42 protein-coding genes (1 of these 42 cut by a window edge) are annotated in these 47,163 nt (G+C 73.7%); 36 read left to right on the forward strand and 6 right to left on the reverse strand.

Translation table 11 applies throughout. The annotated features are described in order from the left end of the window. Together BLS70_RS10700 and BLS70_RS10705 are read right to left on the reverse strand one after the other, a co-directional pair. On the reverse strand, positions 1-755 hold the 5' portion of the coding sequence (locus BLS70_RS10700; RefSeq protein WP_091767052.1) for a DUF58 domain-containing protein. The gene continues 565 nt to the left of window position 1, outside the view; only the first 755 of its 1,320 coding nucleotides appear in the window; it begins with the start codon at positions 753-755; its stop codon lies off the left edge, out of view. Between the two features lie 5 nt (positions 756-760). Next, on the reverse strand, positions 761-1,744 hold the full coding sequence (locus tag BLS70_RS10705; RefSeq protein WP_091767055.1) for an AAA family ATPase: 984 nt from the start codon (positions 1,742-1,744) through the stop codon (positions 761-763). 223 nt (positions 1,745-1,967) lie between these two features. Between BLS70_RS10705 and mraZ the strand changes: the two genes are divergently transcribed. The 19 genes from mraZ (at position 1,968) to BLS70_RS10800 (ending at position 23,023) form a co-directional block, all read left to right on the forward strand. Continuing rightward, entirely contained in the window at positions 1,968-2,402 is a 435-nt protein-coding gene (gene mraZ, locus BLS70_RS10710) for a division/cell wall cluster transcriptional repressor MraZ (RefSeq protein ID WP_091767059.1), read from the forward strand. A gap of 442 nt (positions 2,403-2,844) precedes the next feature. Beyond that, positions 2,845-3,840 (forward strand): 16S rRNA (cytosine(1402)-N(4))-methyltransferase RsmH, encoded by a 996-nt coding sequence (gene rsmH / locus BLS70_RS10715; RefSeq protein WP_091767346.1) that lies wholly within the window; start codon positions 2,845-2,847, stop codon positions 3,838-3,840. After that, positions 3,837-4,370, forward strand: coding sequence for a cell division protein FtsL (gene ftsL, locus BLS70_RS10720; protein WP_143030390.1), 534 nt, complete (start codon positions 3,837-3,839; stop codon positions 4,368-4,370). The genes rsmH and ftsL overlap by 4 nt, the downstream gene beginning before the upstream one ends. 2 nt (positions 4,371-4,372) lie before the next feature. Continuing rightward, positions 4,373-6,220, forward strand: coding sequence for a peptidoglycan D,D-transpeptidase FtsI family protein (locus tag BLS70_RS10725; protein WP_091767065.1), 1,848 nt, complete (start codon positions 4,373-4,375; stop codon positions 6,218-6,220). A 125-nt stretch (positions 6,221-6,345) separates the two neighbouring features. Then, entirely contained in the window at positions 6,346-7,914 is a 1,569-nt protein-coding gene (locus BLS70_RS10730; RefSeq protein ID WP_091767068.1) for a UDP-N-acetylmuramoyl-L-alanyl-D-glutamate--2,6-diaminopimelate ligase, read from the forward strand. Then, a complete protein-coding gene (locus tag BLS70_RS10735; RefSeq protein ID WP_091767070.1) occupies positions 7,911-9,308 on the forward strand; it encodes a UDP-N-acetylmuramoyl-tripeptide--D-alanyl-D-alanine ligase in 1,398 nt (465 codons plus the stop codon). The genes BLS70_RS10730 and BLS70_RS10735 overlap by 4 nt, the downstream gene beginning before the upstream one ends. Next, entirely contained in the window at positions 9,305-10,381 is a 1,077-nt protein-coding gene (gene mraY / locus BLS70_RS10740) for a phospho-N-acetylmuramoyl-pentapeptide-transferase (RefSeq protein WP_091767073.1), read from the forward strand. Before BLS70_RS10735 ends, mraY begins: the two co-directional genes overlap by 4 nt. After that, positions 10,378-11,799: a UDP-N-acetylmuramoyl-L-alanine--D-glutamate ligase gene (gene murD / locus BLS70_RS10745; RefSeq protein WP_091767075.1), complete on the forward strand. Its 1,422-nt coding sequence runs from the start codon at positions 10,378-10,380 to the stop codon at positions 11,797-11,799. The genes mraY and murD overlap by 4 nt, the downstream gene beginning before the upstream one ends. Before the next feature lie 7 nt (positions 11,800-11,806). After that, a complete protein-coding gene (ftsW, locus tag BLS70_RS21495; protein WP_304457104.1) occupies positions 11,807-13,501 on the forward strand; it encodes a putative lipid II flippase FtsW in 1,695 nt (564 codons plus the stop codon). Continuing rightward, positions 13,498-14,634, forward strand: coding sequence for an undecaprenyldiphospho-muramoylpentapeptide beta-N-acetylglucosaminyltransferase (murG, locus tag BLS70_RS10755; RefSeq protein ID WP_255362384.1), 1,137 nt, complete (start codon positions 13,498-13,500; stop codon positions 14,632-14,634). The genes ftsW and murG overlap by 4 nt, the downstream gene beginning before the upstream one ends. Then, on the forward strand, positions 14,631-16,112 hold the full coding sequence (gene murC / locus BLS70_RS10760) for a UDP-N-acetylmuramate--L-alanine ligase (protein ID WP_091767078.1): 1,482 nt from the start codon (positions 14,631-14,633) through the stop codon (positions 16,110-16,112). Before murG ends, murC begins: the two co-directional genes overlap by 4 nt. Beyond that, entirely contained in the window at positions 16,109-16,900 is a 792-nt protein-coding gene (locus BLS70_RS10765; protein ID WP_176946357.1) for a cell division protein FtsQ/DivIB, read from the forward strand. Before murC ends, BLS70_RS10765 begins: the two co-directional genes overlap by 4 nt. Positions 16,901-17,334: 434 nt before the next feature. After that, positions 17,335-18,618 (forward strand): cell division protein FtsZ, encoded by a 1,284-nt coding sequence (gene ftsZ / locus BLS70_RS10770; protein WP_091767080.1) that lies wholly within the window; start codon positions 17,335-17,337, stop codon positions 18,616-18,618. A 93-nt stretch (positions 18,619-18,711) separates the two neighbouring features. Next, positions 18,712-19,443, forward strand: coding sequence for a peptidoglycan editing factor PgeF (gene pgeF / locus BLS70_RS10775; protein ID WP_091767083.1), 732 nt, complete (start codon positions 18,712-18,714; stop codon positions 19,441-19,443). 73 nt (positions 19,444-19,516) lie between these two features. Continuing rightward, the gene (locus BLS70_RS10780) at positions 19,517-20,263 is read left to right on the forward strand and encodes a YggS family pyridoxal phosphate-dependent enzyme (protein WP_091767086.1); all 747 of its coding nucleotides are present in this window, start codon (positions 19,517-19,519) and stop codon (positions 20,261-20,263) included. 57 nt (positions 20,264-20,320) lie between these two features. Then, positions 20,321-21,013 (forward strand): cell division protein SepF, encoded by a 693-nt coding sequence (locus BLS70_RS21500; protein WP_091767089.1) that lies wholly within the window; start codon positions 20,321-20,323, stop codon positions 21,011-21,013. Positions 21,014-21,082: 69 nt separating this feature from the next. Continuing rightward, complete coding sequence (locus BLS70_RS10790; protein WP_091767091.1) at positions 21,083-21,373, forward strand: YggT family protein; 291 nt, start codon at positions 21,083-21,085, stop codon at positions 21,371-21,373. Positions 21,374-21,469: 96 nt separating this feature from the next. Then, a complete protein-coding gene (locus BLS70_RS10795) occupies positions 21,470-22,195 on the forward strand; it encodes a DivIVA domain-containing protein (RefSeq protein ID WP_091767094.1) in 726 nt (241 codons plus the stop codon). A gap of 117 nt (positions 22,196-22,312) precedes the next feature. Then, positions 22,313-23,023: a hypothetical protein gene (locus BLS70_RS10800; protein WP_091767097.1), complete on the forward strand. Its 711-nt coding sequence runs from the start codon at positions 22,313-22,315 to the stop codon at positions 23,021-23,023. Positions 23,024-23,085: 62 nt separating this feature from the next. On the opposite strand, the gene ileS is transcribed toward BLS70_RS10800, so the two are convergent. Next, positions 23,086-26,271: an isoleucine--tRNA ligase gene (gene ileS / locus BLS70_RS10805; protein WP_218122370.1), complete on the reverse strand. Its 3,186-nt coding sequence runs from the start codon at positions 26,269-26,271 to the stop codon at positions 23,086-23,088. A 131-nt stretch (positions 26,272-26,402) separates the two neighbouring features. Here ileS and BLS70_RS10810 point away from each other — a divergent pair, with 131 nt between their 5' ends. The 12 genes from BLS70_RS10810 (at position 26,403) to BLS70_RS10865 (ending at position 41,125) form a co-directional block, all read left to right on the forward strand. Continuing rightward, positions 26,403-27,914, forward strand: a complete 1,512-nt coding sequence (locus BLS70_RS10810; protein WP_091767103.1) for a potassium/proton antiporter — start codon at positions 26,403-26,405, stop codon at positions 27,912-27,914. Between the two features lie 53 nt (positions 27,915-27,967). Beyond that, complete coding sequence (locus tag BLS70_RS10815) at positions 27,968-29,206, forward strand: DUF4032 domain-containing protein (RefSeq protein WP_091767106.1); 1,239 nt, start codon at positions 27,968-27,970, stop codon at positions 29,204-29,206. 227 nt (positions 29,207-29,433) lie between these two features. Further along, complete coding sequence (locus BLS70_RS10820; protein WP_255362385.1) at positions 29,434-30,708, forward strand: extracellular solute-binding protein; 1,275 nt, start codon at positions 29,434-29,436, stop codon at positions 30,706-30,708. Then, a complete protein-coding gene (locus tag BLS70_RS10825) occupies positions 30,705-31,667 on the forward strand; it encodes a carbohydrate ABC transporter permease (RefSeq protein WP_091767112.1) in 963 nt (320 codons plus the stop codon). Before BLS70_RS10820 ends, BLS70_RS10825 begins: the two co-directional genes overlap by 4 nt. Then, a complete protein-coding gene (locus BLS70_RS10830) occupies positions 31,667-32,500 on the forward strand; it encodes a carbohydrate ABC transporter permease (RefSeq protein WP_091767114.1) in 834 nt (277 codons plus the stop codon). The genes BLS70_RS10825 and BLS70_RS10830 overlap by 1 nt, the downstream gene beginning before the upstream one ends. Positions 32,501-32,612: 112 nt before the next feature. Beyond that, positions 32,613-33,863, forward strand: a complete 1,251-nt coding sequence (locus BLS70_RS10835; RefSeq protein ID WP_091767116.1) for an ABC transporter ATP-binding protein — start codon at positions 32,613-32,615, stop codon at positions 33,861-33,863. A 36-nt stretch (positions 33,864-33,899) separates the two neighbouring features. After that, a complete protein-coding gene (gene lspA / locus BLS70_RS10840; protein WP_143030391.1) occupies positions 33,900-34,490 on the forward strand; it encodes a signal peptidase II in 591 nt (196 codons plus the stop codon). Next, a complete protein-coding gene (locus tag BLS70_RS10845; protein ID WP_255362386.1) occupies positions 34,487-35,440 on the forward strand; it encodes an RluA family pseudouridine synthase in 954 nt (317 codons plus the stop codon). The genes lspA and BLS70_RS10845 overlap by 4 nt, the downstream gene beginning before the upstream one ends. A gap of 19 nt (positions 35,441-35,459) precedes the next feature. Continuing rightward, positions 35,460-36,251 carry a CPBP family intramembrane glutamic endopeptidase gene (locus BLS70_RS10850; RefSeq protein ID WP_091767119.1) on the forward strand — a complete coding sequence of 264 codons (792 nt, stop codon included), beginning with the start codon at positions 35,460-35,462 and terminating at the stop codon, positions 36,249-36,251. After that, entirely contained in the window at positions 36,248-36,757 is a 510-nt protein-coding gene (locus BLS70_RS10855) for a GNAT family N-acetyltransferase (protein ID WP_091767121.1), read from the forward strand. Before BLS70_RS10850 ends, BLS70_RS10855 begins: the two co-directional genes overlap by 4 nt. Positions 36,758-36,945: 188 nt before the next feature. Next, entirely contained in the window at positions 36,946-40,506 is a 3,561-nt protein-coding gene (gene dnaE, locus BLS70_RS10860; protein WP_091767123.1) for a DNA polymerase III subunit alpha, read from the forward strand. A 19-nt stretch (positions 40,507-40,525) separates the two neighbouring features. Continuing rightward, positions 40,526-41,125: a DUF2567 domain-containing protein gene (locus BLS70_RS10865; protein WP_091767125.1), complete on the forward strand. Its 600-nt coding sequence runs from the start codon at positions 40,526-40,528 to the stop codon at positions 41,123-41,125. A 10-nt stretch (positions 41,126-41,135) separates the two neighbouring features. Here BLS70_RS10865 and BLS70_RS10870 read toward each other — a convergent pair whose 3' ends face one another. Beyond that, positions 41,136-41,981, reverse strand: a complete 846-nt coding sequence (locus tag BLS70_RS10870) for an LON peptidase substrate-binding domain-containing protein (RefSeq protein WP_091767127.1) — start codon at positions 41,979-41,981, stop codon at positions 41,136-41,138. 131 nt (positions 41,982-42,112) lie between these two features. On the opposite strand from BLS70_RS10870, the gene hisD reads away from it, so the two are divergent. From hisD to BLS70_RS10890, 5 genes are read left to right on the forward strand one after another with little or no spacing between them, the layout of a single operon-like run. After that, positions 42,113-43,417 carry a histidinol dehydrogenase gene (gene hisD / locus BLS70_RS10875; RefSeq protein WP_091767129.1) on the forward strand — a complete coding sequence of 435 codons (1,305 nt, stop codon included), beginning with the start codon at positions 42,113-42,115 and terminating at the stop codon, positions 43,415-43,417. Beyond that, positions 43,414-44,526 (forward strand): histidinol-phosphate transaminase, encoded by a 1,113-nt coding sequence (locus tag BLS70_RS10880; RefSeq protein WP_091767132.1) that lies wholly within the window; start codon positions 43,414-43,416, stop codon positions 44,524-44,526. Before hisD ends, BLS70_RS10880 begins: the two co-directional genes overlap by 4 nt. Positions 44,527-44,530: 4 nt before the next feature. After that, complete coding sequence (gene hisB, locus BLS70_RS10885; RefSeq protein ID WP_091767363.1) at positions 44,531-45,139, forward strand: imidazoleglycerol-phosphate dehydratase HisB; 609 nt, start codon at positions 44,531-44,533, stop codon at positions 45,137-45,139. Positions 45,140-45,142: 3 nt separating this feature from the next. Continuing rightward, complete coding sequence (locus tag BLS70_RS20765) at positions 45,143-45,319, forward strand: hypothetical protein (RefSeq protein ID WP_176946358.1); 177 nt, start codon at positions 45,143-45,145, stop codon at positions 45,317-45,319. 7 nt (positions 45,320-45,326) lie between these two features. Beyond that, on the forward strand, positions 45,327-45,914 hold the full coding sequence (locus BLS70_RS10890; protein WP_091767135.1) for a nucleotidyltransferase family protein: 588 nt from the start codon (positions 45,327-45,329) through the stop codon (positions 45,912-45,914). 7 nt (positions 45,915-45,921) lie between these two features. Here the strand turns inward: BLS70_RS10890 and BLS70_RS21505 are convergent, their stop codons facing one another. Both BLS70_RS21505 and BLS70_RS10900 read right to left on the reverse strand, forming a co-directional pair. Then, positions 45,922-46,536, reverse strand: coding sequence for a nucleotidyltransferase domain-containing protein (locus BLS70_RS21505; protein ID WP_091767138.1), 615 nt, complete (start codon positions 46,534-46,536; stop codon positions 45,922-45,924). A 49-nt stretch (positions 46,537-46,585) separates the two neighbouring features. Beyond that, on the reverse strand, positions 46,586-47,163 hold a 578-nt coding region (locus BLS70_RS10900), incomplete at its 5' end, for an HNH endonuclease (protein WP_143030392.1).

Below are 47,163 nucleotides of genomic sequence, written 5' to 3' on the forward strand. Positions count from 1 at the left end.
GCGATGAGGTGCGCGGGCCTGCGGGCGTCGAGCAGCACCGTGGTCCGCGCCCGCCAGGGGCGCTCCTCCAGGCGGACCTTGAGCTCGCCGGTGCGGGCGGTGGCCCGCCAGTGCACCTTGCGCAGGTCGTCCCCGCGCCGGTACTCGCGGATGCTCACGTCGTCCTCGCCGTGCACGGCGATCGAGCGGCGCGAGCCCTCGCCGCCGTGCCCGTCCAGCGGACCGGCGGCGCCCAGCGGCTGCACCCGGGGGAGGACGAGCAGTGGCGTGGTGCCGGCTCCGGCGTTGCTGCGCTCCACCAGCCCGAACGGGTCCACCACCCGCGACCTCAGGGGGCCGAGGGCGTAGCGGCCGCGGCGGCGCGGGACCAGCCGGTAGCGCAGGACCGTCCCGCGGCCCACGGGCAGCCGGGCGAGGGTGAACCGCTGGTCGGTGCCGAGCGCGGGGGGCAGTTGCTCGGCGAGCAGCCAGGTGGCTCCCGGCCCGCGTCCGGCGCTGGTGATCTCGAGCGACACCTCGGCGCCCTCGCCCCGACGGACCCGGGCTGGGTCCACGGTGCGGGCCACTGCCGGGCGGAACCGCTCGCGCGCCACCACCAGAGCGGACACGATCGGCAGGGCCAGCACGAAGACGGTCAGCTGCACGACGGACCGCTCGCCGAGCAGCGCCCCGGCGACCAGCAGCGCCGCCCCGCCGGCGAGCAGCCACCGGCCGCGGCGCGTGAGCGCGGTCCGCGGCGCTCCCGGTCCCCGCACCGGCGTCAGCGCCCGCGCGGGACGGGCAGGGTCGCGACCAGCTCGGCGACCACGTGCTCGGCGGTGCGCCCGCCCCCGGCCGCCGCCGGCGCCATGAGCAGGCGGTGGGCCAGCACCGGCCCGGCCAGCTCCTTGACGTCGTCGGGCAGCACCATGTCCCGACCGGCCAGGGCGGCCGAGGCGCGGGCGGCGCGCAGCAGCTGCAGCCCGGCGCGGGGGGAGGCGCCCAGGCGCAGGTGGGGCGAGCGACGGGTGCTCCCGACCAGGTCGACGACGTAGCGGCGCACGGCCTCGGAGACGTGCAGCCGGCCGACGGCGGCGATCAGATCGCTCACCGAGGCCGCGTCGGCGACCGGGTGCAGCCCCGCCAGCGGATCGGTGGTGGCCCGGTCGTCGAGCATCGCCAGCTCGGCGTCCTGGTCGGGGTACCCCATCGAGACCCGGGTGGTGAAGCGGTCCCGCTGCGCCTCGGGCAGGGGATAGGTGCCCTCCATCTCGAGCGGGTTCTGCGTGGCCATGACCAGGAACGGGCGCGCCAGCTCGTAGCTGACGCCGTCCACCGTGACCTGGCGCTCCTCCATGCACTCCAGCAGTGCCGACTGCGTCTTGGGGGAGGCGCGGTTGATCTCGTCGGCCACCACCACGTTGGCGAAGATCGCGCCGGGCTTGAACTCGAACTCGCGCGACTCCTGGTCGTAGACCGCGACGCCGGTGACGTCGCTGGGCAGCAGGTCCGGCGTGAACTGGATGCGGCGGACCGTCGCGTCGATCGAGGCGGCCAGCGCCTTGGCCAGCGTCGTCTTGCCGACACCGGGCACGTCCTCGACGAGCAGGTGCCCCTCGGCGAGCAGCGTCACCAGGGCCAGCCGGACGACGGGGTCCTTGCCCTGCACCACGCGGCCCACGTTCTCCGCGATCCGGCCGGCGGCGGCCGCGACGTCGACGACCGGCCCGGTGGCTCCGCCGGTCGTCCGCGTCGCCTCTGTCACCCCTCCCACGGTACGTGGACTCGACGGTCGCGGGGGGTGATCGGCCTCGGTCCGCCACCGGGCGCTGAGCTGGGTCGGGGTCCGGGTGGGGAGGCCGACCACGACACGGTGCTGAGTGGTGTCCAGTGGGGGCCAGTGGGTTACTGTGTCGCTCGGTGGGGAGGCAGGGACCGCTCAGGGGTCGCTGCGGAGCCAATGGAGGACAGATGCAGGGGGTGATCCGGTGTTCGTCGGCAGCTACCCCTTGCGGCTCGACGAGAAGGGCCGGCTCGCCCTCCCCGTCCGATTCCGCGACCAGGTGGCCGACGGCATGGTGATCAAGAAGGGCCAGGAGCGCTGCGTCTACGGCCTGACGATGGCCCGGGTCGCCGAGCAGAGCGCCGCCATGGCCGCCATGGCTCCCTCCGACACCGCCCGCGCCCGCATGGCCGCCCGCATGAGCTTCGGGTCGATGGTCGAGATCGAGCCGGACAAGACCGGCCGCATCACCATCCCCGCGAGCCTCCGCGAGTACGCGGGCCTGGACCGCGACGTCGTCGTCGTCGGTGTGGACACCCGCTTCGAGATCTGGGACGCCACCAACTGGGAGGCCTACGTGGCCGAGCTGGAGGCGGCGTACGCCGACCTGGAGAGCGAGGGGATGCCGACCCTGTCGTGATCCCCGGTCGCCTCCACCCGACCCCACCCGGGTCCCCGAGAGCCCCGAACGAGCCGCCTTCCCCGCGGCTCGACCGGTTCAAGAGCCCCAGCCGCCTTCCCCGCTGCTGGGTCCCCGCTCCTCGTCGATCCGGACCGGACAGGGTGCGACCGGCCCGCCACCCCCCGGCGGACCGGTCCCGGCGACCTCCCGGCCCCGCGGGGCACCACCTGACGCTCTTCCCCGACGCCAGGCGGGCGCCCCGCGGGCCGGCTCCCCATCCCGCTCCACTGTCCCCACTCCGCCCCACCCACCCCGTTCCGCCCCACCCCACCGCTCCGCCTCGGTGTCGCTCCCGTCCCACCCACCCGCTTCGTCCCACCCGCCCGGATTCCTCCCACCACCGCGCCTCGGGGCGCGGCACCATCGCAGGCGCTCCACCGGAACCCGAGAGGCAGTGACGATGAGCAGCACCGGATCCACCGGCGCGCCCGACGCGCCCGGGTCCCCGGTGCACGTGCCCGTCCTGCTGGAGCGGGTCACCGAGCTCCTCGGCCCCGCCTGCGCGGCGCCCGGCGCCGTCCTCGTCGACGCCACCCTCGGCCTGGCCGGCCACTCGCTGGCGCTGCTCGACGCCCACCCCGGCCTCCGGCTCGTCGGCCTCGACCGCGATCCCGAGGCCCGCGCCGAGGCCGCCCGCCGCATCGAGGCCGCCGGCCACACCGACCGCGTCACCCTGGTCCCCGCCGTCTTCGACGAGCTCCCCGACGTGCTCGACCGCCTCGGCATCGACGAGGTGCAGGCCGTGCTGTTCGACCTCGGCGTCTCCTCGCTCCAGCTGGACCGGCCCGACCGGGGCTTCAGCTACTCCGCCGACGCCCCGCTGGACATGCGGATGAACCCGGAGACCGGGCGCACCGCCGCGGAGATCGTGAACACCTACCCGCCCAAGGAGCTGGCCCGCGTGCTCCGGGTCTACGGCGAGGAGCGCTTCGCCTCGCGCATCGCCGCCGCCATCGACCGCGAGCGGGCCCGGGAACCCTTCACCTCCACCGGTCGGCTCGCGGAGCTGGTGCGCGAGGCGATCCCCGCCGCCACCCGGCGCACCGGTGGTCACCCGGCCAAGCGGACCTTCCAGGCGCTGCGCATCGAGGTCAACGACGAGCTCGGCGTCCTCGAGCGCGCGCTGCCCGCGGCGATCGAGGCGCTCGCCGTCGGCGGACGGATCGCGGTCATCACCTTCCACTCCCTCGAGGACCGCATCGTCAAGCAGACCCTCGCCGAGGGTGCGACCGACCACACGCCCCACGGGATGCCCGTGCCCCTTCCGGAGCACGGTCCCGTGCTGCGGCTCCTGACCCGCGGCGGCGAGGCCGCCTCGGACGCAGAGGTCACCGTCAACTCCCGCGCGGCCTCGGCCCGGGTCCGCGCGGCCGAGCGCATCCGGAGGGCCGCATGAGCAGCCGAGCCACTGCCCGCGTCCCCGTGAGCCCGCGGACGCCGTCCGCCCGGTCCGTCCCCGTGCGGACGACGCCGCGGACGACGCCGCGGTCCCACCCCCGACCGCAGCTCAGTGTGGTCGCACCGCCCGCGCCGCGTCCCCGCCGCAGCGCCCGCACGGCCCTGCGCAATCGCCGGGCGCCGTTCGTGCTGCTCGTCGTCGCCCTCCTGGCCGGCACCGCACTGGGGCTGCTCGTGCTCAACACCGCGATCGCGGTCGACTCCCTGGAGGCCACCCGCCTCCGCGCGGACAACGCCCAGCGAGCTCAGGACGTGCAGCGCCTCGAGCAGCGGGTCATCGACGGCAACACGCCGGCCGCGATCGCGCAGGCCGCCGTCGCCGCCGGCCTGGTGCCCGCGGCCGGGGCCGCCTACCTCGTCCTCGACCCCGAGGGCGCACCCGTGCTGCGCGGGGAGCCGGTGCCCGCCGAGGCGCCGCCCGCCCCGCCGGCACCCGCACCGGCGGAGCGTCCCGCGGGAGGGAACTGACCGTGGCGGGCACCGTCCGCGGCCCCGGTAGCAGTCCTCGCGGCGGGGGCCGGCCGGCTCCGCGCTCCGGTCCGGGCGCCTTCACCTCGCGGCGCCCACCCGGCAGCCGGCGCAGCGGGGGAGCGGGTCTGACCCTCGCCCAGCGCACCCGGCGCAACCGGATCGGCCTGATCCTGCTGGTCACCCTGCTGCTCGTCGTCATCGGCCGGCTCGCCGTGGTCCAGGGCGTCGACGGCGCGGCGTACGCCAACGCGGCCTCCCAGGACCGGCTGCGGACCTATCCCATCGAGGCGATCCGAGGTGAGGTGCGCGACCGCGACGGCCGGCCGTTCGCCTACACCGTCGACGCCTCGCGCGTGACCGCCGACCCCACGGTGGTCGCCGACCCGGCACGCACGGCCCTGGCCCTGACCACGCTGCTGGACGTGCCCGTCCGCGAGCTCACCGAGAAGCTCTCCGCCGAGGGCCGCTACGTCGTGCTCGCGACGCAGGTGCCCCCGGAGACCGCCGACGCCGTGGAGGAGCTGGAGCTGCCGGGCATCGTCCTCGTGGACGACCCGGTGCGGCTGTACCCGGCCGGCGCGGTCGGCGGTCAGGTCGTCGGTTTCGTCGGCGGCGAGGGCACGGGCGCGGCCGGCATCGAGCAGACCTTCGAGGACGTGCTGGCCGGTACCCCGGGCAAGCGCCGCGTCGAGGTGGGCAGCGGCGGCAACCCGATCCCGTCGCGTGGGATCGACGAGGCCGAGCCGGCGACCGACGGCAGCGACGTCACCCTGACGCTCGACCAGGACCTCCAGTACGTGACCGAGCAGCGGCTGGGCCAGGCGTGCACCGACGGGGCGACGACGCGGGCGTCGGCGGTCGTGCTGGACGTGCGGACCAGCGAGGTCGTCGCCATGGGCTCCTGCCCCGGCTACGACCCGGGCCGGTACTCCGACACCGACCGCGACCTGCTGGGCAACCCGATCGTCTCCAGCGTCTTCGAGCCCGGCTCGGTCATGAAGGCGGTCACCATGGCCGCCGCCGTCGAGGAGGGCGTCGCGACGCCGGACCGGGTGCTCAGCGTCAACGGGCACATCGAGGCAGGCGACCGGGTGGTCACCGACGCCCACGATCACGCGCCCATCGACTGGACGGTCACCGGCATCCTCGCCAAGTCCAGCAACGTCGGCACGATCATGCTGGCCCGCGAGGTCGGCGACGAGAAGCTCGAGCGGTACCTGCGCGCCTTCGGGATCGGCAGCGAGACCGGCATCGAGCTGCCCGGCGAGAGCGCCGGCATCCTGCAGGACTCCGACGAGTGGAGCCGGATCCGGGCGGCCAACATCGCCATCGGGCAGGGCGTGTCGGTGACCACGCTGCAGATGGCCTCGGTCTTCCAGGCCATCGCCAACGGCGGTGTGCGCATCGAGCCCCGCATCGTCCGCTCGATCACCTCGCCGGAGGGCCAGGTGCGCCCGACGGAGGAGCCGGAGTCCACCCGGGTGATCAGCGAGGAGACCGCGGACTCGCTGGCCTACATGCTGGAGGCCGTCGTCGGTCCGGGCGGCACCGCGCCGCTGGGGGAGATCGAGGGCTTCCGAGTGGCCGGCAAGACCGGCACCGCGCAGCGGGCCAACCCCGAGACCGGCCGGTACGACGGCGGCGGCTACGTGACCACCTTCGTGGGCTTCGCCCCGGCCGACGACCCGCAGTACGTGGTGGCCGTCGACCTGGAGCGGCCCACCAGCTCGGCCGAGGGCGGCCAGGTCGCGGCACCCGTGTTCGCCGACATCCTCCGCTACGCGCTCACCGCCGACGGCGTCGTCCCCTCGGGCACGGCGCGACCCGACTTCCGGCTCACCGGATAAGCACCCCACCGCCCCCCACCGTTCGCAGGCTCGTGGCGGGACCGTGCAGCGGGGCCGGTGTCGACCACGCCCATGATCGTGGCGTCGCGCGGGCCGACCGGCGGTCGCCGGTAGATTGGAGCCCCGTGACCCCGACCGACGCCGGGTCGGCCCCCCGGCCCTCGGGGAGCCGCCCACGCGATCCGCGCCCCGTGCCGCTGTCCGAGCTCGCCGATCTCGTCGGCCGACCCGTGCCGGGCACCCCCGACGTCCTCGTCACCGGCCTCACCCTGGCCTCGGGCGAGGTGTGCCCCGGAGACCTCTACGCCGCCCTGCCCGGCGCCCGCACGCACGGCGTCCGGTACGTCGGCGAGGCGGTCGAGCGGGGCGCCGTCGCCGTCCTCACCGACCCGACCGGCGCGGCGGAGGCCGCGGCCACGGGGCTGCCGGTCTGCGTCGTGGACGACCCCCGCGCCGTCCTCGGCGAGGTCGCCGACCGCGTCTACGACCGGCCCAGCGAGCGGCTGCGCGTCATCGGCGTCACCGGGACCAACGGCAAGACGACGACCAGCTACCTGATCGAGGCCGGCCTGGCCGCGGCCGGGCAGGCCTCCGGCCTCATCGGCACGGTGCAGACGCGGACCCGCGCCACCGACGGCACCGTGACCGCCATCCCCAGCGAGCGCACCACCCCCGAGGCGCCCGCCGTGCACGCCCTCCTCGCAGCCATGGCCGAGGCGGGCGCGACCACCGTGGTCATGGAGGTCTCCAGCCACGCCCTGGTGCTGGGACGGGTGGGCGCCGTCCGCTTCGCCGCCGCCGGCTTCACCAACCTGGGCCGCGACCACCTGGACTTCCACGGCGATCTCGAGGAGTACTTCCGGGCCAAGGCGCTGCTGTTCGACGGGCGCGCGGCCGCCGAGGTGGTCGACGTCGACGACGAGCACGGCCGGCGGCTGCTGGACCGGCCCGGCCGCCCCCGCCCCACCACCGTCTCCATCGCGGGCGGCGACGCCGACTGGCGGGCCACCGACATCACCGCCGCTCCCGACGGGGGTTCCCGCTTCACGCTGCACGGTCCCGGCGCGGTGCGCCGCGAGGCCCGCGTGCGGCTGCCGGGCCGGTTCAACGTCGCCAACGCGGTGCTCGCGGTCGCCCTGCTCGACGCCGTGGGCGTGCCGCTGGACGCCGCGCTCGAGGGCGTGGCGACGACGGTGGTCCCCGGCCGGATGGAGCCGGTCGAGGCCGGCCAGCCCTTCGTCGCGGTCGTCGACTACGCGCACACCCCCGACGCCGTCGCCACCGCCCTCGGCGCGCTGCGGGCGACGTCTCCCGGGCGGCTGATCACCGTGCTCGGCTGCGGGGGTGACCGCGATCCCGGCAAGCGGGCCGCCATGGGCGAGGCCGCGGCGGCCGGCGGCGACGTCCTGGTCGTGACCGACGACAACCCGCGCTCGGAGGACCCCGCCACGATCCGCGCCGCGATGCTCGCGGGCGTCCTGGACGTGCCGGCGGACCGTCGCGCCGAGGTGCTCGAGGTCGGTGACCGGCGGGCGGCGATCGAGGCGGCCGTGGCGCTGGCCCGTCCCGGCGACACCGTCCTCGTCGCGGGCAAGGGGCACGAGACCGGTCAGGACATCGCCGGCACGGTGCACCCCTTCGACGACCGCGCGGTCCTGCGCGAGGTCCTGACCACGACGAGGAAGCCCGCATGATCCGGCTGACGCTGGCCGAGGTGGCCGAGCTGACCGGTGGCACGCTCACCGGCGGCGGCGGGGACGCCACGGTCACCGGCGCGGTGACCCTCGACTCGCGGGCCGTCTCCCCGGGCGACCTCTTCGTCGCCGTCGCGGGGGAGCGGGTCGACGGGCACGACTTCCTGACGGCCGCGGCTGCCGCCGGAGCCGTCGGTGCGCTGGCGGCCCGCCCCGACCCGGCCCTGCCCTGCGTGGTCGTGGCCGACCCCGTCGTCGCCCTGGGCCGGCTGGCCGCCGGCGTGCACGCCCGGCTCACCGCCACCGGCCTGCGCACGCTGGCCCTCACCGGCTCCTCCGGCAAGACGTCGACGAAGGACCTGCTGGGCCAGGTGCTGGGGGCCGCAGGGCCCACGGTGAGCCCGCCCGGGTCGTTCAACAACGACATCGGCCTCCCGCTGACCGTCCTCTCCGCGGACGAGGACACGCAGTACCTCGTGCTGGAGATGGGGGCCCGGGGCATCGGCCACATCGCCCGGCTGTGCGCCGTCGCCCGTCCGCAGATCGGCATCGTGCTCAACGTGGGCTCGGCGCACCTCGGCGAGTTCGGCAGCGCGGAGGTCATCGCGCAGGCCAAGGGCGAGCTGGTCGAGGCGCTGCCCGGGGACGGCACCGCAGTCCTCAACGCCGACGACCCGCGCGTCCTGGGCATGGCCCCGCGCACCCGCGCCCGCGTGGTGACCACCGGCCGAAGAGCGGACGCTGACGTGCGGGCCACCGACGTCGTGCTCGACGACTCCGCCCGCGCCCGGTTCACGCTGGTCGCCGCCGGCGAGGAGCACGCCGTCGCGCTGCGCGTCGTCGGCGAGCACCAGGTCGCCAACGCGCTGTCGGCGGCGGCGGGCGCGCTCGCCGCCGGGATGGCCCCGGCGGACGTCGCCTCCGCGCTGTCGTCGGCCGGGGCGCTGAGCCGCTGGCGCATGGAGGTCGAGCGGCGGGCCGACGGCGTCACCGTGGTGAACGACGCCTACAACGCCAACCCGGAGTCCATGCGCGCCGCGCTCGCCGCGCTCGCCGGCATGCCCGCCGGCCGGCGGATCGCCGTGCTGGGCGCCATGGCCGAGCTGGGACCCGACGCCGTCGCCGAACACGTTCGGCTGGGCCGCGACGTCGCGGCCGCCGGGATCGACCTGGTCGTGGCCGTCGGCCCCGATGCGGTAGGCATAGCCGACGGAGCGGCCGCAGCCGGGCGTCGTCGAGGAGAGGAGTCGGTGCTCGTGCCGGACCGGGCCGCTGCCCGTCAGCTGATGTCGGAGGTGCTGCGCCCCGGGGACGTCGTCCTCGTGAAGGCCAGCCGGGCCTACGCCCTGGAGCTGCTCGCCGCCGACCTGCTCGACGGGGGGACGCAGGGATGAGGAGCGTCCTCATCGCCGCAGGCGTCGGCCTGATCCTGTCGATCCTGATCACCCCGCTGGCCATCCGCCTCTTCCGGCGGCAGGGCATGGGCCAGGAGATCCGCGACGACGGACCCGAGAGCCACCTGTCCAAGAAGGGCACGCCCACGATGGGCGGCACGGTGATCGTCGGGGCCACCGTCGTCGGTTACCTCGTGGCGCACCTGGCGTTCATCGGCAACGAGGGCTGGGGCTTCAGCGCCACAGGACTGCTCCTGCTGTTCCTCATGGTCGGCATGGGCACCGTCGGTTTCCTGGACGACTACCTGAAGATCCGCCACCGCCGCAGCCTGGGCCTGAACAAGACGGCCAAGCTCGTCGGGCAGCTGCTGGTGGGCGTGACCTTCGCCGTCCTGGCGATCAACTTCCCGAGCAACGGGCTCACGCCGGCGTCCACCGTCGTCTCCTACGTGCGTGACATCGAGCCGCTGGCCCTCGGGTCGATCGGGTTCGTGATCCTGGCCTACCTGTTCATCGCCGGGTTCTCCAACGCCGTCAACCTCACCGACGGGCTCGACGGGCTCGCCGCCGGCAGCTCGGCCATGGTGCTGGCGTCCTACATCGTCATCTCGTTCTGGCAGTTCACCCACGACTGCGCCACCGAGCTCATCGACGGCTGCTACCAGGTGCGCGACCCGCTGGACATCACGCTGGTCGCCGCGGCCGGCATGGGCGCCTGCCTGGGCTTCCTGTGGTGGAACACCAGCCCGGCGCGGATCTTCATGGGCGACACCGGCTCGCTCGCCCTCGGCGGGCTCGTCTCCGGCCTGGCCATCGTCACCCGCACCGAGCTGCTGCTGGTCGTGCTCGGGGGCCTGTTCGTGGCCGTCACGCTCTCGGTCGTCATCCAGGTGGCGTTCTTCCGGGCCACGCGGCGGCGGGTGTTCCGGATGGCCCCGCTGCACCACCACTTCGAGCTGGCCGGCTGGACCGAGAACACCGTGATCGTCCGCTTCTGGCTGGTGACGGGCATGGCCGTGGCCTTCGGGCTGGGGCTGTTCTACGCCGACTGGCTCTCCTTCGCGGGCCTGTGACCGGCCTCGGGACGGCACGGGTCCTCGTCGCGGGGCTGGGGGTCTCCGGCGTCGCCGCGGCCCGGGTCCTGCTCGACCTGGGCAGCAGCGTGCTGCTCACCGACGCCGCCGAGCGCCCCGTGGTCGCCGAGCTCACCGCCGCGGGGGCGACGTGGCTCGGGGAGCTGTCGGTCGTGCCCGAGGGCACCACGCTGGTCGTCACCTCCCCGGGCTGGCGCCCGGACTCCCCGCTGCTGGCCGACGCCGCGCGCCGGGGTATCGAGGTGGTGGGGGAGCCGGAGCTGGCGTGGCGGCTGCGCATCACCGGGCCCGACGGCGTCCCGGCGCCCTGGCTGGCGGTCACCGGCACCAACGGCAAGACGACGACGGTCACGATGCTCGAGGCGATCCTGCAGGCCGACGGGCGGCGCGCGGTGGCCGCGGGCAACGTCGGGCGGCCGCTGGTCGAGGTGGTCACCGCGCGCGACCCCGACGGCACGCCCACCTTCGACACGATCGCCGTCGAGCTGTCGAGCTTCCAGCTGCACTGGTCCTCCACCCTGGCGCCCGCGGCCGCGGCGGTGCTCAACGTGGCCGACGACCACACCGACTGGCACGGCTCCTTCGCCGCCTACCGGGACGCCAAGGCGCGCATCCTCGAGCGCGCCCCGGTCGCCGTCGCCGACGCGGGCGACCCCGTGGCGTCCTCGCTCGTCGCCGCCCACGCCCGTCCGGTGACGGTCACCCTCGGCGAGCCGGTGCCCGGCCAGCTGGGCGTGCGGTCCGGCGCCCTGGTCGACCGGGCGTTCTCCGCCGACCCGGCCGGGGAGGTCCTGCTCGAGGCGGGGCTGCTGCAGGTGCCCGGCCCGCACAACACCGTCAACGCCCTGGCCGCCGCCGCCCTGGCGCGGGCGGCCGGCGTGCCCGCGGCGTCGGTGGCCCGGGGGCTGGTCGGCTTCCGCGGCGGCGCCCACCGCAACGTGCTCGTGGCCACCGTCGACGGCGTGGACTGGGTCGACGACAGCAAGGCGACCAACCCGCACGCGGCCGGTGCCTCCCTGGCGTCCTACCCGCGCGTGGTGTGGATCGCCGGTGGCCTGCTCAAGGGCGCCGACGTCGACCCGCTGGTCGCGGCCGTGGCACCGAGGCTGGCCGGAGTGGTGCTGCTGGGTCGCGATCGAGACCGGATCGCCGCGGCAGTGGCGCGACACGCCCCGACGGTCCCCGTCGTGACGGTGCCCAGCGGCGACGATGACGGGATGGATGGGACGGGTGTGACGGCCGAGGCGACGACGGCCCGCGTGGTCGCGGCCGCGCGCGGGCTCGCGCGCCCCGGGGACACGGTCCTTCTGGCCCCCGCGGCCGCGTCGATGGACGTGTACCGCGACTACGCCCACCGCGGCACCGCCTTCGCCGCCGCGGTGCGGGCGCTGGGCTGAGGCGGCCATGACGACGACGCAGGCCCGCCCTCGTCCCGTCCGCGGCCCGCGCGAGGAACGGCCCACCGGGCCGTCGTCGCCGTCCGCGCGCTGGTCGGGCCCCGCCTGGCTCGACGGCCCCATGACCAGCTGCCACCTGGTGCTGGGTGCGGCCGGCCTGCTGCTGCTCATCGGCCTGGTGATGGTCTTCTCCGCCTCGTCGATCGAGGCGGCGCTGGCCGACCAGTCCGCGTGGGCGCCGGGCGTCCAGCAGCTCGTCTGGGCCGCGCTGGGGCTGGGCGCGATGCTGGTCGCGATGCGGCTGCCCATCGGGCTGATCCGGCGGTGGTCGCCGATCGGGCTGGTGGTCGTCGCCGTCCTGCTGCTCCTGGTCCTGGTGCCCGGCATCGGCGTGCGGCTCAACGGCGCCCGGCAGTGGATCGACCTGGGCTTCACGCTCTTCCAGCCCTCGGAGCTGGCGAAGATCGTGTTCGCGCTGTGGGGCGCCCACGTCCTGGCCCTGCGGGAGCGCTACCTCACGACGACGTCGCTGCTCGTGCCGGTGCTGCCGGTGTTCGGCGTCCTGTCGCTGCTGATCATCGCCGAGCCGGACTTCGGCGGGGTCGTGAGCCTCGGCCTGGTCCTGGCCGGGCTGCTGTGGGCCGGTGGGATGCCGCTGCGCTGGTTCGGTGCGGCGTTCGCCGCCGGAGCCGCGCTGCTGGCCGTCGTGGTCACCGTCTCGGCCGAGCGGCGCGACCGCCTCACGTCGTTCCTCGACCCGTTCGCCGACCCGACCGACAGCGGCTTCCAGGCCATCCGCGGCATGTACGCGCTGGCCAGCGGGGGCCTGTGGGGCGTGGGCCTGGGCAACAGCGCGATGAAGTGGAACATCCTCCCGGAGGCGGAGTCGGACTACATCTTCGCGATCATCGGCGAGGAGCTGGGCTTCCTGGGCTGCCTGGTCGTCGTCACGCTGTACGGCGTGCTGGCCTACGCCGGCTTCCGCATCGCCCGCCGTGCCGCCGATCGGTTCGTGCAGCTGGCCTGCGTCGCCATCACCGTGTGGCTCGTCGGGCAGGCCACCATGAACATGGGCTACGTGGTCGGTCTGCTCCCGGTGACCGGCGTGACGCTCCCGCTGATCTCCGCGGGCGGCACGTCGCTGATCCTCACCCTCGCCGTCGTCGGCCTGCTGGCCCGCTTCGCCTGCACGGAGCCCGCCGCCGTGGAGTCGCTGCGCTCCCGGGACCGCGGGCGCATCGCCCGGCTGCTGCTGCCGGCCCCCGCGGCGGCGGTCGAGCCGGTCCGGCCGCGCCGCCGTCCCGAGGAGCGCGACGCACGCCGTCCCGCGATGGGCGGCGGGCGGACCCTCGTCCACGCCCGCAGCGGAGCTCCCCGACGGACCGCAGCGCCCGGGCCTGCCCGGGCCGAGCGCCCGGCCCCCGGCCTCCGCGCCGTCCCCACCGACCGCCCGGCCCGTGCCGAGCGCCCGACCCGGGCCGACCGCCCGGTGCGCGCCGACCGCCCGGTGCGCGCCGCGCGCCCGGACCCGGCGGCCCGGCCCGTGCGGGCCGAGCGGCCGCCGGCGACCGAGCGCCCCGCCCGTCCGCAGCGACCGGCACGGGCGGACCGGCCGGCCGAGCGCGGCCCGCGCGTGCCACCTGGCGGTGACCGTCCGGCGCCCCGGGTCCCACCGGGCCGCCGTCCCGGGGGAGCGACGTGAGCGAGCTCGCGAGCGCACCGCCGTCCCACCCGTTGTCGATCGTGCTCGCCGGTGGCGGTACCGGCGGCCACATCGAGCCGATGCTGGCCCTCGCCGACGCGCTGCGCCGCCGTCCCGGCGCCGACCTGCGGATCACCTGCCTCGGCACCGAGCGGGGCATGGAGACCCGGCTGGTGCCGGCCCGCGGCTACGACCTGCGACTGATTCCGCCGGTGCCTTTACCGCGGAAGCCGACCGTGGACCTGCTCCGCGTGCCCGGCCGGGTGCGGCGGGCGGTCGCGCAGACCCGGGCCCTGCTCGATGAACTCGAGGCCGACGTCGTCGTCGGCTTCGGCGGCTACGTCGCCCTGCCGGCCTACCTGGCGGCGCGGCGGGCCGGCGTCCCGATCGTGGTGCACGAGCAGAACGCGCTGCCGGGGCTGGCCAACCGCATCGGAGCCCGGCTCGCCGCCCGGGTGGCGGTCACCACGCCGGGCACACCCCTGCACGCCGGCGTCCACGTGGGCATGCCACTGCGCGTGGCGATCGGCTCGCTGGACCGGGCGGCGATGCGGGCCGAGGCGCGCACCGCGTTCGGCCTGGAGGCCGACCGGCCCACGCTGCTGGTCTTCGGCGGCTCGCAGGGTGCCGCCACGCTCAACCGGGCGGCGGTGGGTGCCGCCGGAGCGCTGTCGGAGGCCGGCATCCAGGTGCTGCACGCGCGCGGGCCGAAGAACACCGACGTCGAGGTGCCGCCGCGCACCGGCTCGGCGCCGTACGTGGTGGTCGACTACCTGGAGCGCATGGACCTCGCCTACGCCGCCGCCGACCTGGCCCTGTGCCGGTCCGGGGCGGTGACCGTGGCGGAGCTCTCCGCCGTGGGGTTGCCGGGAGTCTTCGTGCCGCTGCCCATCGGCAACGGCGAGCAGCGGCGCAACGCCCTGCCGGTGGTCGAGGCCGGGGGAGGGCTGCTGGTCGAGGACGCGGACCTCACGCCCGGGTGGATCGCCGAGCACGTCGTGCCGCTGCTCACCGACCCCGAGGCGCTGGCCGGGTACGCCCGGCACGCCGCCGCGGCGGGGGCGCCCGACGCCGACGAACGGCTGGCTGACATGGTCCTCGACGTGGCCACGGGGACCGGAGTCGAACGATGAGCGCTGCAGACGTCGCCGCCTGGTCGGGGCCGGTGCCCTCGCCTGAGGAGCTGGGGGCGGTGCACTTCGTCGGCATCGGCGGCGCCGGCATGAGCGGGATCGCGCGCATCCTGCTGGCGCGCGGGGTCCCCGTCTCGGGCAGCGACCGACGCGACACCCCGACGCTGCTGGCGCTGCGCGCCCTGGGAGCGCGGGTCGAGCTCGGGCACGCCGAGGAGCACCTCGGCCACGCCGACACCGTCGTCGTCTCCACCGCGATCCGCGACGACAACCCCGAGCTGTCTGCGGCGCGGGCCCGGGGCCTGCGAGTGCTGCCGCGGGCGGTCGCGCTCGCCTCCGTCATGGCCGGGAGCCGCAGCGTCGCCGTGGCCGGCACGCACGGCAAGACCTCGACCACCTCGATGCTCACCGTCGCCGTCCAGGCGTGCGGGGTCGACCCGTCCTTCGCCATCGGCGGCGACCTCAACGAGTCGGGCAGCAACGCCCACTCGGGAGGGGGCGACATCTTCGTCGCCGAGGCCGACGAGAGCGACCGCTCCTTCCTCCTGCTGGCGCCCTTCGGCGGGATCGTCACCAACGTCGAGGCCGACCACCTGGACAACTACGGCGACCTCGCCGCGGTCGAGGCGGCTTTCGACCGCTTCCTGCAGACGGTCTCCCCGGACGGGTTCGTGGTGGTCTGCGCCGACGACACCGGCTCCGCCCGGCTGCGCGGCGTGCCGTCCCCGGCCCGGCTGCGGACCTACGGGCGGGCGGCCGACGCCGACCTGCGCCTGGAGGACCTGCGGGTCGAGGGCGACGCCACCAGCTACACCGCCGTCCTCGACGGCACGGAGCTGGGCCGGGTGCGGATCCTCGTGCCCGGGGAGCACATGGCCCTCAACAGCGCGGCCGCGCTGCTCGCCGGCCTGGAGCTGGGGCTGCCGGCCGACGGGCTGATCGACGGCCTGGGTCGCTTCGGCGGGGTGCACCGGCGGTTCGAGCTCAAGGGCGTCGTCGACGGCGTCCGGGTGTACGACGACTACGCCCACCACCCGACCGAGGTGCGCGCCCAGCTGCGCGCCGCCCGCGCGGTGGCGGGGGACGGGCGGCTGGTCGTGGCCTTCCAGCCGCACCTGTACAGCCGGACCCGGGAGTTCGCCGCCGGCTTCGGCGAGGCCCTCGGCCTGGCCGACGACGTCGTGGTGATGGAGATCTACGGCGCCCGCGAGGACCCGGTGCCCGGCGTGACCGGCGCGATGGTGGCCGACGCGGTCCCGCTGCCGCCCGGGCAGGTGGTCTTCGAGCCGTCGTGGTCTGCGGCCGCCCCGGCGCTGGCCGCCCGGGCGCGTGCCGGTGACCTGGTCATGACGATGGGTGCCGGGGACGTCTCGATGGTCGGCCCGGAGGTGCTCGAGGCGCTCACGGCCCGCGCGGCCGGGCGGGACGGGTGGGACGGGGAAGGGAAGGCGGGCGACGCGACGGGCGCGGAGCGGTGAGCCGCACGGGGACGACCACCCGCGACCGCGGGTCGTCCCGGCGGACCTCCGGCCGGCGCGCGAGCGCGCCGGTCACCCCGCTGCGCAACCGGCGCCACCACCCGCGCCGCCGGGGCGCCGTGCTGCTCGGCGTCGGCCTCGTGGTGCTCGCCCTGCTCGGGTGGGCGCTCTGGTCCGGTCCGCTGCTCGCCGTCCGGTCGGTCCAGGTCGACGGCGCCACCACGCTGCCCGCCGCGCTGGTCCGCGAGGCCGCGGGCATCGAGGACGGCCGGTCCCTGCTGCGGGTCGACGTCGACGCCGCGCGCGACGCGGTGGCCGAGCTGCCGCAGGTGGAGTCGGTGACGGTCACCCGTGGGTGGCCCAGCAGGGTGGTCATCACGCTGGTCGAGCGGACACCGCTGGCCGTCGTCGGCGAGGCCGGGCGGCGGTCCCTGCTCGACGAGCGGGGCGTCGTCTTCGACACGGTCACCGGCGAGCCGCCGGCAGGTGTCGTGCCCCTCTCGGTGCGCGACCCCGGGCCCGAGGACGAGGCGACCCGGGCCGCGCTCGGCGCCATCGCCGCGTTACCGGATCCCGTGCGCGAGCAGGTGGCCGAGGCGGCTGCCGAGAACGCCGAGTCGGTCGCGCTGACGCTGAAGGACGGGACCGTGGTGCGCTGGGGCGGCGCGGACGAGTCGGGCAAGAAGGCTGAGATCCTCGCCGCGCTGCTCGACGAACTGGCCGCGGAGAGCCTCGAGCCGGCGGGCGAGCTCGACATCAGCGTCCCCTCGGCCGTCGTCGTCCGCTGAAGAAGGACCCCCTCCTCCTCACCCCTCACGCGCTGGGGGCGAGCCTCGGGACGGGGTCGGCCCGCCACCGTGCGAGGGGCCGTCGCTGTCCGTCGCTGGCCGCCTCCGCACGGCTCGAACGGGCCCGCCCGACCGACACGCCGACGGCGGCGACACGCCCGACGGCAGAAACAAATGTCGTGCGTGTGATTTCTGGGGACGGCGGGAGTCTGCACCCCGACGTGAGACGAAATCAGCGCGGGTCGTCACGATCAGTGGTGCAGTTGTGATCGATGAGTCGCGAGTGTTCGGTCGTGTTCCGCCCTACCGACACGCCGAGCCGGACGGGGTGCTTGTAGCGCCTCTCGACCCGCACCTAACTTCAACCACGTCGACCGAGTTGACATAACTGTAAGGCTGAACTTGAGGATGAGGGTCCAGTTGGGGAGCGCCGCATGACACCTCCGCACAACTATCTAGCGGTCATCAAGGTCGTCGGCATCGGCGGCGGCGGGGTGAACGCGGTCAATCGCATGATCGAAGTCGGCCTCAAGGGGGTCGAGTTCATCGCGATCAACACCGACGCCCAGGCCCTCCTGATGAGCGACGCCGACGTCAAGCTCGACGTCGGCCGCGAGCTCACCCGGGGGCTGGGCGCCGGCGCCCAGCCCGACGTGGGCCGCCAGGCCGCCGAGGACCACCGCGAGGAGATCGAGGAGGTCCTCAAGGGGGCCGACATGGTCTTCGTGACGGCGGGCGAGGGCGGCGGCACCGGTACCGGTGGCGCGCCGGTGGTCGCCTCCATCGCGCGCAAGCTAGGCGCCCTGACCATCGGCGTCGTCACCCGCCCGTTCGCCTTCGAGGGCAAGCGGCGCGCGGTGCAGGCCGAGTCGGGCATCGAGGAGCTGCGCAACGAGTGCGACACGCTCATCGTGATCCCGAACGACCGGCTGCTGCAGTTGGGCGACCGGAACGTCAGCGTGATGGACGCCTTCCGCACCGCCGACCAGGTGCTGCTGTCCGGTGTCCAGGGCATCACCGACCTGATCACCACGCCCGGCCTGATCAACCTGGACTTCGCCGACGTCAAGTCGGTCATGTCCGGGGCGGGCTCGGCGCTGATGGGCATCGGCAGCGCCCGCGGCGACAACCGCGCGCTGCTGGCCGCGGAGCAGGCGATCGCCAGCCCGCTGCTGGAGGCCTCGATGGAGGGCGCCCACGGCGTACTGCTGTCGATCTCCGGCGGGTCTGACCTGGGGCTGTTCGAGATCAACGAGGCCGCCTCGCTGGTCTCCGACGCGGCGCACCCGGACGCCAACATCATCTTCGGCGCCGTCATCGACGACGCCCTGGGTGACGAGGTGCGGGTGACGGTCATCGCTGCCGGGTTCGACAGCGGCAAGCCCAACGTCCGCAAGGACGGCGCGGCCGCCTCCGTGCCCGGGAGCCAGTCGAACGGTTCGGTGCCCAGCGGGCTCTCGCCGCACCGCCGTCCGGCGATGGCACCGATGAACCCGGTGGCCGCCCCGGCGCCGCAGGGCTCCGGCGAGCGTCTCGCCCCGGCACCCCAGGCGCAGGCGGCCCCCGCTGCCCGGCCGGCCCCGGCACCGGCGCCCCAGGGCGGTGGCATCACGGTGCCGCCGCTTCCGCCCATCCCGGGTGCGATCAACGGCCGCCGGCCGCTGTCCAACGAGGACTTCGAGGAAGAGTTGGACATCCCCGAGTTCCTCAAGCAGTAAGAGGACCCCCGTCCTCCTCATCCCTCGCACGCTCGGGACGAGCCTCTGGACGGGGGCCTTCCATCCAGGACCGAGGCCCTAAGCTCGCGTCACATGGATACGACACCGGCCGCCCCGTCGTCGGTACGACCCCGGAGGGTCGTCACCGACCGACGGGGCGGCCGTTCTCGTGCGCCCTACGACTCCTTCAACCTCGGTGACCACGTCGGGGACGATCCGGGCGACGTCGCCGCCAACCGGTCCCGCGTGGCCCGCGAGCTCGGTGTCGGCGAGGACCGCCTGGTCTGGATGAACCAGGTGCACGGCTCCGAGGTCGCCGTGGTCGAGGGCCCGCAGGACGGGCCGTTGGCCGGGACCGACGCCCTCGTCACCGCCACGCCGGGGCTGGTCCTCGGCGTGCTGGCCGCCGACTGCGTCCCCGTGCTGCTCACCGATCCGGTCGCCGGGGTGGTCGCCGCCGTGCACGCCGGGCGCGAGGGGCTGCGCCGCGGGGTGCTGCCGGCCACGCTGTCGGCCATGGCGAGCCTCGGGGCCCGCGCCCGCCACGTGACCGCGCTGCTGGGCCCGGCCGTGTGCGGTGCCTGCTACGAGGTGCCGCAGGCGATGCAGGCCGAGGTGGCCGCCGTCGCGCCGGCCGCCGCCGTCCCCACCCGCCGCGGTACTGCCGGTCTGGACCTGCGCGCCGGGCTGGCCGACATCCTGGGCCGCGCGGGCGTGACCGAGGTCGTGCACGACCCGCGCTGCACCGTCGAGGACCCGCAGCTGTTCTCCCACCGCCGCGACGGCGTCACCGGGCGCCAGGCCGGCCTGGTGTGGCTGGGCTGAAGAAGGACCCTGTCCTCCTTGCCCCTCGCAGGCTCGGGGCGAGCCTCGGGACTGGGCCGGGAAGGATGTACTGATGGTCGCCTCCGAGGAGAGCCTGCGCGCGGTACGGGCGCGGATCGACGCTGCCGCCCGGGCGGCCGGACGGGACCCGGCGACGGTCGCGCTGCTCGCCGTCAGCAAGACCTGGCCGGCAGCCGACGTCCGCGCCCTGGCCGCGCTGGGGCAGGTTGACTTCGGCGAGAACCGCGCGCAGGAGCTGATCGGCAAGGCGGCCGAGCTCGCCGACCTGCCGGTCCGCTGGCACTTCATCGGCCAGCTCCAGCGCAACAAGGCCGCCGCGGTCGCCCGGCTGGGTGCCGTGGTCCACTCGGTCGACCGCACGTCGCTCGCGCAGGCCCTCAGCCGGGCCGGTGAGGCCGCGCAGCAGCCGGTCGACGTCCTGCTCCAGGTGGACCTCGGCGGGCCGGAGGGCGAGCTGGGGGCCCGCGGGGGAGCGGACCCCGGGGACGTGCCCGCCCTCGCCGACGCCGCCGCGGAGCTCTCCGGTGTCCGGCTGCGCGGGCTCATGGCGGTCGCGCCCCGGGAGGAGGAGCCCGGCCCGGCGTTCGCCCGGCTGGCCGCCCTCGCGGCCCGGGTTCGCGCCGACCACCCGGAGGCAGGAGAGCTCTCCGCCGGCATGAGCGGTGACCTCGAGGAAGCCGTCGCAGCCGGCGCGACGATCGTGCGTGTCGGAACCGCGTTGTTCGGCAGCCGGCCCCTAACCTCGCCCTCAGACACACCAGTCACACCAGTCACACGGGCCTCCGGAGCCCCGGGGTGATTACGTCGACGCTCGTCGAACGTGCACGCTGAGCACGTCAGTAGAGGGGGAGGTCCGATGGCTGGAGCCATGCGGAGGATGGGGATCTACCTGGGGCTCGTCGAGGACGACGACGCCCGCGGGTACGGCCGGTACGACGTCCGCCAGTCCGACCATCCCGATCCCGACCGCCGGTACGGGCGGTACGAGGACGACCACTACGACGACTACGCCGGGGGCGACTACCCGGCCGGGTACGCCGACGAGGAGCTCCCCGAGCCCGCGCCGACGCGGGCACCGGAGCCGTTGAGCGTGCGCCGTGTCGCGCCGGCCCGCCCGCTCGGCCTGGCGCCGTCGGGGGGCACCGGTGGCGGGGCGTCCCGGATCAGCGCCATGAGCAGCGGCCCGGTCGGTGCCGCCGGCCTGGCGGTCCGCGAGCCGGTCGCCGCCATCGTGCCCGAGCCGGCCCCGGCACCCGTGCCCGCACCGCAGCCCTACCGGATCACCACCCTGCACCCGCGCACCTACAACGAGGCGCGCGTGATCGGGGAGCGGTTCCGCGACGGGATGCCGGTCATCATGAACCTGACGGAGATGGACGACGCCGACGCCAAGCGGCTCGTCGACTTCGCTGCGGGGCTGTCGTTCGGGCTGCGCGGTAGTATCGAGCGCGTCACGGCGAAGGTGTTCCTGCTCAGTCCGCAGAACGTCGACGTGACGGCCGAGGACAAGGCGCGGATCCGCGAGGGCGGGTTCTTCAACCAGTCCTGAGGCCGCTCGGGCCCCGGCCCGCGCTCACGATGACGGCGGCACGTCAGGTGCCCTGGACGAACGAGGACCGTGGAACTCTTCTGGGCGATCATCTCGGCTGTCCTGCTCGTCTTCCTGATCCTGCTCTTCGCGCGTTTCGTCGTCGACTGGGTGATGGTGCTCGCGCGCAGCTGGCGCCCCACCGGCCTCGTGGCGGCCGGGCTCGAGGTCGTGTACAGCACCACGGACCCTCCGTTGAAGGCCGTGCGCCGGGTCATCCCGCCGCTGAACCTGGGCACCATCCGGCTGGACCTGGGTTTCATGGTGCTGTTGATCGCGGTGGTCATCCTCCGTGGCATCACCACGTCGCTCTCGCGCTAACGTGACCAGTGATCTCGCAGCAGCGGAGCGCGGCGGCCACCCGGTCCCGTGCCCTGCTCTGCACCCCCAGTCCCGCCGTATCACTAAGGTGACCTGATGCCACTCACGCCTGCCGACGTGCACAACGTCGTCTTCAAGAAGCCGCCCATCGGCAAGCGGGGCTACGACGAGGACGAGGTCGACGCCTTCCTCGACGTGGTGGAGGCCGAGCTGGCCCGCCTGATCGAGGAGAACAACGAGCTGCGCTCGGGCGCCGGCAGCCGCGTCCAGGCCCGTGCCGAGGAGCGACCCGAGCCGCCGGCCCCCGCGCCGGTCGCCGTCGCGCCGCCGGTCCAGCAGCCGCGCGAGGACGACAGCGCCCGGGCCTCCCGGATGCTCGCCCTGGCCACCGAGACGGCCGACCGCTACGTCAACGAGGCCAAGACCCAGGCTGAGCAGATGCTCAGCGGTGCGAAGACCAACAGCGAGCGCCTGATGTCCGACGCCCGGACCAAGAGCGAGCAGATGGTCACCGAGGCCAAGCACCGCGCCGACTCGATGATCGGCGACGCCCGCACCCGGGCGGAGACCATGGAGCGGGAGGCGCGGGCCAAGGCCGCCGCCCTCGACCAGGACGCCGAGCGCCGTCACGTCGAGGCCATGGGCAGCCTCGAGGAGAAGCGCACCAGCCTCGAGCGCAAGATCGAGGAGCTGCGCACCTTCGAGCGCGAGTACCGCACCCGCCTGCGGTCCTACCTCGAGTCCCACCTGCGCGACCTCGACGCCCGCGGATCGGCGGAGCCGGCCTCCAACGCGCGTCAGAACCAGCACGCCAGCGCCTGATCCCAGGCCGGCCGACAGGGGCCTCCGGACCACGGTCCGGGGGCCCTGTCGCGTCTCCGGGGCGCGCCGCCGCCGGGACCGCAGCGGCGCAGGGGCGCTGGCCCTATTGTCCTGACCGTGATCGTCGCGGCCGGCCTCTTGGTGCTCGTGGGTGCGGGACTGTTCGTGGCCGGTCTGCTGACCGAGGTCACGGCCTACTACTGGGCGTGCGTCGCCGCGTGCGTGGTCGCCGCCGTGCTGCTGTACTTCGCCCGGCGGAAGATGACCGCCTCCGCCCCGGCCGCCGCTGCTGCCGCGCCTGCGGGCGCCGCCGCCGCCGTGCCTGCCGCTGCCGGGGCCGGCGCCGGCCGGCACGCCGGTACGGGCGACGCCACCACCGAGCCGGGGGCGGCGGTCCGAACGCCGCCGACCTCGCAGACGACGGCGACCCCGGCCCCCGTGGAGCAGGTCGCCACGCCCGCCGCGGCACCCGAGCTGACGCCGCCTGCCGCGGCGCCCGCCTCAGCCGCTGTCGGCACCGCGACGACGACGGCACGGGCCGAGCCCTCCGGCGCCACGGCGGGTTCCACCGCGGGCCCGGCCGGGGCGGGCGAGCCGCCGCTCGAGGAGGTCGAGGTCACCGACCTGCTGCTGGTCGTCGACCTCAGGGACGAGGTCCTCGTCGTCGACGAGCACCCGCGCTACCACGTCGAAGGCTGCCGCCGCCTGACCGGCCAGGAGACCATCCCGATCCCGCTGGACGAGGCGAAGACCGACGGGTTCACGCCGTGCGGCACCTGCCGCCCGGACGCCACCCTGGCCGACCGGGTGCGCGCCCGGAAGAACTAGCAGAAGGACCCCCGTCCCCCTCCCCACTCGCAGGCTCGTGGTGAGCCTCCGGACGGGGCCGCCTACGCGGCGCGGACCACCCAGAACCGGGACCCCTCGGGCCCCTCGACACCCTCCCCGGCACCGGTCCCGGGCTGCACCCGCACGGCGAGGACCTCCGCGGCCAGCGCGTCGGCGTGCTCCTCGACCGCCCGGGCCACCGCGCCCTCGGCCGTCCAGGTGAGCTCGATGCGGTCGCTGACCTCCAGGCCGGCGTTCTTCCGGGCCTCCTGCACCAGCCGGACCACCTCGCGGAACAGGCCGGCCCGCTCGAGCTCCGGGGTGAGCGTCAGGTCCAGCGCGACGGTCAGGCCGCCGCCGCTGGCGACCGTCCAGCCCTCGCGCGGGGTCTCGGTGACGATCAGGTCGCCCTGCTCCAGCGCCACGGGAACGCCGTCGACCTCGACGGTCGCCGTCCCGGCCCGGTAGGCGGCCACCAGCTCCGCCGCGTCCGAGGCAGCCACCGCCTTCGCGACCGCCTGCACCTGCTTGCCCAGGCGCCGGCCCACCGCGCGGAAGTCGATCTTCACGCTCACGTCGACCAGGTCGCCGCCGACGGAGGAGAGCTCCACCAGCTCCGCCACGTTCAGCTCGTCGGCCACCTCGGCCACCAGGTCGCGGGGGAACGTGGACCAGGAGGGCGCGGCGACCAGCGCGCGGGCCAGGGGCTGGCGGGTGCGCACCTTCGCCGAGGTGCGCGCCGAGCGGCCCAGCTCGACGAGCCGGCGCACGAGGTCCACCTGGGCGACCAGCGCGTCGTCGCGGGCCTCCTCGTCGACCGTGGGCCACGTGGACAGGTGCACCGAGTCGACGGCGCGGTCGGCCGCGGATCCGACGAGACCCGGGACGACGGCGCGCCCCCAGACCTCCTCGGTGACGAAGGGGGTGAACGGCGCCATGAGCCGGGTGAGCCCGTCGAGCACCTCGTGCAGCGTCGCCAGGGCGGCCGGGTCGCCGTCCCAGAAGCGCCGTCGGGAGCGCCGCACGTACCAGTTGGACATGTCGTCGACGAACTCCGCCAGCAGCCGGCCGGCGCCCTGGGTGTCGAAGTCCTCCAGCGCGTCGGTGACCTGCCCGGTGACCGACGCCAGCCGGGCCAGCGCCCAGCGGTCCAGCAGCGGGCGGTCGGCTCGTGCGGGCGCGGGTGCGGTCGCCGGGTCCCAGCCGTTGGCCTCGGCGTAAAGGGTGAAGAAGCTGGCGGTGTTCCAGTAGGTGAGCAGCACCTTCCGGACCACCTCGGACAGCGTCTCGTGCCCCACGCGGCGGGCCGACCACGGCGATCCGCCGGCGAGCATGAACCAGCGGACGGCGTCGGCACCGTGCCGGTCCATGAGCGGGATGGGCTCGAGGATGTTGCCGAGGTGCTTGCTCATCTTGCGGCCGTCCTCGGCCAGGATGTGGCCCAGGCACAGCACGTTCTCGTAGGAGCTCTTCTCGAACACCAGGGTGCCGACGGCCATCAGCGTGTAGAACCAGCCGCGGGTCTGGTCGATCGCCTCGGCGATGAACTGCGCCGGGTAGGACGCCTCGAACTGCTCCTGGTTGCGGTGCGGCGCGCCCCACTGGGCGAAGGGCATCGAGCCGGAGTCGTACCAGGCGTCGATGACCTGGCGGACCCGCCGGTAGGTGCCCTCCTCGCCGGGCAGCGTGAAGGTGACCTCGTCGATGAACGGCCGGTGCGGGTCCAGGTCCGCCAGGTCGCGGCCGGTCAGCTCGGAGAGCTCGGCCAGCGAGCCGACGGCCACCATCCGCGACGGGTCGGCGTCGTTGCGCCAGATCGGCAGGGGGGTGCCCCAGTACCGGTCGCGGGACAGCGCCCAGTCGACGTTGTTGGTCAGCCAGTCGCCGTAGCGGCCGGTCTTGATGTTCTCCGGGTACCAGGTGGTCTTCTCGTTCTCGGCGAGGAGCTGGTCCTTGATCTGGCTGGTCCGGATGTACCAGGACGGCTGCGCGTAGTACATCAGCGGCGTGTGGCAGCGCCAGCAGTGCGGATAGGTGTGCTCGTAGCGCAGCTCGCGGTACAGGACGCCGCGCTCCTGCAGGTCCTGCACCAGGGCCGCGTCGGCGGCCTTGAAGAAGTGCCCGCCGACCAGCGGGATGTCGGGCAGGAAGTGGCCGGTGGCGTCGATCGGGACGACCACCGGCAGGCCGTACCCGCGGCAGACGGCGAGGTCGTCGGCGCCGAACGCGGGGGACTGGTGCACCAGGCCGGTGCCGTCCTCGGTCGTCACGTAGTCGGCGAGGACGACGTAGTGGGCGTCGACCGGCTCGCCGTCGTCGCCCTCGGGGAACTCGACCAGCTCGAAGGGGCGCTGGTAGTGCACGCGCTCCCAGTCGCGGCCGGCGGTGCGGGCGAGGACCTCCACGTCGTCGGTCTCGCCGAAGACTGCGGCCAGCAGCGGCTCGGCGACGACCAGCGTGTCCTCTCCGCGCCGCGCGACCACGTAGGTGACGTCGGGGTGCACGGCGATCGCGGTGTTGGACGGCAGCGTCCACGGCGTCGTCGTCCAGATGAGCAGGTCGGCCCGGCCCGCCCACTCGCCGCTGGTCACGGGCATGCGGACGTAGACCGAGGGATCGGTGATCGTCTCGTAGCCCTGCGCGACCTCGTGGTCGGACAGGCCGGTGCCGCAGCGCGGGCAGTAGGGGGCGACGCGGTGGTCCTCGACCAGCAGCCCCTTGTCGAAGATCTGCTTGAGCGACCACCAGACGCTCTGGATGTAGCCCGGGTCCATCGTCCAGTAGGCGGTGGACATGTCGACCCAGTAGCCCATGCGGCGGGTGAGCTCGGAGAACGAGTCGACGTGCCGCTCGACGGACTCCCGGCACTTGGCGTTGAACTCGGCGATGCCGTAGCGCTCGATGTCCGGCTTGCCGGCGAAGCCCAGTTCCTGCTCGACGGCGATCTCGACCGGGAGGCCGTGGCAGTCCCAGCCGGCTCGGCGGGGGACGTGCCAGCCCTGCATCGTCTTGAAGCGCGGGAAGACGTCCTTGAACGCCCGGGCCTCGATGTGGTGCGTGCCCGGTCGGCCGTTGGCGGTGGGCGGTCCCTCGTAGACGTTCCACTGGGGCCGGCCGAAGGAGCCCTCCAGGGTCCGTGCGAAGACCTTGTCGGCCTCCCAGCGCTGGAGGATCTGCTGCTCGAGGGCGGGCAGGTCGACCTGCGGGGGGAGCGCGGCGAACGGGCCGGTGGCCGAGGGGGAACTCACGCGCTCCATTCTCCCCGAACCGGCAAACGGGTTCCGCGCGGCGTCCGCCCCGGCGCGCTGGCCGGCTCCGGGACGCGACACGGCGACGACACGGGCGTACGGGAGACTGCCCCCATGGGGGACGGCGGCGAGTGAGCACGACCGTGACGCTCGCGCTGGGCGTCGGCGCCGTCGTCGTCCTGGTGGCCGCCGTCGCGCTGCGGCTCGCCGACCGGCTGGGGCTGCCCAGCCTGCTGCTCTACCTGGCCCTGGGCGTGGGCCTCGGGGAGAGCGGCCTCGGCGTCCAGTTCGAGGACTACGAGCTGACCCACACCCTCGGCTACGCCGCGCTCGTCATCATCCTGGCCGAGGGCGGGCTGACGACGCGGTGGGCCGACGTCCGGCGGGCGATCGGACCCGGCATCTCGCTGTCCACCGTGGGCGTCGCGGTGAGCGTGGGGGTGACCGGAGCGGTCGCCGCGCTGGTCCTGGGCTACAGCTGGGGCTTCGCCTTCCTGCTGGCAGCGGTGATCAGCTCCACCGACGCCGCCGCCGTCTTCGCCACGCTCCGCCGGCTGCCCCTCCCGCGCCGGCTCGCCGCCTCGCTCGAGGCCGAGAGCGGCCTCAACGACGCCCCGGTGATCCTGCTCGTGACCGCGCTCGCCGAGTTCCTCACGGGGGAGTCGGACGGCCCGTGGTGGCTCGTCGGCGTCGTGGTGGTCGCCGAGCTGATCGGTGGGGCCGTGGTCGGGGTGGGCATCGGCTTCGCGGGTGCTGCCCTCCTGCGCCGGGTGGCCCTGCCCGTGGCCGGCTTCTACCCCCTGGCCACCCTCGCCCTCTGCGTGCTCGCGTACTCGTCCGCCAGCCTGGCGCACACCTCCGGCTTCGTCGCGGTCTACCTGGCCGGGGTGGTGCTGGGCAACGCGACGCTGCCGCACCGATCGGCGAGCGTCGGCTTCGCCGAGGGCATGGCCTCGCTGGCCCAGATCGGTCTGTTCGTCCTTCTCGGGCTGCTGGTCTCCCCGGGCCGGCTGCCCGAGGCGGTGGGGCCGGCGCTGGTCGTGGGCGGGGCCCTGCTGCTGCTCGCCCGGCCGCTGTCGGTGGTCGCCAGCCTGGTGTGGTTCCGCTTCCCGTGGCCTCAGCAGGCGTTCATCTCGTGGGCGGGGCTGCGCGGGGCGGTGCCGATCGTGGCGGCCATCATCCCGTTGACCGCGGACGTGCCCGGGGCGACCAGGATCTTCGACACCGTCTTCGTGCTGGTCGTCGTCTTCACCGTCGTGCAGGGAGGGTCGCTGCCCTGGATGGCCCGGCGGCTGCGCATCGCGACGCCCGTGGCGCCGCGCGACGTGCACGTCGAGGCTGCTCCGCTGGGCGAGCTCGACGCCGACCTCATGCAGGTGACGGTGCCGCCCGGGTCCCGGCTGCACGGTGTCTACCTGCCCGAACTGCGGCTGCCGGAAGACGCCGCCGTGGTCCTCGTCGTCCGCGAGGGCCGCTCGTTCGTGCCGGACGACCAGACCCGCCTCATGCGCGGCGACCAGGCGCTCATCGTGACGGCCCGGCGCTCCCGGCACGAGGCCGAGCGCCGGCTCCGCGCGGTCAGCCGGGCGGGGCGGCTGGCGTCCTGGCGCGGCGAGACGGGCGCGGCGACCGGCGCCGACTGAAAGAGGACGTGGGAAGGTGGCCTGACGACGCCGTCCACGGGGAGGAGCGCGCCATGCGGTTCCTGTTCCGACCTCCCGCCGCCGAGGCGACGGGTCTGCTCAGCCTGCCGTGGAGCGAGCCGCTGGCAGAGTGGGACCCGGAGCTCCTGCTCGAGGTGCCGCAGCGCGGCATCTCCCGGCACGTCGTGCGGTTCGTCGCCTCCGGCGGGCAGGTCTTCGCGCTCAAGGAGATCAACGAGCGCCTCGCCCGTCACGAGTACCGGCTCCTCGCCGAGTTCGAGGAGGAGGGCCTGCCGACGGTCTCCGTGCTCGGCATCTGCGTGGACCGTCCCGATGACCAGGAGGCCATCCTGGTCACCCGGTACCTGGAGTACTCGATGTCCTACCGGTGGCTGTTCTCGCGGCCGCGAGGGGCGCACTCCGCCGATCAGCTGCTCGACACGATGGTCGAGCTGCTGGTCCGCCTGCACCTGGCGGGCGTCTTCTGGGGCGACTGCTCCCTGTCCAACACGCTCTTCCGGCTCGACGCCGGCGCCCTGACGGCCTACCTGGTGGACGCGGAGACGGTGGCCCGCCACCGGACGTTGTCGGCGGGGCAACGGGCCTACGACGTCGACCTCGCCCGGGAGCGCGTGGGTGCCGAGCTCCTGGACCTCCAGTTCGGCGAGCTCCTGCCCGAGGGCATCGACCCGATCGCGGTGGCCGATAGCTTGGCGCCGCGCTACGAGGCGCTGTGGAACGAGGTGACCCACGAGGAGGTCTTCAGCAGCCACGAGCAGAACTGGCGCGTCGCCGAGCGGCTCCAGCGGCTCAACGACCTCGGGTTCGACGTCGGGGAGGTCGAGCTGGTCACCGACGGGGACGGCGTGCGGCTCCGCGTGGAGACCCGCGTCTCCGAGCCGGGCCAGCACCGCCGGGAACTGTTCCGGCTGACCGGGCTGGAGGTCCAGGAGCGGCAGGCGCGCCGGCTGCTCAACGACATCCGGGCCTTCCGCGCGCACCTGGAGCGGACGTCCGGGGGGACCGTTCCGGAGTCGTTCGCGGCACACCGCTGGCTGACGGAGGTCTACCAGCTCGTGGTGGACGCGATCCCGCCGGACCTCGCCGGCCGGCTCGCCCCGGCCGAGGTGTTCCACGAGGTGCTGGAGCACCGCTGGTTCCTCTCGGAGCAGGCCCAGCGCGACGTCGGGACCGCCGAGGCGGCGGGGTCCTACTTCCGGAACGTGCTGCCCCAGACGCCCAAAGAGGTCACGACCCCCTCGGTCATCGTGGGGCTCGCCCGGGAGGGCTGAACCGTCCCACCGGCGCGTCCGGTCACGATCGGGTCGCGCCGCACGTGCAGGTCACGGTTCGAATTGACAGCGTTTGTGGCCTGGACCACGCTCCGAGAACCGCTCTTGATCAGCTCGTGGCGCGCCAACGGAGGCGATGACCGATGCCGAACGCTCCAGGCCGTTCCGGATTCCGAGGGCCCGCCCCGGCGCCCCTCCGAGGAAGGAGCCGGTCGCGCCGACGCGGGGTGGCCGGCGCCGCTGCGCTGCTGGTCACGGCCGGGACGCTCGCCGCCTGCGGCGGGGACAGTGGGGGTACGCCGACCCTGACCTGGTACTTCAACCCCGACAACGGTGGCCAGGTCGAGTTGGCCAGGCGCTGCACGGAGGAGGCCGACGGCCGGTACCGGATCGAGACGGCGATCCTGCCGCGCGACGCCTCCTCCCAGCGCGAGCAGCTGGTGCGCCGCCTCGCGGCGAAGGACGCCTCCATCGACCTCATGAGCCTGGACCCGATCTACGTCCCGGAGTTCGCCCAGGCCGGGTTCCTGGCTCCGGTGCCGGAGGACGTCGCCGAGCGGGTCACCGAAGGTGTCGTGCAGAGCGCGATCGACGGCGCGACCTGGGACGACGAGCTCGTCGCCGTCCCGTTCTGGGGCAATACGCAGCTGCTCTGGTACCGCAAGTCGGTGGCCGAGGCCGCCGGACTGGACATGACCAAGCCGGTGACCTGGGAGCAGATCGTCACCGCCGCGCAGGAGCAGGACGTCGAGCTGGGTGTCCAGGGCATCCGCGCCGAGTCGCTGACCGTCTGGTTCAACTCCCTCATCGAGTCCGCGGGCGGCTCGGTGATCGAGGGCAACGCCGACGACCCGGAGAACCTGGAGCTCGGGCTGGACTCCGACGCCGGCCGGCAGGCCGCCGAGGTCATGAAGATGGTGGCCGAGTCCGGCCAGGCCGGTGCGGCGTTCTCCACGGAGAACGAGTCGGCCTCCGCCGCGGAGTTCGAGGGGGAGCGCGGCGGCTTCATGGTCAACTGGCCGTTCATCTACGCCCAGGCCGTGAGCGGCGTCGAGGGCGGCACGATCGACCAGGCGGTGCTCGACGACTACGGCTGGACCCTGTGGCCGTCGGTTCTCCCGAACGTGCCGAGCGCCCCGCCGCTGGGCGGCATCGACCTCGGGATCGGCGCGTACTCGGCGAACGTGGACTTCGCCTACGAAGCCGCCGAGTGCATCACCACGGACGAGAACCAGGCCTACTACATGATCAACGAGGGGAACCCGGCGTCCTCGGCCGCGGTGTTCGACGCCCCGGATGTCGTCGAGAAGTTCCCCATGGCCGACACCATCCGGCAGTCGCTCGAGCAGGCCGCCCCGCGTCCGCAGACCGCCTACTACAACGAGGTCTCCGGCGGCCTCCAGCGCGAGTACCACCCGCCGGCGTCCGTGCAGCCCGGCGACACGGGCCCCAAGGCGGCCGAGCTGATCGCCGCGGTCCTCCGAGGGGAGCAGCTGCTGTGAGCACCACGACCCTTCCCCCGACCAAGAAGGACGCGCCGAAGTCGGCGCCGGCCGCGACGACCAGCGACCGTGCCCGTAGCGAGCGCAAGCTCGGCTGGCTGCTGGCCGGGCCGGCGTTCCTGGTGATGCTGGCCGTCACCGCCTACCCGATCCTCCAGGCGACCTACGAGTCACTGTTCTCCTACCGGCTCACCGACCCGGACAACCGCTCGTTCGTCGGCCTGCAGAACTACGGCGTCATCCTCAGCGACCCGTTGTGGTGGCAGTCCCTGTGGGTGACGGCGCTCATCACCTTCGTCACCGTGCTCGTGGAGCTGGTGCTCGGCTTCGCGCTGGCGATGGTCATGGCCAAGGCGCTGAGCTCCATCCGTCCGGTGGTCCGCGCCGCGATCCTCATCCCGTACGCGGTCATCACCGTGGTGTCGGCCTACGCCTGGCAGTTCGCCTTCGACATCAACACCGGGTTCGTGAACTCCTGGTTCGCGTGGATACCGGGGGTCGGGACGGACACCGACTGGTTCGGTGACTTCGGGACGTCGATCTTCGTGATCTGCCTGGCCGAGATCTGGAAGACGACGCCGTTCATCTCGCTGCTGCTGCTCGCCGGTCTGGCGCAGGTCCCCGAGGTGCTGCAGGAGGCGGCCAAGGTCGACGGCGCGACGTGGTGGCAGCGGTTGTGGCGGGTCACGCTGCCGAACATGAAGGCGGCGATCATGGTCGCCCTGCTGTTCCGCACGCTGGACGCGTTCCGGATCTTCGACAGCATCTTCGTGATGACCGCCGGCGCCAACGGCACCGAGTCGGTGTCCTTCCTGGCCTACCGGCAGACCATCTCCCGGCTGGAGATCGGGCTCGGGTCCGCGCTGTCGGTGCTGCTGTTCCTGTCGGTGGTGCTGATAGCCGCGATCTTCATCAAGGGCTTCAAGGTCGACCTGGCACAGGCGAGGGGTGAGGGCTGATGTCCCGGCGGGAGAAGACCTGGTGGTGGGTCGGCGGCGCGCTGATCGTCGTCTACTGCCTGTTCCCGATCGCGTGGATCGTCTCGCTGTCGCTGAAGGCGCCCAGTGATCTCAACACCGGGGGATTCCTGCCCAGCGCGGTGTCATGGGAGAACTACCAGCTGATCCTCACCGGTGGCGCCAGCGACCTGTTCCTGCCGGCGCTGCGCAACTCCTTCGGCATCTGCCTGATCGCCACCGCGATCTCCTGCCTGCTGGCGATGTTCGCGGCCTACGCCATCGCCCGGCTGGACTTCCCGGGCAAGAGGCTGATCCTGTCCACGGCGCTCATCGTGGCGATCTTCCCGATCATCTCGATCGTCACGCCGCTGTTCAACCTGTGGCGCAACATCGGTCTGTACGACACCTGGCCCGGCCTGATCATCCCGTACCTGTCGCTGACGCTGCCCATCTCCATCTGGACCATGTCGGCCTTCTTCCGGGAGATCCCCTGGGAGATGGAGCAGGCCGCGCAGGTCGACGGCGCGACCACGTGGCAGGCGTTCCGCAAGGTGATCGTGCCGCTGGCGACGCCGGGTGTGTTCACCACCGCGATCATCGCGTTCTTCATCGCCTGGAACGACTTCCTGTACGGCATCTCGCTCACCTCGACCAGCGCGGCGCGGCCGGTGCCCGCGGCGATCGGCCTGTTCTCCGGCGAGTCGCAGTTCGTGGAGCCGACTGGCGCGATCGCCGCCGCGGCGGTCATCGTCACCATCCCGGTGGTGCTCCTGGTCCTGCTCTTCCAGCGGCGCATCGTCGCCGGCCTCACCAACGGCGCGGTCAAGGGATGACCCCCGAGCCGCTCCCCACCACTTCCAAGCCGCTCCCCACCACTTCCAAGCCGCTCCCCACCACTTCCAAGCCGCTCCCCACCACCCCACCCACCCAGCGAGGGGACTCCTGATGGCCTCGATCGAGATGCGGAACATCGTCAAGCAGTACGGCGACGGGTTCCCGGCGGTGAACGACGTCAGCCTGGACATCGCCGACGGCGAGTTCATGATCCTGGTCGGACCGTCCGGCTGCGGGAAGTCGACGCTGCTGCGGATGATCGTCGGGCTGGAGGACATCACCAGCGGCGACATGGTCATCGGGGGGAAGCGGGTCAACGACCTGGCGCCCCGGGACCGCAACCTGTCGATGGTGTTCCAGAACTACGCGCTCTACCCGCACATGACGGTGTTCGAGAACATCGCCTTCCCGCTGCGGCTGTCCAAGATGCCCGACGACGAGGTGCGCCGCCGCGTCACCGAGGCCTCCGACGTCCTGGAGCTCAAGGAGCACCTCGACCGCAAGCCGGCCAACCTCTCCGGCGGGCAGCGGCAGCGCGTGGCCATGGGGCGGGCGATCGTCCGGCAGGCCGAGGCGTTCCTCTTCGACGAGCCGCTGTCCAACCTGGACGCCAAGCTGCGCGGCCAGATGCGCACCGAGATCTCCCGGCTGCAGCGCCGGCTCGGGATCACGACCGTCTACGTCACCCACGACCAGACCGAGGCCATGACCCTCGGAGACCGGGTCTGCGTGCTGCGCAAGGGCAAGATCCAGCAGGTGGCCTCGCCGCGCGAGTTGTACGAGCAGCCGGTCAACCTGTTCGTCGCCGGGTTCATCGGCTCGCCGCCGATGAACTTCCTGCCGGCCACCCCGAGGGGCGACCGGCTCGAGACCCCGTTCGGCGACATCGCCCTGGACCAGAAGCGGGCCGCCGCCGTGGCCGGTCACGAACTGCTGCTGGTCGGCATCCGGCCGGAGTACTTCGAGGACGCCTCCCTGGTCGACGAGGCGAAGCGGCCGGTCGGCTCGATCTTCAAGGCCCGCGTCGACGTCACCGAGTGGCTGGGCGACTCGCAGTTCGCCTACATCCCCTACGAGGCGCCGGAGTCGATCCAGCAGCACCTGCGCGAGCTGTCGCGGGAGCTGGACTCGGAGGAGTTGCGCACCCAGGCAATCGTCTCGATCGACGCCACCAGCCGGATCCGGGAGGGCCGGGAGGCGGAGTTCTGGCTCGACAGCCGCAAGGTGCACGTCTTCGACCCGGAGACGGGGGAGAACCTCACCCGCGACCCCGAGGCCGGTGCCGAGCTCACCCGCATGGCCACCCAGGACCGGGTGGAGCAGCTCGAGGAGGTCCGGGGGGCGTCGGTCGGGGCGGCGTAGCGGGGGGCGGGGGCGGGCGCGGCTATCGTCGTCGGCGTGACCGAGCAGCCCGACCCCGCCGTCGGCGAACCGGTGCGCCGGCCGCGCACGCGCCTGCTGCTGTCGCTGGCCGCCGCCGTGCTGCTCGTCGACCTGGTGACCAAGCTCGTCGTGGTCGCCACGATCGAGCCGGGCGAGGACATCCGCGTGCTCGGTGGAGCGTTGTACCTGACGCACCTGCGCAACACCGGCGCCGCGTTCTCCTTCGCCGAGGGCTTCACGATCGTCTTCACGCTCGTGGCCCTCGCCGTCGTCGTCGTCATCGTGCGCACCGCCCGTCGGCTGTTCTCCACCGGCTGGGCGGTCACGCTGGGGCTGGTGCTGGGCGGCGCCGTCGGCAACCTGGTCGACCGCGTCTTCCGCGACCCCGGCTTCCTGCGCGGCGGCGTCGTCGACTTCCTGTCGGCCTTCGGTCCCGACGGCGAGATGTGGCCGGTGTTCAACGTGGCCGACTCGGCGATCGTCTGCGGCGGCATCCTCGGCGCCGTCCTGGCGCTGCGCGGCATCGACTTCGACGGCAGCCGCGCGGGTGCCGACCCGGCGGGCTCCACCGGTCGCGGGAGCCGGCCCGTCACAATGGGGGAGTGACCAGCTCTCCCGGCCTGCCCGCGTCCGGGACCAGCCGCGCCCTGCCCGTCCCCGACGGGCTCGAGGGGCAGCGGGTGGACCAGGCGCTGTCCCGCCTCTTCGGGCTCTCGCGGTCCGTGGCCGCCGAGGTGGCCGACGCCGGTCACGTCCTGGTCGACGGCCGGGTGCGCGGCAAGGGCGACCGGCTCAGCGGAGGCAGCTGGCTGGAGGTCGAGCTGCCGCCGCCACCGGGTGAGCCGGCGGCACCCAGGCCGGTCGAGGGCATGACGATCCTGTACGACGACGACGACCTGGTCCTGGTGGACAAGCCCGTCGGGGTGGCGGCCCACCCGAGCCCCGGCTGGGACGGTCCGACCGTCATCGGCGGCCTGGCCGCCGCCGGGTACCGGGTCTCCACCTCCGGTGCCGCCGAGCGGCAGGGCGTCGTGCACCGCCTCGACGCCGCGACGACGGGCGTGATGGTGGTGGCCAAGAGCGAGCGCGCCTACACCTCCCTCAAGGCGGCGTTCAAGGAGCGCACCGTCGAGAAGGGCTACCACGCCCTCGTCCAGGGCCACCCCGATCCCTCCCGCGGCACCATCGACGCCCCGATCGACCGGCACCCCAAGCACGACTGGCGTTTCGCCGTGGTGCAGGGCGGCCGCCCCTCCGTCACGCACTACGAGGTGATGGAGGCGTTCCCGGCCGCCAGCCTCGTGGACATCCGGCTGGAGACCGGGCGCACCCACCAGATCCGGGTGCACTTCTCCGCGCTGCGCCACCCCTGCGTCGGGGACATCACCTACGGCGCCGACCCCACGCTGGCCGCGCGCCTCGGGGTGAGCCGCCAGTGGCTGCACGCGGTGCGGCTGGGCTTCCCGCACCCGGCCGACGGGCGCTGGGTGGAGTTCACCAGCGAGTACCCGTCCGATCTCGCCGGCGCGCTGGCCGTCCTGCGCGCCGAGGCCTGACCCGGCCCAGGCGTCGGCCGTGAGCGGGCTCCCGGACGCACTCACCGACTTCGGCCCGGCGGCTTTCGCCGCCGTCGTCGTCGCGGTGTACCTGGTCGCCGGGGAGCCCGTGGCCGGGCACGTCCTGCACCGCCGCTTCGAGGGCAGGCTGCGGACCGACCCCGGCGCCCGCCGCTCGTTCTACGGCCGGCTGCTCGTCCTGGAGTGGGGTCTGGCCCTGCTGGCCCTCGTCGTGTGGCTGTCCGCCCCGGGGGTGGACGCCGCCGCGGTGGGCCTGACCTGGCCGCGGTCCTGGCCCGGCCCGCTGACGCTGCTGCTGGTCGTCCTCGTGCTCGGCTTCGTCGTCGTCTCCACCCGCGCCCTGCGCGGGGGCGCGCTGATGGAGGCGACGGCGCCACCGCCCCGCCGGCCGCCCGGGCAGGGCAGGCACGCCGAGCCACCGGGGCACGCCACGCTGGCGCTCCTGCCGCGGACGGCGGGAGAACGCCGGCTGTTCACCGTGGTCGGCCTCACCGCCGGCATCTGCGAGGAGTGGCTCTACCGGGGCTTCTTCCTCGCCGTGGTCGCCGCCGTCGCCGGTGACCTGCCCGGCTGGGTGCTCGTTCTGGTCGCGGCGGTCGCGTTCGGGCTGGCCCACGCCTACCAGGGCCGGGCCGGGATCCTGCTCACCGGCGTGCTCGGCGGCGTGATGGCCGCGCTCTACCTGGGCACGGGGTCGCTGCTGATCCCGGTGCTGCTGCACGCCGCCATCGACCTACGCTTTCTCCTCGTGCCCACCCGCGTGCTGCCCACCGCAAGGCCGGCCTGGTGACCGGGCCGTCGGCCTCCGTGGCCACCCCTGACGACTGGCCGGAGGTGGTGGACCTGCGCACCCGCGTCTTCGTCGGGGAGCAGGGCGTGCCGCCGGAGATCGAGCAGGACGACCGCGACGCCACGGCCGTGCACGTCGTCAGCCGGGGCCGCGCGGGGGGCGTCGCCGGGCGCGTCGTCGCCACCGGGCGCCTGCTGCTGCCCGGGGACGGCTCGCGCACCGCGGCGATCGGCCGGATGGCGGCCGACATCTCGGTCCGGGGGCTCGGGCACGGCGCCGCGGTGCTGGCCGAGCTGCACCGCCAGGCCGCCCTGCGCGGCGCGACCGCGGTCGAGCTGCACGCGCAGGTCAGCGCCCGCGGCTTCTACGAGCGGGCCGGCTACACGGCCGTCGGCCCGGAGTACCTCGAGGCCGGTATCGCGCACGTCACGATGCGGCGGGTGCTCGAGAGGCCGGACGCGGACCGGGTGGCGGGCGGACAGGGGAGCGGCGCGGGGCGGGTGTGACCGATCGGTCCGCGAAGCAGCAGACACGTCCTGTCAGACCCTCGGCGTAGACAGCTTCCAGTGCGAGGATCGGGGGCGAACCCGAGACACCTTCTCCCGAGGGCCTCGCACGCCGGTCTTCCCCGCCGGTCGCCCGCCGGAGACCATGCCGGCCGGGCACGCACGACCACTGAGGAGCACGACCGCCCGTGACCAGTTCGTCCGATTCGTTCGCGCACCTGCACGTCCACACCGAGTACTCGATGCTGGACGGCGCGGCCAAGCTGCCCGAGGTGACGAAGGCGGCCGCCGAGCAGGGCATGCCGGCGCTGGCCATGACCGACCACGGCAACGTGTTCGGCGCCTACGACTTCTACAAGCAGGCCACCTCCGCGGGCGTGAAGCCGATCATCGGCATGGAGGGCTACTACACGCCGGGCTCGCGCTTCGACCGCGCCCCGTTCGACTTCGGCGACAAGCTCCTCGACGAGGAGGGCGACGGCGGGAACAACCGGGGCAAGGCGGCGTACACCCACATGACGCTGCTGGCGCGGACGACGGAGGGGATGCACAACCTCTTCCGCATCTCGTCGCTGGCCAGCCTCGAGGGCCAGTACCGCAAGCCGCGCTTCGACCGCGACCTGCTCGAGCGGTACGGCAAGGGCCTCATCGCCACCACCGGCTGCCCCTCGGGCGAGGTCAACATGTGGCTGCGCGCGGGCAAGGAGGACAAGGCCAGGCAGGCGGCGGCGGACTTCCAGGACATCTTCGGGCGGGAGAACTTCTACGCCGAGCTGATGGACCACGGGCTGTCGATCGAGAAGAAGACCCGCCCGGCGCTGCTGGGCATCGCCAAGGACCTCGGCATCCCGCTGCTGGCCACCAACGACCTGCACTACACGCACAAGGAGGACGCGCAGGCCCACGACGCCCTGTTGTGCATCCAGACCGGCTCACGCCTCAACGAGCCCAACCGCTTCAAGTTCAACGGCGACGGCTACTACCTGAAGAGCGCCGCGGAGATGCGGGCGCTGTTCCCCGGCGAGCTCTCGGTCGCCTGCGACAACACGCTGCTGGTGGCCGAGCAGTGCGAGGTCGCCTTCACCGAGGGCGCGGACCTCATGCCGCGCTTCCCCCTGCCCGAGGGCGAGGACGAAACCTCCTGGTTCATCAAGGAGGTCGAACGCGGCCTGCACAAGCGCTGGCCGAACGGCATCCCGGACCACGTGCGCAAGCAGGCGGACTACGAGACCGGGATCATCTGCCAGATGGGCTTCCCGGGGTACTTCCTCGTGGTCGCCGACTTCATCAACTGGGCCAAGGACAACGGCATCCGCGTCGGTCCGGGCCGTGGCTCGGCCGCCGGCTCGCTGGCCGCCTACGCGATGGGCATCACCGACCTCGACCCTCTGGCGCACGGCCTGATCTTCGAGCGCTTCCTCAACCCTGAGCGCGTCTCCATGCCTGACGTCGACATCGACTTCGACGACCGCCGCCGCGGCGAGGTCATCCGGTACGTGTCGGAGAAGTACGGCGAGGAGCGGGTCAGCCAGATCGTCACCTACGGCACGATCAAGGCCAAGGCCGCCATCAAGGACGCCGCGCGGGTGCTGGACCGGCCCTACTCGGTGGGCGACGAGCTGACCAAGCTCATGCCGCCGGGCGTCATGGGCAAGGACATCCCGCTGTCGGGGATCTTCGACCCGTCCCACCCCCGCTACAAGGAGGCCGCGGAGTTCCGCGCGCGCTACGAGTCCGACCCGGGTGCCGCCGAGGTCGTCGACCAGGCGCGCAAGCTCGAGGGCCTCAAGCGGCAGTGGGGTGTGCACGCCGCCGGCGTGATCATCGGCCGGTACCCGCTCATCGACAGCATCCCGCTGATGCGCCGCGAGGCCGACGGCGCGATGATCACGCAGTTCGACTACCCGACGTGCGAGACGCTCGGCCTGCTCAAGATGGACTTCCTGGGCCTGCGCAACCTGACCGTCCTGGACGACGCGCTGCGCAACATCGTGCTCAACGGCAAGGCGCCGGTCGACCTCGACGAGATCAGCAAGGACCTCACCGACAAGGCGACCTACGAGCTGCTCGGGCGGGGCGACACGCTGGGCGTCTTCCAGTTCGACGGCGGCCCGATGCGCTCCCTGCTGCGGCTGATGCGGCCGGACAACTTCGAGGACATCTCCGCCGTCGGCGCGCTGTACCGGCCCGGGCCCATGGGCGCCAACTCGCACACGAACTACGCGCTGCGCAAGAACGGCCAGCAGGAGATCACGCCGATCCACCCGGAGCTGGCCGAGCCGCTGGAGGAGATCCTCGGGCAGACCTACGGCCTGATCGTCTACCAGGAGCAGGTCATGGCGATCGCGCAGAAGGTCGCCGGGTACTCGCTCGGCAAGGCCGACCTGCTGCGCCGCGCCATGGGCAAGAAGAAGAAGTCGGTCCTGGACGCGGAGTACGTCGGCTTCGAGGCCGGGATGAAGGCCAACGGCTTCTCCGCCGCTGCGGTCAAGACGCTCTGGGACATCCTGGTCCCGTTCGCCGACTACGCGTTCAACAAGGCCCACTCGGCGGCGTACGGGCTCATCTCCTACTGGACCGCCTACCTCAAGGCCAACTACCCGGCCGAGTACATGGCCGGGCTGCTCACCAGCGTCCAGGACGACAAGGACCGCCGGCCGATCTACCTGGCCGAATGCCGCCGGATGGGCATCAAGGTGCTGCCGCCGGACGTCAACGAGTCCTCGTGGGACTTCACCGCCGTCGGCACCGACATCCGTTTCGGCCTGGCCTCGGTGCGCAACGTCGGGCACAACGTCGTGGAGTCGATCGTCAAGGCGCGCGAGGAGAAGGGCGCGTTCAAGGACTTCCCCGACTTCATGAAGAAGATCGACACGGTGGCCTGCAACAAGAAGGTCATCGAGTCCCTCGCCAAGGCCGGCGGCTTCGACTCCCTCGGCCACTCCCGCCAGGGGATCGTCGCCATCCACGCGCAGGCCGTGGACTCCGCGATGGGGCTCAAGCGCAAGGAGGCCGAGGGCCAGTTCGACCTGTTCGGCAGCTTCGGCGGGGACGACGCGGTCGAGGACCCCTTCGGCAGCGCACTGGACATCGTCATCCCGACGGCGGACTGGTCCAAGAGCGAGCGGCTGGTCTTCGAGCGGGACATGCTCGGCCTCTACGTCTCCGACCACCCGCTGCACGGCGTCGAGCACGTGCTGGCGCAGAACGCCGACACCCCGATCGCCGAGATCAACGCCGGCGGGGTGGAGGACGGCGCGAACGTCACGATCGCCGGCATCCTCACCTCGGTCTCGCCGCGCACCAACAAGCAGGGCGCGCCCTGGGCCATCGCCACGCTGGAGGACCTGGAGTCCGGCATCGAGGTGTTGTTCTTCCCCAAGACGTGGGCGGAGGTCTCGGAGAAGGTCGTCCGGGACCAGATCGTCGTCGTCAAGGGCCGGATCAGCCGACGCGACGACCAGCCGTCGCTCTTCGGTTCCGAGGTCACGCTGCCCGAGCTCACCGAGGGCGCGCGCGGCCCGGTGCTCGTGTCCATGGCCGCGGCGCGCTGCACCCCGCCGGTCGTCGAGCGGCTCCGCGAGGTGCTGGGCAGCCACCCCGGCACGACCGAGGTGCAGCTCAAGCTGGTCAACGGCAGCCGCGAGACGGTGCTGCGGCTGGACCAGGGCCTCCGGGTTCGGCCCAGCACGGCGCTGATGGGCGACATCAAGGCGCTGCTCGGTCCCACGAGCGTCGCGCTGCTGTGACTCGGGGTTCACTGGACCGGTGAGCACCCCGCCCCAGGTCGCCGTCCGCGATGCCGGCACCGACCACCTGCCCCTGCCCGCCGACCGCTGGAACGGCCGGCAGGAGCTCCGGGCCGACCTGCGCCCCGCTGCCCTGCTGGCCCTCGCGCTGGCCGGGGTCGGCGTGCCGGCCGGGCTGGTGTGGTGGGCGCTGGCCCCCCGCGCGGAGTTCCGCATCACCGAGGACGGCCCCCAGGTCATCGGGTCACCGTCGGGCGAGCTGCTCGTCGCCGACGACGCCGTCTTCGTGCTGGTGCTCGCCGTCGTGGGGCTGCTCGGCGGCGTCGCCGCCTGGCTGCTGCGACGCCACCGCGGGGTGGTGCTGGTCGCGGCACTCGCGCTGGGGGCGACGGCGGCCGGGGTGGTCGCCTGGCTGGTCGGCGAGCTGCTGGGGGGCGGGCCCTCGGAGGAGCAGCTCGCCGACGTCGGGGGGACGGTCACCACCGGCCTCGAGCTCGGTGCCACGGCTGCCCTGGCGGTCGCGCCGTTCGTCGCGGTGCTGGTCTACCTGCTCGGCGTGATCATCAACGCCGACGACGGTCTCGGCCGCCCCGACGCTTCTTCGGCTGGGTCCTTCTAGGCGTCCTTCTTCAGTTGACCGTCATCGGGGTGGCGAAGCGCTGCAGCGGCGCCGGGACCGCTCCGAGCTCGCGCACCAGGGTCAGCTCTCTGCGCAGCAGGCGCGTCTCCGCCGCCAGCCGGCGCCGGGTGGCCGACTCGGCCAGCAGCGCCTGGCGGTCCTCCGTGGTGAGCAGCGCGGTGGAGGCCACCAGCCAGGAGAGGGCTGTCGGGTCGTCGGCCACCGCGTCGAGCAGCGCAGCGCGCTCGGCGTCCGCCCCGTCGCTTCCGGCGCCGAGGTCGGTCACCTCGTCGACGTAGTCGGTGAACAGCTCCTGCACGCCGGCCGCGAGCAGTGCCAGCGAGTCCCGGGCCACGGCGGCAACCACCTCGTCCAGGTGCTCGTCGCACGGCGGTGAGGCGGTGGCCGGATCACCCGGGCCGGCCGCAGCGGACCGGGTGCCGGGGACGACCAGGCCCTCGGCGTCGCCGGCGGCCTCCTCGGCGGCCTCCTCGTCGGCGAGCCACTCGACCTCGCCCTGCAGGTAGGGCGGGTCCTCGCCGACCAGGACGTCGCGCAGCCGGAAGCGCTCCCCTCCGACGGTGACCACCCGGAAGCCGCCGTCGGACTGGGGCCGCACCATCTGCAGGCGGGCCACGCAGCCGATGTCGTACAGCGCCTCGGCCGGCGCGATCCGCTCCACCTCCCAGCCCTGCCGGATGGCGACGACGCCGAAGAAGCGGCGCTCGCTCTCCTCCGGGATCGCCAGCAGGTCGAGGACCAGCCGCCGGTAGCGGGGCTCGAAGACGTGCAGCGGGAGGACCATGCCGGGAAACAGGGGAGTCCCGAGCGGGAACAGCGGGATCAGCTCGCCCATCCCGGCAGCCTACGGCCCCAGGGGGCCGGTGCGTGCCCGGTCGCCCCCGGGCGCCGCGCGCCCGCTGGCTACGCTGAGGATCCGGTCCCACCCCGCGCTGACTCCCCCCGCCCACCATCCCGGAGGCCCCCGTGCTCGCCCGCATCGACCTGCGCGGATCCGCGCTGCCGGGAACCCGCGAGCTCGCCGGCCTGCTGCCGCGCGCCGCCACGGACATCGACTCCGTGCTGGCGACCGTCCGCCCGCTGTGCGAGGACGTGCGCATCCGGGGCGCCCAGGCCGTCCGCGAGATCACCGCGCGCCTGGACGGGGTGGACAACGAGGACTTCGCCGTCCCGCAGGAGGCGCTGGACCGGGCCCTCGCCGAGTGCGACCCGACCCTGCGCGCCGCGCTGGAGGAGGCGATCGCGCGGGTGCAGAAGGTGCACGGCGACCAGCGCCGCACCGACGTCACGACCGAGGTCGTGCCCGGGGGCACCGTGACCGAGCGCTGGGTTCCGGTGCGCCGCGTGGGCCTCTACGTGCCGGGCGGGCTGGCCCCACTGCTGTCCAGCGTGGTCATGAACGTCGTCCCCGCGCAGATCGCCGGCGTCGAGTCGATCGCGGTGGCCTCGCCGCCCCAGCGCGACCACGGCGGGCTGCCCGACCCGGGCGTGCTCGCGGCGTGCGCGCTGCTGGGCATCACCGAGGTCTACGCCGTCGGCGGCGCCCAGGCCGTGGCCGTGTTCGGCTACGGCGCGGGGTCCTGCGAGCCGGTCGACATGGTCACCGGCCCGGGGAACGTCTACGTCACCGCGGCCAAGCGGCTGCTGCGCGGGCTGATCGGCATCGACTCCGAGGCAGGTCCGACCGAGGTCGCGATCCTGGCCGACGACACCGCCGACCCGGCCCACGTGGCCGCCGACCTGATCAGCCAGGCAGAGCACGACCCGCTGGCCGGGGCCGTGCTGGTCACCGACAGCGAGGCGCTGGCCGACGCCGTCCTCGAGCTCGTGCCCGGCCAGGTGACGGCGACGAAGCACTCCGATCGCATCACCACCGCGCTCGTGGGCAGCCAGTCGGGCATCGTGCTGGTCGACGACGTCGACGCAGGCCTGCGGGTCGTGGACGCCTACGCCGCCGAGCACCTGGAGATCCAGACCCGCGACGCCCGCGCCGTGGCCGCGCGGGTGCGCAACGCCGGCGCGATCTTCGTCGGGGCGTGGTCGCCGGTCTCCCTGGGTGACTACATCGCCGGCTCCAACCACGTGCTGCCCACCGGTGGGTGCGCCCGGTTCTCCAGCGGATTGAGCGTGCAGTCCTTCCTGCGCGGCATCCACGTCATCGAGTACGACGAGCAGGCGCTGGCCGGCGTCGCGGGGCACATCGACGCCCTCGCCGGGGCCGAGGACCTGCCCGGGCACGCCGCCGCCGTCCGCATCCGGCAGCGCCCGTGACGTCCCTCGACGACCTCCCGCTGCGGCCGGAGCTTCGTGGCCGCACGCCCTACGGCGCTCCGCAGGTGCCGGCCACGCACCGGCTGAACACGAACGAGAACCCGCACCCGCTGCCCGACGAGCTGCTCGCCGACCTGGGGACGGCGCTGGGGCACGCGGCGCTGGAGCTCAACCGCTACCCCGACCGGGATGCGCTCGATCTCCGCGCAGACCTGGCCGCCTACCTGTCCCGGACCGCCGGGACGCAGGTCGAGCAGCCCCAGGTGTGGGCGGCCAACGGCTCCAACGAGGTCCTGCAGCAGATCCTGCAGGCGTTCGGCGGGGCGGGCCGGACGGCGCTGGGGTTCACGCCGTCGTACTCGATGCACCCGATCATCAGCGCCGGCACGGGTACCGGCTGGGTCGACGGGCACCGGCGCGCGGACTTCACCATCGATGCGGCGGCCGCGGTGGCCCAGGTGCGCGAGGTGGCGCCGGACGTCGTCTTCGTGACCAGCCCCAACAACCCGACCGGCACCGCCGTGCCGCTGGAGACGATCGAGGAGCTGTACGCAGCGACCTCCGGAATGGTCGTGGTCGACGAGGCCTACGCCGAGTTCGCCCGCACCGGCACCCCGTCGGCGCTGACGCTGGTGCCCGGCCGCCCGCGGCTCATCGTCAGCCGAACCATGAGCAAGGCGTTCGGGATGGCCGGGCTGCGGCTGGGCTACCTGGCCGCGGACGCCGCCGTCGTCGACGCGCTGCAGCTGGTGCGGCTGCCCTACCACCTGAGCTCGCTGACCCAGGCGGCCGCGCGGGCCGCGCTGGCGCACACCGACGCGCTGCTGGCGACCGTCGACGCGGTGCGGGCGCAGCGCGACCGGATCGTGGCGGAGCTGCCCGCGATGGGGCTGACCAGCGTCCCCAGCGACGCCAACTTCGTGCTGTTCGGCCGGTTCGCCGACGCGCCGGCCGCCTGGCAGGCGCTGCTCGACCGCGGGGTGCTCGTGCGCGACGTCGGGCTGCCCGGATGGCTGCGGGTCACCGCCGGCACCGCCGCCGAGACCGACGCGTTCCTCACCGCGCTGGGTGAGGTCGTCCGTGATCAGCGCACCGTTCTGGGAGACTGACCCCATGACCGCACCTGCACGCCGCACCGCCCGGGTGGAGCGCGCGACCAGCGAGACCAAGCTGGTCGTGGAACTGGACCTCGACGGCACGGGCACCAGCTCGATCAGCACGGGCGTGGGCTTCTACGACCACATGCTCACGGCGCTGTCGAAGCACAGCGGCATCGACCTCACCGTGCAGGCCGACGGCGACCTGCACATCGACGCCCACCACACGGTCGAGGACGTCGCCATCGCGCTCGGCCAGGCGTTCGCGGAGGCGCTCGGCGACAAGCGCGGCATCACCCGGTACGGCGACGCGACGATCCCGATGGACGAGGTGCTCGCGCAGGCCGCCGTCGACCTCTCCGGCCGGCCGTACTTCGTGCACGCCGAACCCGAGGGCATGACGCCGATGATCGGGCCGGACTACCCGACGTCGCTCACCAAGCACGTGCTCGAGTCGTTCGCGTTCAACGCGCGCATCAGCCTGCACGTGCGGGTGCTCTACGCCGGCCGCGACGCCCACCACATCGTCGAGGGCCAGTTCAAGGCGCTGGCCCGGGCGCTGCGCCAGGCCGTCGCGCTGGACCCCCGCGTCACCGACGTGCCGTCGACCAAGGGCGCCCTGTAGCCGGTGAACTCGGGACTGGTCCTGCTCGTGTTCGGGGGCTTCCTGCTCGGCGGCGCGTGGAGCGTGTGGAGCGTCGACGAGGACGCCCCGACCCGGAGCACCCCGCAGACCGTCCTGGCGGCGGTGCTGCTGCTCGCGGCGCTGCTCGCCACCGCCGCCGGCATCCTCCGCTTCGTCTGAGCCGGGCATGAGCACGGCCGACGAGGGGCGCTTCCTGCGCATCGTGCTCGCCGATCCGACCGTGGCGGCGGTGCTCGACCGAGCGCCCGCGCTGGGCGTGGGGGACTGGTGGCTCACCGCCGGCGTGCTGTTCCAGACCGTGTGGAACGAGCTCACCGGGCGGCCCGCGGGTACCGGGATCCGGGACGCCGATCTCTTCTACTTCGACGAGGACACGTCCTGGGAGGCTGAGGACGCGGTCATCCGTGCCGGGGCCGGGCTCTTCGGCGACCTCGCGGTGCCGGTCGAGATCCGCAACGAGGCGCGGGTGCACCTCTGGTACGCCGACCACTTCGGGGTGCCTGCGCCGGCGTTCCGCGACTGCGCCGACGCGATCGACCACTTCGCGGCGGTCTGCTGCTGCCTCGGGGTCACCGTCGGGCCCGACGGCCGGCCACGCGTGTACGCGCCGCACGGCTTCGACGACCTGTTCGGGCTCGTGGTGCGCCCCAACCGGCGGCTGGCGCCGCGGGACGTCTACGAGGCCAAGGCGGCGCGCTGGCTGGGAGAGTGGCCGGAGCTCACCGTCCTGTCCTGGGACGACGCCGCCCGCTGAACCGTCCTCAGCCCGGCTGCAGGGCGGGCAGCCACTCGTGCCCAGGGGCGACAGTGGTCAAGGCCTCCCGCAGCCAGGCCCGCTGCCGTTCGTCCAGTGTCCCGGCGACCCGCTGGAAGTCGGCGACGTCCTTGGGCCGCGGGGTGCGGCTCTTGCCGAGCAGCTGCACCTCGGGGGCCAGGACCGGTCGGCCGGGGATCGACGCCGGGCCGTACAGCTCGGACACCGGTCGGCGGATGCGGTGGTCGCGGCGATAGACCCAGTCCGGACCGTCGGTGTCGTCGACCATCAGCTGGAGCGACCACGGGGACGTCGGCGTCCGACGGCACCAGATGTCGTGCAACGAAGGAGCCAGCACCTCGCTCTCGGGCCACGGCCGGAGGACGCCCGCGCCGGGCGGATCGGCGACCTGCAGGTCCCAGCCCCGCAGCCGCTCGCGGAGCGTCGGCAGGTCCGCGCGCAGCACGAGCACGTCGATGTCGTGATGGGGCCGCGTCTGCCGCCCGAGGTGGAGGTCCAGCGCCCAGCCGCCGGCGATCCACCAGGGGGCATCTACCCCGTCCAGCAGTTCGGTCACGTCCTGGACGGACAGCGGCTCCCAGCCGTCGCTCTCCTGGCCCACCCTCGGACGCTAACGCGCAACCCACGGGTCGGGCAGCGGCGAACCCGAATCAGGCGGAGACGAGGAACGGTTGGTGGACGACGATCTCGGTGTCGTCGGGGCGCCAGGTGCGCCATCGCCCGTCGGGTTGTCGTTCGACGCGGAACCCGTGGTGGACCTTGGTGTGGTGGCGTTCGCACAGGAGGGCGGAGTTCTCGAGTGAGGTGTCGCCGTCGTGGGCGAGCCATTCGAGGACGTGGTGGACGTCGCACCAGTGGGAGGGGGCGTCGCAGCCGGCGAACACGCAGTGCCGGTCGCGGATTTCCACTGCGCGGCGCAGGTGCGGGGGCACGACGCGGTGGGTGCGGCCGAGGTCCAGCAGCTGTCCGTCGGGGCCCATGACGACGCGGTTGACGGTGCTGTCGCAGGCGAGCCAGCGGGCGCGGGCGGCGGAGATCATCGCCCCGAACCCGGTGCGGCCGGCGCCGGCGCCGGGGTGGGGGTCGACCAGGTCGTCCAGGTCGATGACGACGGCGACGTGCGGCTTCACCGTGCGCATCGTCGGCAGGTCGCCGGAGGCGAGGGCGTTGTCGGCGAGTTGCACCAGGGCGTCGGCCTGCCGCTGGGAACGGGTGCGCAGGTCGCCGG

This window comes from Blastococcus aurantiacus (assembly GCF_900102425.1).
In the GTDB taxonomy this organism is placed as follows: Bacteria; Actinomycetota; Actinomycetes; order Mycobacteriales; family Geodermatophilaceae; genus Blastococcus; species Blastococcus aurantiacus.

What these genes read in the sequence shown, in the direction of transcription:
- rsmH (WP_091767346.1), top strand. Translation starts at nt 2,845, where the DNA reads ATGAGCAGCACCGGATCCACCGGCGCGCCCGACGCGCCCGGGTCCCCG.
- ftsL (WP_143030390.1), top strand. Translation starts at nt 3,837, where the DNA reads ATGAGCAGCCGAGCCACTGCCCGCGTCCCCGTGAGCCCGCGGACGCCG.
- BLS70_RS10735 (WP_091767070.1), top strand. Translation starts at nt 7,911, where the DNA reads ATGATCCGGCTGACGCTGGCCGAGGTGGCCGAGCTGACCGGTGGCACG.
- mraY (WP_091767073.1), top strand. Translation starts at nt 9,305, where the DNA reads ATGAGGAGCGTCCTCATCGCCGCAGGCGTCGGCCTGATCCTGTCGATC.
- ftsW (WP_304457104.1), top strand. Translation starts at nt 11,807, where the DNA reads ATGACGACGACGCAGGCCCGCCCTCGTCCCGTCCGCGGCCCGCGCGAG.
- murC (WP_091767078.1), top strand. Translation starts at nt 14,631, where the DNA reads ATGAGCGCTGCAGACGTCGCCGCCTGGTCGGGGCCGGTGCCCTCGCCT.
- ftsZ (WP_091767080.1), top strand. Translation starts at nt 17,335, where the DNA reads ATGACACCTCCGCACAACTATCTAGCGGTCATCAAGGTCGTCGGCATC.
- pgeF (WP_091767083.1), top strand. Translation starts at nt 18,712, where the DNA reads ATGGATACGACACCGGCCGCCCCGTCGTCGGTACGACCCCGGAGGGTC.
- BLS70_RS10780 (WP_091767086.1), top strand. Translation starts at nt 19,517, where the DNA reads ATGGTCGCCTCCGAGGAGAGCCTGCGCGCGGTACGGGCGCGGATCGAC.
- BLS70_RS21500 (WP_091767089.1), top strand. Translation starts at nt 20,321, where the DNA reads ATGGCTGGAGCCATGCGGAGGATGGGGATCTACCTGGGGCTCGTCGAG.
- BLS70_RS10795 (WP_091767094.1), top strand. Translation starts at nt 21,470, where the DNA reads ATGCCACTCACGCCTGCCGACGTGCACAACGTCGTCTTCAAGAAGCCG.
- BLS70_RS10815 (WP_091767106.1), top strand. Translation starts at nt 27,968, where the DNA reads ATGCGGTTCCTGTTCCGACCTCCCGCCGCCGAGGCGACGGGTCTGCTC.
- BLS70_RS10830 (WP_091767114.1), top strand. Translation starts at nt 31,667, where the DNA reads ATGTCCCGGCGGGAGAAGACCTGGTGGTGGGTCGGCGGCGCGCTGATC.
- BLS70_RS10835 (WP_091767116.1), top strand. Translation starts at nt 32,613, where the DNA reads ATGGCCTCGATCGAGATGCGGAACATCGTCAAGCAGTACGGCGACGGG.
- BLS70_RS10870 (WP_091767127.1), bottom strand. Translation starts at nt 41,981, where the DNA reads ATGGGCGAGCTGATCCCGCTGTTCCCGCTCGGGACTCCCCTGTTTCCC.
- hisB (WP_091767363.1), top strand. Translation starts at nt 44,531, where the DNA reads ATGACCGCACCTGCACGCCGCACCGCCCGGGTGGAGCGCGCGACCAGC.
- BLS70_RS10890 (WP_091767135.1), top strand. Translation starts at nt 45,327, where the DNA reads ATGAGCACGGCCGACGAGGGGCGCTTCCTGCGCATCGTGCTCGCCGAT.